Consider the following 45,985-nt stretch of genomic DNA (forward strand, 5'->3'; position numbering starts at 1 on the left):
CCGGGCCGGTTCTCCACCACCACCGGCTGCCTGAGTTCGCGGCCCATGCCATCGGCCATGGCACGCGCGAGCTGGTCGGCCGAGCCGCCGGGCGCATAGGGCACCACCAGCCTGACCGGCCTGTCGGGGAAGGCAGCAGCCATTGCGACCTGCGCGCAAGCGAGCGCCGCGGCGCCGGCAAGGGCGCGCCATCCGGGTATCCAGCGTTGCATATTGTCTCCTTCGTGTTTGTTGCTTTGTTGCTTTGTTGCTTTGTTGCTTTGTTGCCTCGTACCCGGCTTGCCGGAAGCCGGGCCTGCGCTTCTCAGACGCGCCGCGTGCGCCCTTCCCAGTACTTGTCGCGCAGGCGGCGCTTGGCCAGCTTGCCGGTGTCGTCGCGCGGCAGCTGGGCTTCGATCACGATGGTGCGCGGCACCTTGAAGCCGGACAGGTGCCGGCGCAGCCATTCGATGATCGCGCCCTCTTCCAGGCTGGCGCCCGGCACCGGCTGCACCATGGCCAGCAGGCGCTCGCCGTATTCGTCGTCGGGCACGCCGAACACCACGCAGTCGGCCACGCCGGGATAGCGCACCAGTTCGTGCTCGATCTCGGCCGGATAGATGTTCACGCCACCGGAGATCACCATGTCGGAGGCGCGGTCGCAGATGAACAGGTAGCCGTCGGCGTCGAGATAGCCCATGTCGCCCAGGCTGACCAGGCCGTCGCGGTCGATGGCGCTGCGGGCCGCTTCGTTGTTGCGGTAGGTGAAGTCGGGATAAGCCGGCTGGCGCACATAGACCAGGCCGATCTCGCCGGGCGCGCAAGGCCGTCCCTGCTCGTCGAGGATGCGCACTTCGCCGTCGTCGACCGCGCGGCCGGCGGTGCCAGGCCTGGCCACCGCGTCCGCGGGCGTGGCCACGGTGATCATGCCGGCCTCGCTCGACGCGTAGGTTTCGTGGATCACCGGGCCGAACCAGTCCAGCATGGCGCGCTTGACCTCGGGCGCGCACGGCGCGCCGGTGGAGGCGACGAAGCGCAGCGAGGAGAGGTCGTAGCGCGCACGCACCTCGGGCGGCACCTTGAGCATGCGCACATACATGATGGGCACCAGGTAGAGCACATCGATGCGATGCTTTTCCACCAGCGCCAGCACCTGCTCCGGATCGAAACGCGCGCACAGCACCAGGCGTTCGCCGACCTGCAGGGCGTTCTGGATAAACACACCCGGCGCGCTGTGGTACAGCGGCGCGGCCATCAGCGCGCGGCAGCCCTGCTCGATGCCCATGGTCTGCGCCACCACCGAGCGCATGCGCGCCAGCTGTTCTTCCATCGTGGCCAGCGGTATCGCCGCGCGCAGCACGCCCTTGGGGCGGCCGGTGGTGCCGGAGGTATAGGCCATATGGCCGCGCGGCGCCACGCGCGGGCCGTCGTAGTGCGGCTGCACGGCCAGCCAGCTTTCGTAGTCGATCGCGCCCGCGGGACTGTCCTGGCCCGGCACCGCGACGGCCAGCACCTGCACGCCTTCGGGTATCGCGGCGCGCATGCCGTCCAGCAGGTCGGCATGCCCGATCAAGGCGCGGGCACCGCTGTCGGCCATCAGGAAGCGGATCTCCTCGACGGTGAAGTGCCAGTTGATCGGGCAGTAATACACGCCGGCCGTGCGGCAGGCGTGAACGATGTCGGCAAAGACCGCGTCGTTGCGCAGCAGCACCGCCACCACGTCGCCTTCGGCCAGGCCGAGCGCGCGCAGGCCGCCGGCCAGGCGCGCGCCGCGATCCAGCAGCGCGTCGCCGCTCAGGTGGGTACCTTCGAACCAGAGGTCGGCTGCCATTCAGTTGTCTCCAGCTTGTTTGGTCATGGTCGTGGGAGCCGGGGCGTTGACCGTGCGGGCGGCACGGTCGGCGGCGTTCCTGGCGGCGATGCGCTCGCGCGCGGCCTGCCACTCGGCATCGCCCCAGCCCAGGTATTGCTTGAAATAAGCGCCGTTGGCGAGCCAGTCGCCGCCATCCAGCGCGATGGTCTGGCCATTGATCCAGGCGTTGTCGCGGGCCAGCAGGAAAGCAGCGAGGTTGCCGATGTCCTGCGGCTGGCCGATACGGCCGGTGGGGTTCTGGCCGCTCATCGCGTCTAGCTGCGAATCCTGCGGGCGCAGGCGCGAGCCCGCGCCCTCGGTGGGGATCACGCCGGGCGCGATGGCGTTGCAGCGGATGCCGTGCCGGCCCCACTCGACCGCCAGCGACTTGGTCATGGCATCCACGCCGGCCTTGGACATGGCGGACGGCACCACGAAGGGCGATCCGGTCCAGACCCAGGTCACCACGATGGAGAGCACCGTGCCGGGATGGCCGTCGCGGATCCAGCGTTTGCCGACCGCCTGGGTGGTGTAGAAGGTGCCGCGGAAAACGATGTCGGAGATGGCGTTGAAGCCATTGGGCGACAAGTCCTCGGTGCGGCTGATGAAGTTGCCGGCGGCGTTGTTGACCAGGCAGTCGAGCGGGCCGTGCCGGGTCCAGATGGACTCGATCATGGCATCGACGGCGGCGGCGTCGCGGATATCCACGGCATGGGTCACCACCTTGCCGCCATGCTGGCCGCGCAGCATCTCGGCGGCCTGGTCCAGCACCGCCAGGCGCCGGCCGCACAGGTGGAGTTCCGCGCCCAGCCCTGCCAGCCGCTGGGCCATGATCAGGCCCAGCCCGGTGCCGCCCCCGGTGATCAGCACGCGCTGACCGGCGAAAAGATCGTCCTTGAACATGGTGTCTCCTCCTTGTTGTGCGGCGCCTTGGTGCGTTCCTGCGCCGGTCTGGCCCCGCCGCAGCCGGTCCGGCGGGGAAGGGACACTGTAGTCCCGTGGCACGGCATCGACAATTCCCCCGCAGCGACTCACAATGTTGCGCCAGAATCGACAATCCTCCATGGAATCCCCGATGGACCTCAACCTGATCCAGGCCTTCGTCGATATCGTCGAGGCCGGCAATCTGTCCGAGGCGGGGCGCCGGCGCGGCGTGACGCGCTCGCAGGTCAGCCGCCAGCTGCGCGAACTGGAGCACCAGGCCGGCGCGCAATTGCTGCGCCGCACTACGCGCCGGCTGGAGCTCACCGAGCCGGGCCGCTCGCTCTACCAGCACGGCCTGCGCATCCTGCAGGAGGTGGCCTCGGCCCAGGCCGAGATCGACAGCCTGGGCAAGACCCTGCGCGGCCATGTGCGGATCAGCGTGCCCACCGGGCTGGGCGACACCTTCCTGGCGCCGCTGCTGCTGGAGTTCGCCGACCGGCATCCCGGCATCACGCTGCGCGTGTTCTTCGCCAATCGCGTGGTAGACCTGATCGCCGCCGAGATCGACGTGGCGCTCAAGGTCACCTCGCAGCCGCCGCTGGACCACGTGGCGCGCGATATCTGCGCGATCGACTGGCAACTCTGCGCCGCGCCCGCCTACCTGGCGCGCAGCGGACCGCTGCTGGCGCCGGCCGACCTGGCGCGCTGCCAGTTCCTGTGCCCGCCCTACCCCGCGCGGCGCTTCATCCTGACCCTCGATCGCGGCGACCAGCGCGACGAGGTCGAGCTGAGCCCGCATCTGCAGTCCGAGCATTTTCCCTTCCTGATGCGCGCGGTGCGCGAGGGCCACGGCGTGGGATTGCTGCCGGTCTACGCGGGCTGGGAGGATGTGCGCGAAGGCCGCCTGGTGCCGGTGCTGAAGGAATGGAAACCCGAGGGCCTGGGCAACCGGCTCTTCATCATCACCACGCCCAACCTCCACCCGTCGATGGCCACGCGGGCGCTGATCGAATTCCTGCGCCAGCGGATTCCGGCGCTGGATGTTTTCAGCGGCAATGCCGCTGCATTGGATCCACCCTGACGCCCGGCCGGGGCTGCCGGCAACCGCAGCCTGCCCGCTCGCCTGCAAACTTTCAATTTGCAAGCTAAGATGCGCGGACACCCTTGGCTTGCAATACGAAAGTAAACGTAAAGACCAAACCCGCAAGCCGGACGGAGGAGACCATGGGCCATACCGACTTTGCCAGCATGCCCTGCCCGATTGCCCGCTCGATGGCGGTGCTGGGCGAGCGCTGGGCCATTCTTGTGCTGCGCGAGGCGTTCTACGGCAGCACCCGCTTTGACGAATTCCAGCGCCACCTGGGCATTGCGCCCAACATCCTGAGCGCGCGCCTGAAAACCCTGGTGGAGCACGGCATGCTGGAGCGGGTGCCGGCGCCCGACAGCGCGCGCCATGTCTACCGCCTCAGCGAAAAAGGCCGCGGCTTCTTCCCCGCCTTCGTGGCGCTCAAGGCCTGGGCCGACCGCTGGATGACCGACGAACGCGGCCCGCTCACCCTGTTGCAGGACAGGCGTACCGGCGGCGAGATCGCCGCGCCGGCGCTGACCCGGGCCGACGGCAGTCCGGTAACGGTGGACGACCTGCGCGTGGCGCCCGGCCCGGGCGCGGGCGGTTATCTGCGGCGGCGGTTTGCCGGCGAAGCCGCCGCCATGACGGCGGATGAAGACGAGCCCGGCCATGAATGAGCCACAAGCCAATCCGCTGGCCGGAGCCGCGCTGGCGTCCTCTGCCATTGCAAACACCGCCGCTGCCGGCCAGCCGCCGATGGGCGAACTGGTGCGCGGCATCCTGGTGCTGGCCGCGCCCACCAGCCTGATCGCCTTCCTGCAGGCCGCGGCGCAACTGCTCGAGACCTGGCTGGCGGCGCGCCAGGGCACGGCGGCGCTGGCGGGCTGGGCGGTGGTGCTGCCCTTCGCCCTGCTGCTGCAGCAGATGTCCACCGGCGCCATGGGCGGCGGCGTGGTGGCCGCCATCGCCCGCGCGCTCGGCGCGGGCAAGCGCGAGGAGGCTTCGTCGCTGGTGCTGCACGCGCTCATCATCGCCATCACCGCGGGCCTGGTATTCGCCGTGGCGCTGGCCGGGTTCCCGCGCGGCATCCTCGGCGCGGTGGCCGGGCAGGCTGCCGCCGACGCTGCCGCCACCTACGCGATCTGGCTGTTCGGGGCGGGCGCGGTGCCAGCCTGGCTGGCCAACACGCTGGCCTCGGTGCTGCGCGGCGGCGGCCGCCACGCGCTGGCGGCGCGCGTGCTGTCGCTGATGTGGATCGCCTTCCCGGTGTTGGCATGGACGCTGGCCGAGCCGGCGGGCATGGGCCTGGCGGGCATCGGCGCGGCGCTGGCGGCGGTGTCGTGGGCGGCGGCGCTGGCCATGGCCTGGGTGGTGCTGCGTGGCGGCGCGGGCTTTGTGCCGGTGCTGCGGGTGCGCCCTTCGCGGGCGCTGTTCACGCGCATCCTGTCGGTGGGGCTGGTGGCCTGCGCGCTGGCCTCGGTGGCCAACCTGACCACCATCCTGGTGACCGCCGAACTGCGCCACTACGGCACGGCGGCGGTGGCCGCCTACGGCATTTCCGCGCGGCTGGAGTTCCTGATGATTCCGCTGGCCTTCGGTGTCGGCTCGGCGCTGACCGCGCTGGTGGGCCGTTCGGTGGGCGCGGGCGACTGGATCACCGCGCGGCGCACGGCCTGGGCCGGGGCGCTGCTGGCGCTGGCGGTGGCCGGCGCGGTGGGCGCGGCGGTCGGGCTGGCGCCGGACACCTTTGCCGGGCTCTTTACCAAGGATGCCGAAGTGGCGGGCATCGCCGCGCGCGCGCTGTCCTGGGTCGCCCCGGCCTTTGGCGGCTTCGGCCTGGGCATGGCGCTGTATTTCGCGTCGATGGGTGCGGGCCGCATGGGCTGGCCGATGGCGGCCGGCGTCTCGCGCATCGCGCTGGCCGCCGGCGGCGGCTGGCTGCTGGCGAACGTGGCCGGCATGGGCCTGGACGGCCACTTCCTCGGCGTGGCGCTGGGCATCAGCGCCTACGGCGTGGTAACCGCGCTGGGCGTGCGGCAGGTGAATTGGTCGGCACGCTGAGCTGGCCAGGGCATGCCGGGCTCGCAGCTTGCTTGATCGGGCCCGCCGGCACGCGTCGCCGCGCTCTGCAATCTTTCCTTGAAGTGCGGCGCTTCCGGCCCAAACTACTCTTGACTGTGGCCGCCGCCCGACCGGCAACAGCGTGACGCGGGCCGCACCCGGCCGGCCGCCAAGCCCATCCTCCTCCGCAGAAGGTGCCATGCCCCCTCGCACCACCGTTTTCGTTGCCGCCCTCGTGGTCGGCCTGCTGCACGCCTATATCGGGCTGCGCCTGTTGCCCGACCTGCCCGTGCCGTTCATCGCCAAGGCGCTGGCCGTGGCGTGGCTGGCGCTGTCCTGGCCGCTGATTCCCGCCGGCCTGCTGGCCCGGCGCCTGGACCAGCCCTGGTCCGACGCCCTCACCTGGGTCGGCATGCTGGCGATGGGCCTCTTCTCCTCGCTGCTGGTGCTGACGGTGGGGCGCGACGTACTCTTGCTGGTGAGCGCCATCGCCGGCTGGCATCCGGCCTGGCTGCTGCCCCGTACCGCCGCCGCGGCGCCCGTGCTCGCGCTGCTGGTCACCGCGCTGGGATTCGTCAATGCGCGGAGACTGGCGCGGGTGGTGGAGGTGGAGGTGCCGATCGCCGGCCTGCCCGACTCGCTGCACGACTTCACCATCGTGCAGATCAGCGATATCCATGTTGGCCCGACCATCAAGCGCGCCTACCTGGAACGCATCGTCGAGCGCGTCAACGGGCTGGCGCCGGACGCCATCGCCATCACCGGCGACCTGGTCGACGGCACCGTGCGCGAACTGGCCTCGCACACCGCCCCGCTGGGCGACCTGAAAGCGCGCCACGGCACTTACTTCGTCACCGGCAACCATGAGTACTACGCCGGCGCCGGGCCGTGGATCGACGAGCTGCGCAGGCTGGGCCTGCGCGTGCTGATGAACGAGCATGTGGTGATCGGCCAGGACGAGGAAGCGCTGGTGCTGGCCGGCGTGACCGACTACACCGCGCACCGTTTCGACGAAAGCCATCGCAGCGACCCGGCCGGCGCGCTGGCGGGCGCACCCGCCGTCGCAGCCGCGCGCGTGCTGCTGGCGCACCAGCCGCGCACGGCAACCGCCGCTGCCACCGCGGGCTTCGACCTGCAGCTTTCCGGGCATACGCATGGCGGCCAGTTCTGGCCGTGGAACCTGTTCGTGCCGATGCAGCAGCCTTATACCGCCGGGCTGAACCGGCACGAGGCGATGTGGGTATATGTGAGCAGGGGCACCGGTTACTGGGGACCGCCCAAGCGGTTTGGCGCGCCTTCGGAGATTACCAAGCTGAGGCTGGTGCCCAAGCCGGCGCCGGCGCGCAACGCGAACGTGGCGTAAAGCCGGACACGCAAAAAGCAAAGGGCCCCGCGCACGCGGGGCCCTTTGCCCTGTGGTAGCGCGCAACCGCGCGCCACCGGCCTGATCGTGCTTATCGCGCGATAGGCTTGTAGCGGATACGCTTGGGCTTGGCACCCTCTTCACCCAGGCGGCGCTTCTTGTCCGCCTCGTATTCCTGGTAGTTGCCCGGGAAGAACTCCACGTGCGACTCGCCTTCGAAGGCCAGGATGTGGGTGGCGATCCGGTCCAGGAACCAGCGATCGTGCGAGATCACCATCACGCAGCCGGCGAACTCCAGCAGCGCGTCTTCCAGCGCGCGCAGCGTTTCCACGTCGAGGTCGTTGGAGGGTTCGTCCAGCAGCAGCACATTGCCGCCCGAGATCAGCGTCTTGGCCAGGTGCAGGCGTCCGCGCTCGCCGCCCGAGAGCGTGCCCACATGCTTCTGCTGGTCCGAGCCCTTGAAGTTGAAGCGGCCGATATAAGCGCGCGACGGCGTTTCGTAGCGGCCAACCGTCAGCACGTCGGCGCCGCCGGAGATCTCTTCGAACACGGTCTTGCTGCCGTCGAGCGCGTCGCGGCTCTGGTCCACGTAGGCCATCTTGACGGTCGGGCCCACCTTGATCTCGCCGCTGTCCGGCTGTTCCTTGCCGGTGAGCATGCGGAAGAAGGTCGACTTGCCGGCGCCGTTGGGGCCGATGATGCCGACGATGGCGCCGGGCGGCACCTTGAAGCTGAGGTCGTCGATCAGCAGGCGGTCGCCGTAGGCCTTGCTCACGCCGTTGAACTCGATCACCTCGTTGCCCAGGCGCTCACCCGCGGGGATGAAGATTTCCTGGGTTTCGTTGCGCTTCTGGTATTCCTGGCTGTTCAGTTCGTCGAAGCGCGCCAGACGCGCCTTGGACTTGGCCTGCCGGCCCTTGGGGTTCTGCCGCACCCATTCCAGTTCCTTGTGCAGCGCCTTCTGGCGTGCCGACTCGCTCGACTCTTCCTGCTTCAGGCGGGCTTCCTTCTGGTCCAGCCAGGAGCTGTAGTTGCCCTTCCAGGGAATGCCGTGGCCGCGGTCCAGTTCCAGGATCCATTCCGCCGCATTGTCCAGGAAGTAGCGATCGTGGGTCACCGCCACCACGGTGCCGGGGAAGCGCGTGAGGAACTGCTCCAGCCATTCCACCGATTCCGCATCCAGGTGGTTGGTGGGTTCGTCGAGCAGCAGCATGTCGGGGCGCGACAGCAGCAGGCGGCACAGCGCCACGCGGCGCTTCTCGCCGCCGGACAGGTTGCCCACCTTGGCATCCCACGGCGGCAGGCGCAGCGCATCGGCGGCGATCTCCAGCTGCAGCTCGGCATTGTTGCCGTCGCTGGCCGCGAGGATGGCTTCGTACTTGGCCTGGTCGGCCGCCAGCGCATCGAAATCCGCGTCCGGCTCGGCATACGCCGCATAGATCTCATCGAGCTTCTGGCGCGCCTCGAACACGCCGCCCAGCGCGGCTTCCACCGATTCGCGCACGGTCTGTTCGGGATCCAGCTGCGGCTCCTGCGGCAGGTAGCCGATGTTCAGGTTGGGCATGGGCGTGGCTTCGCCCTCGATCTCCTTGTCGATGCCCGCCATGATCTTCAGCACGGTCGACTTGCCCGAGCCGTTCAAGCCCAGCACGCCGATCTTGGCGCCCGGGAAGAAGGACAGCGAGATGTCCTTGAGAATGTGACGCTTGGGCGGGACGATCTTGCCCACGCGGTTCATGGTGAATACGTACTGTGCCATGCGGATCCGAGAGAAATGAGGGAATCGGGGGAGGGAATCGGCCAAGTGTAGCAAAGCCGCTCCGGCCGCGGCCTGTCAGGAGGCCTTCTTGCGCGATCGGCCGGTTTTCCCGGTGACGGCGGGCGGGCTCTTGGCGCCATCCGGACTGCTGTCTGCGCCGCCATTCGGGCTGCGGTTGCGCTTGCGGGCGCGGGTCAGGCTGGAGGTCAGGCGGCGGAAGGCAATGTCCATATGCCGCTGCATGACGCTGCGTGCCAGCTCGGGATCCTTGCCGCGCAGCGCCGCCAGCACCTCACGGTGCTCGGCGATCGCCTGCGCCCATACCTCGGGCGTCTCGAAGTGGCTGTCCAGCTGGTCGAACAGCAGCCCCAGGCGCAGGTCGAAGAGCCGCCTGACCACGCCCGCCAGCACGCTGTTGCCGCTGGCCTCGGCCACGCGCACATGAAACAGGCGATCGGCTTCCAGCGGCTTGATGCCGGCCGCGGCATCGGCGGCCATCTGTTCGATCGCCGCCTCGATCGCGTCGAACTGGGCCTTGCGCCCGGTCCTTGCCGCCAGCGCGGCAACCTCGCCTTCGACCAGGGCGCGCGCGCGGATCAGTTCAAGCGGCCCTTCCTCGCCGGACAGGTCGAAACCGCCTTCGGCGGGCACAGGCGGCTCGCGCACATAGATGCCCGAGCCCATCCGCACTTCGATATAGCCCTCGACCTCGAGCGCGATCAGCGCCTCGCGCAGCGACGGCCGGCTCACGCCCAACTGCACCGAGAGCTCCCGCTCGGCCGGCAGGCGCGAGCCCGCGGGAAATTCGCCTGCCAGGATCAGCGCGCGCAGCTGGCTGCTGATCTGGCGGTAGAGGCGTTGCGGTTCGATCGACTGAATAGGCATGGACAAGCGGCCCCGAGCGGCCAGGACGAATCTCCAGGGCGCGGATTATACGATGGCATACCTGCGGACAGGTTCCGCCCCGCAATTGGCTTGACCAGTTGTCCGCTCCGCTGGAGTCTATGCAGCGCCCCCCTGAATGTCCAGACCGGGCGCGAACGCGCCGCAGCCTGGGCGGCGGCATCCGTAGAGACCATTAATTGGTAATACCAGTTTACCTGTCCACACTCCTGAACTAGACTCCGCTCACTCGGCATGCGCGGCAAGGCAGTGACGGTCGCAGGCATTCCGGAGCTGCATCGCACAATAAAGCGGGCATCGGCACAGGCGGCGCCAACGCGCTGGACGTTGCCACGCGGCACCCCGCAGAACGCAGGAGACCCGAGTGAACGACGAAACGCCGCCGAAGCCCCCGTCATCCCCATTGCCTCCCACGCGCCGCAGCCAGGCCTGGTTCGGCCGCCTCGACCGCGATGGCTTCATCTACCGTTCGTGGCTGAAGAACCGCCGCATCCCCCACGACCAGTTCGACGGCCGTCCGGTCATCGGCATCTGCAACACCTATTCCGAACTCCCCCCCTGCAACTCGCACTTCCGCACGCTGGCTGAACAGGTCAAGATCGGCGTGTGGGAAGCGGGAGGTTTCCCACTCGAATTCCCGGTGATGTCGCTGGGCGAGACCATGCTGCGCCCGACGCGATGCTGTTCCGCAACCTGGCCAGCATGGACGTGGACGAATCGATCCGCGGCAACCCGATCGACGGCGCGGTGCTGCTGATGGGCTGCGACAAGACCACGCCGGCGCTGATGATGGGCGCGGCCTCCTGCATGGTCCGCGTGTCGGACGCGCGCATGAGCGGCACGGCCTATGGCACGGTGGTGCTGCACGTGGCGCCCGAGGCGGCGGCTGGCGGCCCGCTGGCGCTGGTGCGTGACGGCGACATGGTCGAGCTGGATGTCGCCGCACGCAAGCTGCACCTGCATGTTTCCGACGAAGAACTGCAGCGCCGCCGCGCCGCGTGGCAGGCGCCCGCCCTGCCGATGGAACGCGGCTGGACCCGGCTCTACGTCGAACATGTGCAGCAGGCCAACCTGGGCGCCGACCTGGATTTCCTGGTGGGCAAGAGCGGCGCCGCCGTGCCCAAGGACAACCACTGAGGCGTACGTTGAACGATTAGCAGCAGCGGCCCCCGCACGAACGCCACATGGAGACACCAGGCATGGCATCGGTACAGATTCGCGGCATCGAGAAGATCTTCGGCAGCACGCAGGTCATACGCGGCGTGGACATCGATATCGAAGACGGCCAGTTCACCGTGCTGGTCGGGCCATCCGGCTGCGGCAAATCCACGCTGCTGCGCATGATTGCCGGGCTGGAGGAAATCACCACCGGCGAGATCGCCATCGGCGGCCGGGTGGTCAACCGCCTGCCGCCCAAGGAGCGCGACATCGCCATGGTGTTCCAGAACTATGCGCTCTACCCGCATATGACGGTCTACGACAACATGGCCTTCTCGCTCAAGCTCGCCCGGGGCAACAAGGACGAGATAAAGCGGAAGGTGGACCAGGCCTCCGCCATTCTCGGCCTGGACAGCCTGCTGGACCGCTACCCGCGCCAGCTCTCCGGCGGGCAGCGCCAGCGCGTGGCGATGGGACGCGCCATCGTGCGCGATCCGCAGGTGTTCCTGTTCGACGAGCCGCTCTCCAACCTCGATGCCAAGCTGCGCGTGCAGATGCGCGCGGAGATCAAGGAGCTGCACCAGCGCCTGCGCACCACTTCGGTCTATGTCACGCATGACCAGATCGAGGCCATGACCATGGCCGACCAGATCGTGGTGATGCGCGACGGCCGCGTGGAGCAGCGCGGCAAGCCGCTCGAACTCTACGACCGCCCCGACAACCTCTTCGTGGCTGGCTTTATCGGCTCGCCGGCGATGAACTTCATCCCCGGCGTGCTGCACCGCCAGGGCGGCGCGGCGATGGTCGAGTTCCCCGATGGCACGCGCCTGCCCGCGCCCGCACGCTTCGACAGCCGCACCGGCATCGACGGCCAGCGCGTGATCTACGGCGCGCGCCCCGAGCACCTGAGCCTGGGCGCGCCCGGCCAGGGCCTGCAGACCCGCGTTTCGGTGGTGGAGCCCACCGGCGCCAACACCGAGATCTATTCCCGCTTCTGCGAGACGGAGTTCATCTCGGTCTTCCGCGAGCGCCACGACTTCGCCGCGGGCGACATCCTGCACCTGGTGCCCGACCACCAGCACAGCCACCTGTTCGATGCCGAATCGGGCCAGACGCTGCTGCGCCATGGCGCACCGGCACCGGCGGGCGGCCCGGGAAACAGGCATGACCAGCACGGGGCGCAGCCCCTGACCACGGAGGAGACAAAGCAATGAGCACACCGACCAATTTCACGAGGCGCGATTTCCTGCTATCCACCGCTGCGGTCGCCGCCACCACGGCGCTGGGCGGCCATGCCTTCGCCGCCCCGGCCCCGCTGCTGGCCAAGCCGGAAGCCGGCGCCAAGCTGCGCGTGCTGCGCTGGAAGCGCTTCGTGCAGGGCGACGAAGACCTGTGGAATGCCAACACGAAGAAATTCACCGAGCTGACCGGCGTCGAGGTGCGCGTCGACAACGAAGGCTGGGAAGACGTGCGGCCCAAGGCCGCGGTGGCGGCCAGCGTCGGCAGCGGGCCGGACATCATCATCGGCTGGTTCGACGACCCGCAGCAATACCCCGACAAGCTGGTCGACCTCACCGGCCTGGCCGACTACCTGGGCGGCAAGTACGGCGGCTGGTACGACGTCTGCCGCAAATACGGCACGCACAACGGCAAGTGGATCGGCCTGCCGCTGGGCGTGGTCGGCAATGCGCTGGTCTATCGCGAAAGCCATGTCAGGGCAGCAGGCTTCGACACCATTCCCAAGGATCTCCCCGGCTTCCTCAAGCTGTGCCAGGGCCTCAAGGCCAAGGGCACGCCCTGCGGCTTCGCGCTGGGCAAGGCGGTCGGCGACGGCAACAACTGGGCGCACTGGCTGCTGTGGTCGCATGGCGGCATGCTGGTCGACACCAAGGGCAAGGTCGTGGTCAACTCGCCCGAGACCTGGGCCGCGCTGGAGTATGCCAGGCAGCTCTACGCCACCTTCGTGCCGGGCACGCTGTCGTGGCAAGACCCGTCGAACAACAAGGCCTTCCTCGACGGCCAGATCAGCCTGACCGCCAACGGCATCTCGGTCTACTACGCGGCCAAGAATTCGAAGGAACCCAAGCTGCAGGAAATGGCGCGCGACATCCAGCACGCGCACTTTCCCATCGGCACATCGGGCAAGCCGACCGAGCTGATGCAGATCACGCAAATGATGCTGTTCAAGCATGCCAAGTACCCGAACGCGGCCAAGGCCTACCTGCAGTTCATGATGGAGCCCGAGCAATACAACCCGTGGATGGAAGCCGCCATCGGCTACGTCAGCCAGCCGCTCAAGGCCTACGAGGCCAACCCGATCTGGACGGCCGACCCCAAGCACACCGTCTACCGCGAGGCCGCCTCGCTGATGCTCGACAACGGCCACGCCGGCCCGCTGGGCACGGCTTCGGCAGCGGCCATGGCCGACTACATCGTGGTCGACATGGTGGCCGAGGCCGCCAGTGGCTCCAAGACGCCCAAGGAGGCGGCGGCGCGCGCGGCGGAGCGGGCGCAGCGGTATTACAAGGCTTAGCGCCGCCGGCCCTTGCCGTGGCCGGCATCGCAGACGTCTGGCGTGTCTCCCCCGCTCGAGCTTGACGGGGCGAGGCAAAGCAGCGCACTGCGGGCGTGCCGGGCAAGCGGCAGCCGGTGCATCAAACCAGGCCCCTCGGGGGAAAGGAGGTCCGATGGACCAAGGCATAGACAAGCCGCTCGTCATGCCGGAGCCGCCGCCGGGCGTGCCCGCGCTCTCGCGGCTGTTGAACAACCGCCATGCGCTCGGGCTGCTGTTCATGCTGCCCACCGCGTTGTTGCTGCTGGTCTTCCTGACCTATCCGCTCGGTCTCGGCGTGTGGCTCGGCTTCACCAACACCAAGATCGGCGGCACCGGCGAATGGATCGGCCTGGCCAATTACACCTACCTGGCCGGCGACTCGCTGACGCAGCTGGCGCTGTTCAACACGCTCTTCTACACCGTGGTGGCCAGCGTGCTGAAGTTCGCGCTGGGACTGTGGCTGGCGCTGCTGCTCAACAAGAACCTGCCGTTCAAGTCCTTCTTCCGCGCCATCGTGCTGCTGCCGTGGATCGTGCCGACGGCGCTGTCGGCGCTGGCCTTCTGGTGGATCTACGACGCGCAGTTCTCCATCATCAGCTGGACCCTGGTCAAGCTCGGGCTGATCGACCGCTATATCGACTTCCTCGGCGACCCGTGGCTGGCCCGCTTCTCCACCATCGCCGCCAATGTCTGGCGCGGCATTCCCTTCGTCGCGATCTCGCTGCTGGCCGGGCTGCAGACCATCTCGCCCACGCTGTACGAGGCCGCCTCCATCGACGGCGTCACGCCGTGGCAGCAGTTCCGCTACGTCACGCTGCCGCTGCTGACGCCGATCATCGCGGTGGTGATGACCTTCTCGGTGCTGTTCACCTTCACCGATTTCCAGCTGATCTACGTGCTCACGCGCGGCGGCCCGCTCAACGCCACCCACCTGATGGCCACGCTGTCCTTCCAGCGTGCGATTCCCGGCGGCTCGCTGGGCGAAGGCGCGGCCATCGCCACCATGATGGTGCCCTTCCTGCTGGCGGCAATCCTGTTCTCCTACTTCGGCCTGCAGCGGCGCGCCTGGCAACAGGGAGGCGACAAATGAAAGCAAAAGCCAAAGCCGATGCGGCGGCGCTGACGGCGCCCGAACAGCAGGGCATGGACTACCTGCAGTCGATCCCGCGGCGCTGGGTGACCATCTACATCCCGCTGGGCATCTTCGTTTTCGTGCTGCTGTTTCCGTTCTACTGGATGGCGATCACCGCCTTCAAGCCGGACGGCGAACTGCTGATGCGCAGCGCCAACCCGTTCTGGGTGATGGCGCCCACCTTCGCGCACTTCAAGAAGCTGCTGTTCGACACGCCCTACCCGGCCTGGCTGTTCAATACCGTGATCGTCTCGACGGTGTCCACCTTTGCCTCGCTGGCGGCCAGCGTGCTGGCCGCCTATGCGATCGAGCGGCTGCGCTTCCAGGGCGCCAAGCCGGTCGGGCTGGCCATCTTCCTGGCCTACCTGATCCCGCCCTCGATCCTGTTCATCCCGCTGGCGTCGATCGTGTTCCGGCTCGGGCTGTTCGATACGCGCTGGGCGCTGATCCTCACCTACCCGACCTTCCTGATCCCGTTCTGCACCTGGCTGCTGATGGGCTACTTCCGCTCCATTCCCTACGAGCTGGAGGAGTGCGCGCTGATCGACGGCGCCACGCGCTGGGAGATCCTGGTCAAGATCATCCTGCCGCTGGCCGTGCCCGGCCTGATCTCGGCCGGCATCTTCGCCTTCACGCTGTCGTGGAACGAGTTCATCTACGCGCTGACCTTCATCTCCTCCTCCGAGGTGAAGACGGTGCCGGTGGGCATCGTCACCGAGCTGATCGAGGGCGACGTGTACCACTGGGGCGCGCTGATGGCCGGCGCCTTGCTCGGCTCGCTGCCGGTGGCGCTGGTGTATTCGTTCTTTGTCGAGTACTACGTCTCGGGCATGACGGGGGCGGTGAAGGAGTAAGGGAACGCGCGTGGCGAGGGCAGGCTAAAATGCGGCTTGTTGCGCGCCGGCGGCAGTCCCGGCGCCGTTGAATCATCCCGCTTCCAGGCAAGAATCACATGAGCCCCAAACCCGCCCGCACCCTGACCTTCAAGTGCAAGAAGTGCACCAAGCCCGTCACGCTGTTCCTGCAGAAAGTATCGGCATGCTCGCATATCACGCCGTACCAGGGCTGGTGCAAGTGCGGTGAACTGATGCGCCACGCCACCGGCGACAAGGATGCAGTGGCATCCTTCGTCAGCTCCGTCGACGGCAACTGGTCGCATCACCACCACCATCACCATTGAGCAGCCGTAACATGCCCGTCCCCGGCAGCAACGCCTGGCGCCCCGGCGTCAAGGATCCGCTGCGCTTCCTGAGCGCGTATCCGGAGGGCGTGCTGGACCAGGTGCGCCAGCTGGTTGCCGCCAACCGGCTGGGCGAGCACCTGGCGAAGAAATACCCCGCGCGCCACACCGTGCAGACCGACCGCGCGCTGTACGACTACACGGCGGAGCTGAAGCAGGAATTCCTGCGCACCGCGCCGCCCATCCACAAGGTTGCGTTCGACGCCAAGATCGACGTGGTGCATCGCGCGCTCGGCCTGCACACCGCCATCTCGCGCGTGCAAGGCGGCAAGCTGAAGGCCAAGAAGGAAATCCGCGTGGCGTCCCTGTTCAAGGAAGCGCCACCCGAATTCCTGCGGATGATCGTGGTGCACGAACTCGCGCACCTGAAGGAAAGCGATCACAACAAGGCGTTCTACCGGCTCTGCGAATACATGGAGCCGGCCTACCACCAGCTGGAATTCGACACGCGCCTGTTCCTGGCATGGCGCGAACTCGAACCCGGCTAGCGCCCGCGCAAGCGTGCCGGCCCTACTTGCGGCGCGCGGCCACCACTTCGATCTCCACGCGCCAGGCGGCATTGGCCAGCCCCATCACCTGGAACACCGAACGCGTCGGCAAGTTCGGCTGCTCCCTGGTGCCGAAGAACTGCGTGTAACCCTCCATGAAGCCGGCGAAATCCATCTTGTTGTCCTTGGCGGGATCCCCCACCAGGAACACCTGCATCTTCACCACGTCCCCCAGCCCCAGGCCCAGGCCGGCCAGGCTTTTCTCGATCGCCTTCAGCACCCCGACGGTCTGCGCCCTGGTATCGCCGCCATAGGCGAGCGGGTTGTCGCGCGGCTGGGTGGCGTCCTGCACCGGCGGCACCTGCCCGGACAGATAGACCGTGGAAACCGTGGTCGGAATCTCGACGGCGGCGGCGATGGGAAAGGTGGAGTTGGGGATGCGGTGACGGATCACATCGTCGGCGGCATGTGCCGCGCCGGCGGCGAAGGCGGACAGTGCGCAGAGCGCCAGGACCGGCTTGCGGAAGTGAAATGACATGTAGGAATCCTTGTAGTTGATATCGGCGTTGGTGCTGCCTCGGGCGGACCTTGCGGCGCGTCGCTCAGTGCCGCAGCTTCGCGACGTTTTCCGCGGTGACGGTATCGGTGTACTGGTTGCCAAAATGCGTGCGCACGTAGCCCACCACGGCGGCGATCTGCGCATCGTCGAGCATCTTGCCGAAAGACGGCATGCCCTTCTGGCCGTTCAGCACCACATAGAGCGGATAGTCCGCTCCCGCCAGCCGGGGATCGCCGGCCAGCGCGGGATACGCGGCGGCGCCTTTCGCCCCTTGCGCCTGCGGCATGTGGCAGCCCTGGCAGATGGCATGGAAGATCGCCTCGCCGGAAGTCTGCTGGAACCTGGGCCCGGCGGAAAAGACCGGATCGGACTGCGCCTGCGCGAGCCCGGACAACGCCAGCCCCAGCAGCAGGGCCGGCACGGCAAGCGCACGTTGGAAGATCATGGCATTCATGGAAGTGGATTCCTGTGGAAGCGGATCAGCGGATCACGAGACGGCACGCGCATGCAGGCGTTCGATCGCGTCGAGCGCGGACAGCAACGCGCCCTCCTGCCAGGCCGGGATATAGGAAGCATGCTCGCCCGCCAGCGCGATGCGGCCATCGATCTGGCAGAGGTTCCTGTAGTGCTTCTCCCGGCTTTCGTCGGTCCACAAGCCATAGCAGCCCTGCGACCACGGCACCCGGTGCCAGCCCACCGCGATGCCGTTGTCGAACTCCCGCGCATACTGCGGATGCAGCTGGCTGCCCTGCTCCACCGCGCGGCGCACACGCTCCTGCGGCGTCATGGCGGTGAACTCGTAGGCATTGGGGCCGAAGGCATAGGCGCCCAGCAGCACCGACTTGCCCTTGGCGCCGTAGCGCGTGGAGGGATAGGAGATGCGCGTGATGGGCAGGTCGGTATAGCTGATGCCACCGTAGATGGCTTCATCCTCCTCCCAGAAGCGGCGCTTGAACTGCAGGCCGATCTTGATGGAGGCGTCATAAGGTACCGCGTTGATGGCCTGCTGCATGGCGTCGCCCACCTGCACATCGAGCTGGCTCAGCACCGACAGCGGGATGGTGCACAGGCACCAGTCGGCCCTGGCCTGGGTGACGGCGCCGCCGTGCGCGTCGTCGGTATAGGTCACGGTGACACCGCGCTCGTCCTGCGCGATCTTCGTCACCTTGGCGTGATAGCGGATCAGGCTGCCCACCTCGCGCTGGAAGGCCTGGGCAATCATGTCCATGCCGCCCACCGGCTGGAAGAGCGTGCTCTGGAATTCGTACTCCTGCCCGCTGGCGATATAGCGCCACAGGCCGGATTGCAGCAGGTCGCCCAGCTCCAGCGGCCTGGATGGCTTGGCCAGCGGCATCAGGCCGCCGCCGGGATCGGTCTCGTAGCCGCGCCGGTCGCTGGTGAGTGCGCTTTCGCGGTAGCGCATCTGCGCATCGAGCGCGCCCCATTTGCGCAGGCCCTCCAGCAGCTTTTCCTTGTCCTCACGCGTGAGCGCCGTGTCCAGGTTGCCCTGCGTGGCCGCCTTGCCGAGCAGCTCCGCCACATAGCCCTGGAAATCGCTCTGCACATGGCGGTAGCGCTGCGGCTTGCCGCCGTAGGCCTTGGCCGAGTGCACCAGCGCGTTGTAGTTGACCTGCACGAAAGGCTCGAGCGCCACGCCCAGCCGCTTGCAATAGTCGAGCACCGCATGGTGGTGGTAAGGAATGCGCCACGGCCCAGGATTCAGGTATTCGCCCTTGGCGAACTCGCAGCGCTGCACGGCGCCGCCCATCTCGGCGAAAACGTCGCCGCCGCGCAGGGTCCAGCAACGGCCGCCGGCGCGGCCGCTGTATTCCAGGATCTGCACCTTGTAGCCGGCGCGCCGCAACTCCAGCGCAGCCACCATGCCGGCCAGTCCCGCGCCGAGAATCAGCACCGAGGCGCCGCGCCTGGCACCATCGAGTTTTGGCGGGCCCGTGTAGCCGGATTCCGCCGCGAAGCCGAGCGAGGTCATGGCCTGGTACATCGCCGCGCCACCCGCCGCCTTGCCGACCAGCGCAAGCAGGTCGCGGCGGCTGAAGGCCTTGTTGTCGATTGAAGTCATGTTCAGGCTGTCGAGGAGTCTGTTTGGGGATTGCGCTTGCGCGCCGCCAACCCAGTCGGGCAGGGCACGGCAGCGCGATGCGCCGAATAGGCCACGCAACATCCATGCCATTTCTGGCATATCCGGTCGCGCCCCCCCCACCGAGTCGTCGCTGGCCTGCCCATGCGCATCATCCGCAAAACGTGGCCACGCAAGGGATGATGCGCCGAATGCACCGGTGTCGCCAGGCATTCGCACCGGCCTGCCGGGCAGCCGGAAACAGGCCCGCGCCGCAGCGCGCAGGCATGCCTGGCAGAGCGATATGGCCCCACACGGGTGAGGCCATGACGCATAGCAGTGCACCGCGCTCAGGGTGGGCCGCAAACCATCCAGCGGCCAGGTCCGGCTCCGCCGGCGGCTGCCATCACCGCTATCATGTGGTATTCGCACCGGGCATCGCAGCCCGACAGCCCATGCCTACCCACCGCACCGAGAGTGAGCCCATCCCCGTAACGCCCGCCGGCGGCAAGACGCTGGCATGGCTCTTCCTGCTGGTCGTGGTGCTGCCGCTCGCGCTGTCCTATGCGGCAGCGCACCTGGCCGGCGGCGCACGCCATGCGCCGGACGCACGGCTCATACCTGGCATCACGGGCGCCGCCTTTGTCGTGCTGGCGTATTGCATGCGGCGTTTCTCCCTGTCGCTCGATGGCGGCAGGTTCAGGCTGCGCAGCAGCTTCTATACGATCGATATCCCGCTCTCCGACCTGGCCGGCGGCGCGCAGGTGCTGGACCTGCGCGAGCGCTCCCCGCTGCGCCCCAGGCTGCGCACGAACGGTTTCAGCGTACCGGGCTACAAGTCCGGCTGGTACCGCGGCGCCGACGGCAGCAGGCTGTTTGCCGCCGTCACCACGGATCGCGTGCTCTACCTCCCCACCAGGCTCGGCTACGGCATCCTGCTTAGCGTGCAGGATGCCGAGGCGCTGCAGCGGCGCCTGGCCGCCTGAAGCAGCCGTACGCTACCTCAATCGCAGGCGTAGCGGAACGCATCGTCCAGGTTCAGCGGCAGCACCAGCGTACGCAGATGCGCCGCCTTGGCCGAAGCGCACAGCGCGGCGCGCGTCGCCGCATCCTTGTACCTGGATGCGTACTCCACGTTGAACACCGCCTTGCCCTGGGTGGAAAACGGCGCATAGCTGGCGCACTCCTTGTACTGGAAGCACTGCTCGTTCACCGCGAAATCGAACGCCGTCGCCAGCTGCGCAATCTGGTCCACATCGTTCTTCAAGCCCACGGCCAGCCCCCGCGCATGCGCCTCGTTCGCCAGGAACAGGTTGTAGTCGAGTTGCGTAGCCGCCGTCAGCGGCAAGCCTGGCGCGTTGGTATAGCCATCGACGTTGTCCGCATCCACGCCATCGCAGCCCTTGGACTTCGCCAGGTCCATCCGCCCCTGCATGATCCTGCGCACATTGGGCGAGCGCGTATCCAGCCAGCGCTCCCCTGGCCAGCCGGACAAGGCCTTGCCCATGTCCGCGGCTGCGAACTGCTTGAAATCCGCTCGCCAGTTCTCGGAACTGCCCGCGGAAAAATAGCAGACCACCCGCTTGCCCTGCCCCTTCAGCACATCGATGGTGGCTTGCGGCGTATCGAAGAGATCGATGTCATAAACCTGCGCCGCGTAGCTGGTGTTGATCGTGCCGGTCAACTGCAGCTGCCAGGTGTCGGTGGCGACAGGCATCCAGTGCGTGGGGGCCGGCGTTTGCGCCGCCGGCGGCAGGGTGGAGGCAGTGGCATTCACTGCCGACACAGACTGGACGGTAGCACCCGATCCCGCCGACGAGCCGTCGCCACCGCAGGCCGATAGACAAGCGAAAGAGGCCATCCATGCCATGCGCGCGAGTTTCCGATTCACGGATTTTTCCTTATTTGCTTGTTTTGGTTGGGCTGATGGATTCGGGGGCGCGAGCCATGGCTCTCCAGGGTTGTCGGTTGGGGTTGAGTGGATCTTTAATGGCTTTGTGAACCTTTGCGAACAATACGGTATGCGGGCTAGGCTACGGGCGCAAGGCAGGAAGATGCTTATGCGATGCCGATCACAACCCTGTAGTGGCGGCCGCGCGGTGAAATACGATACAAGTTGTGAAAACCGCGATCTGCCCGGCAAGGGGCGCTTGACACTCACCGCGGGGTCATCAAGAATGGCTCATCACCGAAACAACGGTGATCGGGTTTAGCAGCCTGAATATGTCCAAGGTGTACAGCCGCGTCCCGCGCGGCCCTATTCCAAGGAAGCTGCAATGCCCAGTGTCTTCGCTCGTTCCGAGCGAATTAATCCGCCCATCGCTCGATCAAATCCTCCCGGCGTCTATCGCTCGCGGCAACGCGCTTGCGTCGAGACAGAGAGTACGACTGCCGTTGTCCTAAGCAGTGCCACGGTGTCACCTCCAATCAAGACAGCCCATGGATAAGCACGCCGGATCATCGCGCCCGCAGGCAGGCTTGGAGCAACGCTACCTGATCGCCGAATTGGGTCCACTAATCCGCGCAGATGAACCACACGCGATGGTTCGTGCGGCGGAAATCGTCAATCAACTTGAAGCGTGTGGAGATCATGTCCGCAACACGGCAATGGAAAGCTGCGATGAATTGCTACGTGTCAGCGCTGGAATTGGCTTGATGCTAACGCTGCTCGATCAGTCCAGCACTGCATCCGCCGACGATGGTGGGCGGCACTGCATACTGACATTGCTTAAGTGCCAGCTCGATCGTGCAGTGGATGATCTTCAGCGGCTGTTCTGAGCATCCCCCGCAACCTAACGCGACGTGATCCAGCCGCGTGAATGGAGCCGCCTTGAAGGCGGCTCTTTCTTGGTGCGGGTGGGAGACAAGCCCCAAGCGGGCCGATGCCCCCTATGCGCCCCCAGAGTCTCCCGGATGCCAACGAGCCCAGCCGGACGTTGGCAAACAAAAAACCCGCGCAGATACTTGATCTCACGCGGGTTTCTGGACTTCCCTGCACTGCTTGGTATTTGAAACTGGTGCCGGCTGCAGGACTCGAACCCGCCACCTGATGATTACAAATCAACTGCTCTACCTGATGAGCTAAGCCGGCTTATTTGGTGCAGACCGCGATTCTACTGCATGCGGCGCAAATTGACGATGGCTTCCTGCGCTTACTTCACTACCTTCAACGAAGGCTTGCGGGCACCGATGCGTGAGATCGGCGGCGGCGTGGGTTCGTCGTCGTCGTGGTCCTGGCTGGCTGGCGCGGTGACCGGCGCTTCGCTTTCCACCGAGGCCAGCTTGGGCGGCGGATTGTTCTCGCGTTCCGTGGCGGCCTGGGTTTCGGGGACGCTGCGTTCCACCGGGAAGGCCATGCCCTGGCCGTTTTCGCGCGCGTAGATGGCGAGCACGTTTTCGATGGGCACGTCGATCTTGCGCGAGATGCCGCCAAAGCGGGCGCTGAAGCTGATCCACTCGTTGCCCATGTCCAGGCCGCTGGTGGCGTCGAAGCTGACGTTCAGCACGATTTCGTTGTTCTTGACGAACTCGCGCGGCACGCTGGTGTTGGCGTCGACGAAGACGGCGATGTACGGCGTGAAGCCGTTGTCCGTGCACCATTCGTAGATGGCGCGGATCAGGTAGGGCTTGGTGGAGGTTTCAGGCATTGTGCTTCCAGTGGCGCGTGGCGCGTTCCGGGCGGCCCGAGGCGATTGGCTTCGGGCCGATGGGCCGGTTTAGCGGCGCATCACCTTTTCCGACGGGGTGAGCGCTTCGATGTAGGCCGGGCGGCTGAAAATGCGTTCGGCGTACTTGAGCAGCGGGGCGGCGTTCTTCGACAGTTCGATGCCGTAGTGGTCCAGGCGCCACAGCAGCGGGGCGATGGCGACGTCGAGCATCGAGAACTCTTCGCCAAGCATGTACTTGTTCTTGACGAAGATCGGCGCGAGCTGGGTCAGGCGGTCGCGGATGGCAGCACGGGCGCGCTCGTGGTTCTTCTCGGCGGCCTTGCCCTTCTCGTTTTCGAGGGAGTAGACATGCGTGAAGAGTTCCTTTTCGAAGTTGAACAGGAACAGGCGGGCGCGGGCGCGCTGCACCGGATCGGCCGGCATCAGCTGCGGGTGCGGGAAGCGCTCGTCGATGTACTCGTTGATGATGTTCGACTCGTACAGGATGAGGTCGCGCTCGACCAGGATGGGCACCTGGCCGTAGGGGTTCATCACCGAAATGTCTTCCGGCTTGTTGAACAGGTCAACATCACGGATCTCGAAATCCATGCCCTTTTCGAACAGGACGAGGCGGCAACGTTGGGAGAACGGGCAGGTGGTGCCCGAATACAACACCATCATGGTTGGATTCCTTTGATGCTGGGTCGGTTGACTGGATCGGTATTCTGGCAGAACCGATATGGAGAAAGCAAATTAGAGATGTTTAGAGCACATATTGACGCTATTTTGAGGAAGGCGGGCGCTTCAAAGTGCACAAGCACGGTGCCATGCGATGCCGCGGCATCGTTGCCGGTAAAGCAAAAAGGGCTGGAGCGGAGTTGCTTTGACACAACACCCACTCCAGCCCTGCGCCCCTCAGGCCCCCGGCCCTCCGGGGCTTTACCGCGTGTTACTTGATGTCCTTCCAGTACGACGCGTTCAGGCGCCAGGCGAAGACGGTGAACACGCCGAGGAACATCAGCACCCACACGCCCAGGCGCTTGCGCTGGTTCTGGGCGGGCTCGGCCATCCAGTCCAGGAAGCCGACCAGGTCGGCAACCGACTGGTCGTACTCGAGCGTGCTCAGCTTGCCCGGGGTGATTTGCTCGAAGCCGGCGAACTTGTGGACCTTCTCGCCGTGCTCTTCCACCTCGGTGAACTTGGCGGCGCGCTGGCCTTGCAGCTCCCACAGCACATGCGGCATGCCGACGCTCGGGAATACCAGGTTGTTCCAGCCCGTGGCGCGGTTGTCGTCACGGTAGAAGGTGCGCAGGTAGGTGTAGAGCCAGTCGTCGCCGCGGGCGCGGGAGATCACCGACAGGTCCGGCGGGGCGGCACCGAAGAAGGCCTTGGCTTCCTTCGGCTGCATGGCGATGGTCATCATATCGCCGACCTTGTCGCCGGAGAACAGCAGGTTTTCGCGGATCTGGTCGTCGGTCAGGCCGATGTCCTTGAGGCGGTTGTACCGCATCATGGACGCGCCGTGGCAGTTCAGGCAGTAATTGACGAACAGCTTGGCGCCGCGCTGCAGCGAGGAGAGATCGCTGGTCTGCACGGGTGCCGGCTCGAGGGGATAGCCCCCTTCGCTGGCCATGGCGGGCGCGGCGGCAAAGCAGGCGCCGGCCAGCGCGAGAATCGAAAGCAGCTTTTTCATCTTGTGTCCTTGTGCTCTTGTCGGGGTTCGTCCGGGCTCAGTGCGGGTGGAACGTGACACGTTCCGGCACGGGCTTGAACTGGCCGACACGGCTCCACAGCGGCATGGTCAGGAAGAAAGCGAAGTACAGCAGGGTCCCCAGCTGCGACACCTTCTCACCCACCGGCGACGGGGGCATGACGCCCAGGTAGCCGAGCACGACGAACACCACCACGAACACGGCGAGGATGGTCTTGTGGAAGGACGGACGGTAGCGGATCGACTTCACCGGCGAGTGGTCCAGCCACGGCAGGAAGAACAGGATCACGACCGAGCCGCCCATCACCAGCACGCCCCAGAACTTGGCGTCGATGAAGTAGAAGCCCACGGCCAGGATCACCGCGATGGCGAGCGCGCCGAGCTTGATGCGGGTGTCCTTGCTACGCAGGAACACCAGGCCGAGCAGCACCGCGAAGAACACCCACAGGATCGGCAGGAAGTTCGAGGTGGTGGCGCGCAGCATCGAGTAGAACGGCGTGAAGTACCAGACCGGCGCGATGTGCGGCGGGGTCTTGAGCGGGTCTGCCGGGAAGAAGTTGTTCGACTCCAGGAAGTAACCGCCCATCTCCGGGAAGAAGAAGATCACCGCGGAGAAGATCATCAGGAAGCCGCCCACGCCCATCAGGTCGTGCACCGAGTAGTACGGGTGGAAGGGGATGCCGTCCAGCGGGATGCCGTTCGCGTCCTTCTTGGCCTTGATCTCGACGCCGTCCGGGTTGTTGGAGCCCACTTCGTGCAGCGCGATGATGTGCGCGACCACCAGGCCCAGCAGCACCAGCGGCACAGCGATGACGTGGAAGGAGAAGAAGCGGTTCAGGGTGGCATCGCTGACGACGTAGTCGCCACGAATGAACAGCGACAGGTCCTGGCCGATCACGGGGATGGCCGAGAACAGGTTCACGATCACCTGTGCGCCCCAGTACGACATCTGGCCCCAGGGCAGCAGGTAGCCCATGAAGGCTTCCGCCATCAGGCACAGGAAGATCAGGCAGCCGAAGATCCAGACCAGCTCACGCGGCTTGCGGTACGAGCCGTACAGCAGGCCACGGAACATGTGCAGGTAGACCACCACGAAGAAGGCCGAGGCACCGGTGGAGTGCATGTAGCGCACCAGCCAGCCCCAGGGTACCTCGCGCATGATGTATTCCACGCTGGCATAGGCCACGGGAATGCCGGCGGCGTTGAGCGTGCCGTCCGGCTTGTAGTTCATCACCAGGAAGATGCCGGTGACGATCTGGATGACCAGGACCAGCAGGGCCAGCGAGCCGAAGAAGTACCAGAAGTTGAAGTTCTTCGGTGCGTAGTACTTGGAAAGATGGTCTTCCCAGAGCTGGGTTGCGGGGAAGCGTGCGTCGACCCAGCCAAGCAGGCCGGTCGTCTTGACTTGTTTTTCGGCCGCCATGGTCAAGCGTCTCCTTTTTCATCCTTGCCGATCACGATCTTGGTGTCGGACAGGAATTGGTAGGGGGGTACGTCGAGGTTTTGCGGGGCCGGCTTGTTCTTGAACACGCGGCCCGCCAGGTCGAAGGTCGAACCGTGGCAGGGGCAGAGGAAACCGGGGTCGGATCCAAGCTGCGGGTTGGAACCGGGGCCGAAGGGGCCGGAGGGGGAACAGCCAAGGTGGGAGCAGATGCCCACCACGACCAGCAGGTCTTTGTGCTCGGAGCGCGAACGGGTTTCGTTCTTGCAGTACTCGGGCGTCTTCATGGTGAAGGGGACGTCCGAATTGGGGTCGGCGACTTCCGCATCGGTCTTCTTGAGCGACGCGAGCATCTCCTCGGTGCGCTTCAGAATCCAGACTGGTTTGCCACGCCATTCGACGGTCATCATTTCGCCCGCTTTCAGGGCGCTGATGTCGGCTTCGACCGGTGCTCCCGCGGCCTTTGCCTTCTCTGACGGCGCAAACGTACTGACGAACGGAACCGCTACCGCCACGCCTCCGATGCCGCCAGCGACTGACGTCGCAATCAACCAATTGCGGCGACCCTTATCCACGTTCTTCACGTTTTGCTGGTCACTCATTCCAAACCCCAGGGGATGTCAAATTAGATTTTGCGTCAACCGTAAATTGTACCTTAGTCACATGTGCCATTGAAAGGCGCACAGTTACTCACCTTTGTACGATAATCGGCCAGTTTGGTTGAGATATGGCCTCCACGCTTGCGTTACGGGCAGTGATCCGGCAGGCTTTTGTCTTGACGACCGTTCAACACAAGCAACAGTGGGAGAAAAGCATGGGCATGATGTCGGAGTTCAAGACCTTCGCGATGCGCGGCAATGTGATCGATCTGGCCGTCGGCGTGATTATCGGCGCGGCGTTCGGCAAGATTGTCGATTCGGTGGTGAATGACCTGATCATGCCAGTGGTGGGGCGGGTTATTGGCAAGCTCGATTTTTCCAGCATGTTTATTTTGTTGGCGGATCCGCCCGAGAACGTGCCACGAACGCTCGACGCATTGAAGAAAGCGGGCGTGCCGGTATTCGCCTACGGTAATTTCCTGACCATTTTGGTCAACTTCCTCATCCTGGCTTTTATTATTTTCATGATGGTTCGCGCCATCAATAAGGTGCGCGCCGAAGAGCCGAAGCCCGAGGCGCCGGCCGCCACGCCGGAAGACGTGGTGCTGCTGCGCGAAATCCGCGACAGCCTGAAGACGCGCCAGCCTTCTTAAGCCGCTCCAGCCTTGAACAGCCGGCCCGCGCGCGCCGGCGCCCTGCCCTTGCCCCTGGCCGGCGCCGGCCAGGGGCAGAGGCAGAGGCAGAGGCTTCAGACCGGGTTGGGGATATCGATGAAGGTGTGGCGCAGGCTGAACTGCTGCGCGAGATGCTCGCCCAGGGACTGGATGCCGAAGCGCTCGGTGGCGTGATGCCCGGCAGCCAGGTAGGCAACGCCGCTCTCGCGCGCCAGGTGGGTGGTCGGCTCGGATATCTCGCCGCTCAGGTAGGCATCCACGCCGGCGGCTATCGCTGCATCGAAATACCCCTGGGCGCCGCCGGTGCACCAGCCCACGGTACGGATCAGCTGCTCGGGATCGCCGATCGCGAGCGGTTCGCGCGCGAGCACGCCACCCACGTGCGCGGCCAGCGCGGCCAGCGGCATCGGCTGCGGCAAGGTGCCGGTCCAGCCTAGCTGGTCGGCGCCGAAGCGGCCGGTGGGTGTAAAGCCGAGATGCAGGCCGAGCTGGGCGTTGTTGCCGAACTCCGGGTGGTCGTCGAGCGGCAGGTGGTAGGCCAGCAGATTCACGTCGGCGCCCAACAGGCGCTTCAAGCGGGCATGTTTCTGCCCGACCACGCGGGCATCTTCGTTTTTCCAGAAGTAGCCGTGATGCACCAGGATGGCATCGGCGCCGGCTTCGATGGCGGCTTCGACCAGGGCCAGGCTCGCGGTCACGCCGGTGACGATGTGCTCCACCTCGGGACGCCCTTGCACTTGCCAGCCGTTCGGGCAATAGTCTTTGTAGCGAGGCACTTGAAGCAGGTCGTTCAAGTACAATTCAAGCTCTTTTGTTTTCATTTCCTGCCCAAACTCCAATATGTTGCGCCGCTTTTGGCTGTTCTTTGCTCAGGCTGTCACCGTTGTGCTGGCGGTGTGGTTCGTCGTGGCCACGCTCAAGCCGGATTGGCTGCAGCGCGGCCGGGTGGCGGTGCAATCCGGTTCGCCCATCGTCGCGCTGAAGGAAGTCGTCCCCAACGTAGCCGGCACTTCCGCGCCGGGCTCGTACAGCGAAGCGGCCCAGCAGGCGATGCCGGCAGTGGTGAATATCTTCACCAGCAAGAACGGCAGCAACAAGAACTCGCCCAACCCGCAGTCGGAAGATCCCTGGTTCCGCTTCTTCTTCGGCGACCGCCTGCCGGAGCGCCAGGAGCCAGTATCGAGCCTGGGCTCGGGCGTCATTGTCAGCGCGGAAGGTTACATTCTAACCAACCACCACGTGGTGGATGGCGCCGATGAGATCGAGGTGGCGCTGACCGATGGCCGCAAGGCCAACGCCAAGGTGGTGGGCTCGGACCCCGAAACCGACCTGGCCGTGCTGAAGATCACGCTCAAGGACCTGCCCGCCATCACGCTGGGCCGCATCGAGAACGTCAAGGTGGGCGACGTGGTGCTGGCCATCGGCAACCCCTTCGGCGTCGGCCAGACCGTCACCATGGGCATCGTCTCGGCACTGGGCCGCAGCCACCTGGGCATCAATACCTTCGAGAACTTCATCCAGACCGACGCGGCGATCAACCCCGGCAATTCGGGCGGCGCGCTGGTCGATGTGCAGGGTAACCTGCTCGGCGTCAACACCGCCATCTATTCGCGCTCGGGCGGCTCGCTGGGCATCGGTTTCGCCATTCCCGTTTCCACCGCCAAGCAGGTGATGGAGTCGATCATCTCCACCGGCTCGGTAACGCGCGGCTGGATCGGCGTGGAGCCGCAGGACATGACGCCGGAGATCGCGGAGTCCTTCGGGCTCGAAGCCAAGGAAGGCGCGCTGATCGCGGCCGTGGTCCAGGGCGGACCGGCCGACAAGGCGGGTGTGAAGCCGGGCGACGTGCTGGTGTCGGTGGGTGGCCAGGCCATCAGCGATACCACCGCGCTGCTCAACGCCATCGCCCAATTGAAGCCGGGCGCGGAAGCGAAGATGAAGGTCGTGCGCCGCGGCAAGCCGACCGAGCTGACGGTGATGATCGGCAAGCGGCCGCCGCCGCCGCGCCGCGCACTGCCGTTGGATGAGGAAGAGTGACGATCAAACCGTAAGCCCGGCGCCGGCCGGTATGTTGGGCAAGCAGTACCTGGCCCCGCCCTTTGTGGCGGGGTCTTCTTTTTTGCGCGGCGGGTGTTGCTCAGGCCTTCGGAGCGTACCTGATGCTGCGCAAAAATGGGCTGCGTGAGCAAAGGCGCACCCAGCGCGAAAGGCTGCAGGAAGTGGCTGGCGATGGCTGGCCGCCAGCCGCCCCGGGCAGCCTTGGCTCGCCCTGCCCCCGGCAGCGCACCTTTTTCCGTCCTGCCGCCGCAAAGGGATCGGCGCCCGCTGCCCCTCCACATGGCGCAAGGTGGCATTCATTCACGGCCAGGGCACCCGCGATCCTATCTGCGAGCGTTACTGAGGGCGCGGGGATCATTGGAAGGCACCGCCTGCAGTTCCGCAGCCCGGCAAACGACAAAACGCCGGCACCCTTGCGGGTGCCGGCGTTTCGCGCCTAAGCCAATCTAAAGCGAGCTTACGCCCGCATTAAATTAGAACTTGTGACGGATACCAACGGTTGCGCCGAATTGGTTGGCGCCTTGCTGCACGTTGGTGGTCGACGAGGTGTTGAAACCGTCAACGCCCAGTGCCGAACCGTTCTTGTTCTTCACGTACGACAGCGAGGTGTACAGGTCGGTGCGCTTCGACAGAGCGTAGTCAGCCGTAGCGACGAATTGCCACGGATCTGCGCTGGTTTGACGGAAGTCTTGATAGTACACAGCGCCGGTCAGCGAGAACGCCGGGGTCAGCTGATAGCCCAGGCCAGCCCAGTACAGGTTCGAGCCGGTGTTGGTCAGAGCGGTCGCACCGTTGTTGATGGTTGCGCCCGGCAGGCTAGCACCGTTGGCAGCCTTGGCATAACGGTAACCAGCGTACACCTTGGCCGGGCCGAAGGCGTAGGTACCAGCAACGCTGGCGCGGCGGATCAGAGCCGCGTTTGCAGCGCCAACACCAACGCTGTTGGTCTGGTCATAGAAAGCACCAACCGAGAACGGGCCTGCTGCGTAGCTTGCGCTCACGCTGTATTCGCGGCCGCTGCGGAACTGACCAGCAACTTCTTGACCGTTGTTGGTGAAGCTGTACAGACCAGCGACGGTCAGGCCACCGAACGTGCCAACGTACTTGGCGGCGTTGTCGGCGCGCGAAGCGTATTCAGCAGCGGTCGAGGTGATCGAGTAGCGGGTCGAAATCGCCATCGGATCATAGATCAGACCGAAGTCATACATCAGGGTCTGCTGACGGCCCAGGGTCAGGGTGCCGTACTGGTTCTGCAGGCCAACGTAGGCACCGCGATTGAACAGACGGTTGCTGTCAGCTTGACCGCCGGTGTCGGTGTTGAAGCCGCTTTCCAGGACGAAAATGCCCTTCAGGCCACCGCCCAGATCTTCAACGCCGCGCAGGCCCCAACGCGAACCCGACTGGTTGCCCGAAGTCATGCGGTACAGCTTGTCGCCGGTAGCGTTAGCCTTGTTGTTGAACGACAGACCAGCGTCAACCACGCCGTACAGGGTCACGCTCGATTGGGCATACGCACCACCAGCGGCCAGGGCAGCTACAGCGGCTGCAAACAGTTTCATCTTCATATCGACACTTTCCTTGTCAACTGATTGGGAAATCTTGGCTTGCCCAAGTGCTTGGGCGACGCATTTACCTCACGTCTGAAGCGTATTATGGGTCAGCCCCCCCGGCCGCCAGAAGGCTTTTTCGTCGTAAACCTTGGTTACGGACGGATATTGTTGTGATGTCGCAACAGCATGGGCCGCATTTTTCACCATCTTGGTGCAAAAGTTGCGCCATCAAGCTTTGTTTTGGGAAGCCGTTGTACGTTCAGTCGGGCTGGGCTTCGCTGGCGGTTTCGTCCTCCACGACCGGCCTCGAGACGAAACGGGCCATGATCAGGCCCAGCTCATAGAGTGCTACCAGAGGCACAGCAAGCAGCAACTGCGACAGCACATCGGGGGGCGTGACCACGGCGGCAATGACGAAGGCCCCGACAATCACGTAGGGACGAATCTGCTTGAGCTTGTCGAGTTCGACCACGCCAAAGCGCACCAGCACGATCACCACCACCGGCACCTCGAAGGTGATGCCGAAGGCCAGGAACATGGTCATGGCGAAGCCGAGGTATTTGTCGATGTCGGTCGACATCTCGGCTCCCAGCGGCGCGTTGTAGTGCGCCATGAAATGGAAGACCGTGGGGAACACAAGGAAATAGGCGAAGGCCACGCCGCAGATAAACAGGATGTAGCTGCTGCTCACCAGCGGCACGATCAGCCGCTTCTCGTGCTGGTACAGGCCGGGTGCGACGAATTGCCAGATCTGGTAGAGCACCCAGGGCAATGCAATCAGGAAGGCCACCAGCAGCGTCACCTTCATCGGCACGAAGAAGGAGCCGGTGACGTCGGTGACGATCATCCGCCCCCCCTTGGGCAGCGATTCCATCAACGGCCGGGCGAACAGGTTGAAGATGTTCGGCGCCCAGTAGATCAGGCTGAGGAACACCAGGATCACGCCCGACGCCGCCTTGACGATACGCGAGCGCAGCTCCACCAGGTGGGAGATGAAGGTTTCCTGCTGACCTTCGTCCTGCGGGTCTTGGGGATCTTGGGAACGTGAGTCGCTCATGGCGTGGACCGCTCAGCCGGGCTGGCTGGCATCGAAAAATCGGTGGCGGAATCGGTGGCGGCACGACGGCGCGGCGCGCTGGCCGGAACGAAAGACAGCGGCGGCCGGCCGGCTACCGGCGTGTGGGCAAGCTCCGTCATGCTCAATCGAAGAAAGAGCGTGCGGGGCCCGTGGCGGGACGGTGGCGCTTGACGCGCGCGGCGCCGGACTGCGCCCACACGCGCACATTGTGCTGGCGCTTGTACCACACGGGCCGCGCACCCTGCTTGACGCGCCAGCTCTTGCGGCCATTGTGGGCCTTGTGCGCCATATCCCAGGAAGGCACATAGCCGCTATCCTGGCCTGGCCCGCCCTGCGCGCTGGAATCGGTACCGGTCAGCGCGTCGTTCAGGGCCTGGCTATGTTCGTGCACTTCCTTGTGGATGGTGCGCTCGACATCGCGCGCGGCGTCCTCGAACTCCGTGCGCATCTTGCGCAGTTCGTCGAGTTCGACTTCACGGCTGACCTCCGCCTTCACATCGTTGATGTAGCGCTGCGCGCGGCCTACCAGCGCGCCAACAGTGCGCGCCACCTTCGGCAGCCGTTCGGGACCGATCACCACCAGCGCCACCGCGCCGATCAGTGCAAGCTTGGAAATGCCGAGATCGATCATGCGAGGTTCGGAAGTAAGGAGCCGCCGCTGGGGGCGGCAAGGCTGCCGCAACGGCTACCATCCGCGCGCGCTATCGCGCACGGGCGAGCCTGCCGCGGCGGGCATGGCCGGCAAGGCGTTGCAGCCGGGAAAGGGAACATCGGGCGTGCCGACAAGCGTTCTGCCGCGCTTACTGCTGGCGCGACTTTTCCTTGGCTTCCACGTCGATGGTGCCGGCGTCGCGCAGTTCCTTGGCGGGAGCCGCCGGAGCATCCGTGGACTCGCCGTTGGCATCCTTCATGCCATCCTTGAAGCCCTTGACCGCGCCGCCCAGGTCCTGGCCGATGTTGCGCAGCTTCTTGGTGCCAAAGACCATCATGACGATCACCAGCACGATGAGCCAGTGCCAAATGCTAAACGAACCCATTTTCTGCTCCTGATGAAGCCAGCGGCGGCGCCTCGCCACCCCCGGCTCGTTGTTCCGTCACTGAAGGCCGTGCCGGGCGACGGTTGCCGGCACGGCATCTGACCGAAGGCCACGCGGCCTGCGGTCCTGCATGGTTTGGCTGCCCGCCAGGCCTTATACGCGACGTCAGGGCTTTCAGACTCAGACGCCCGCACCCTGGACCAGCAAGGACCAGGCGCAGACCCTCAGGGCAGCGGCACCTTCCACCGGTCACGCGGTCCGCCGAGCACGTGCAGATGCAGGTGGTACACCTCCTGTCCGCCATCCGGGCCGGTATTGATTACCGTCCGGAAACCGTTGCCACAGCCTGCCGCGCGCGCCAACTCCGGCACCTTCAACATCATTTTAGCAAGCACCGCGCCATCGCCGGGTCCGCAATCGGCCAGCGAATCCACATGCGACTTGGGAATTAGCAGGAAGTGTACCGGGGCTTTCGGGTGGATATCGTGGAAAGCCAGCATTTCGTCGTCTTCATACACCTTGCGCGACGGAAGCTGGCCGGCCACGATCCGGCAGAAGAGGCAATTTTGCTGTGAATTCATGAAAATTTCATTGCGCGTCGCAAATTGGGTCGCAATTTTCGTCGCGGACGGCAGGCCCCGGGGCCGTCCGCCTGCATTTCAGGGCCGTTCGGGCCGCCAGCGCCAGCCCGCGGCCGGCCGCTGCCCAGCCCTTCCCGCCTTCAGGAACGCTGATCCTGGTACATCGGCTTGCCATCGTTCAGGTAGAGCCACCCTTTGACAATACGATACAGCATCCATACGGACAATACGCCCCACACGGCGAAGGCCAGGGGTATCAGGATCATCGTGGCAAACAGCGCGCCGCCCAGAACGGCCCACGCCACCGACCACCAGAAGGAGCGGATCTGCCAGGTGAAATGCGAGGCGTAGAGCGTGCCCTGCGCGTCGTCGCGCTTGACGTATCCGACCACGATGGCAACCAGCGCGGTGATGCCGCCAGTCAGCCAAAATATGGCGTATAGCGCATAAAGGATATGCATCAGCTTGCGCAGGCTGCCGAGCCGGTCGTGGTCGGTCGTGATCACCTCTGCCATCGGTCTGTGCTCCTCGTGGCTGATTGTCGCTGTGCCGCCCCGCCTCGCACCGGATGCCGCCGGGCCGGGGCATGCCAGGGCTTCAGGTGCCGTCGGTCTTGCGCTGGGCCTTTTCTTCGAGACCGGACAGGCCTTCGCGGCGAGCCAGTTCGTTGACCACGTCGGCCGGCTGCAGGCCAAAGCGGGCCAGCAGCACCATGCTGTGAAACCAGAGATCGGCCACTTCGTACACCACCTTGCCGACCGCCTCCTGGCCCAGGCCGGCGGCACGCGCGTCCTTGGCGGCCATCACGGTCTCGGTGGCTTCCTCGCCGATCTTCTTCAGGATAGCGTCATCGCCCTTGTGGAACAGGCGCGCCACGTAGGATTTGTCGGGATCGCCGCCGTTTTCCGGCTTGCGCGATTCCAGCACGGCGGCCAGGCGGGCCAGCACATCCGCGCTGCTCGGCTGTTGTTCGCTCATGGCTTGGCCGCGTAGATGGTGGATGGATCCTTGAGCACCGGCTCGACGGTCTGCCAGTCGCCGCTGTCGGCGTCGCCGTCAAACTTCTGGAAGAAGCAGGAATGGCGCCCGGTATGGCAGGCGATGCCGTCGTTCTGGGTGACCTTGAGCAGGACCACGTCTTCATCGCAGTCAAGGCGGATCTCGTGGATCTTCTGCACGTGGCCGGATTCCTCGCCCTTGTGCCACAAGCGCTTGCGCGAGCGCGACCAGAACACCGCCTCGCCGAGCTCGACCGTCCGCTGCAGCGCCTCGCGGTTCATGAACGCAAACATCAGGACGTCGTTCGAGCCGACTTCCTGGACGATCACCGGCACCAGGCCGTTGTCGTCCCACTTCACCCTGTTAAGCCACTTTTTTGCCATGTCGGTTCGCCGTGTTCAGATCCGCACCGGGATGCCCTCGCGGGCCATGAATGCTTTTGCTTCGCCAACGGTATGCTGGCCGTAGTGGAAGATGCTGGCAGCCAGCACAGCGTCGGCATGCCCGAGCTTGATGCCATCGGCCAGGTCCTGCAGGCCGCCCACGCCGCCCGAGGCGATCACCGGCACCGACACCGCATCGCTGACAGCGCGCGTGAGTTCCAGGTCGAAGCCGCTCTTGGTGCCGTCGCGGTCCATGCTGGTGAGCAGCAGCTCGCCGGCGCCGCGCGCGGCCATCTCGCGCGCCCATGCCACGGCGTCCAGGCCGGTGGCCTTGCGTCCGCCGTGGGTGAAGACTTCCCAGCGCGCCGGTTCGCCGGGCGCCGAGCTGCGCTTGGCGTCGATCGCCACGACGATGCACTGCGAGCCGTAGCGCGCCGTGGCGTCGGAGACCAGTTGCGGGTTGGCGATGGCCGAGGAATTGACGCTGATCTTGTCCGCACCGGCATTGAGCAGGCGCCGCACGTCTTCCACGGCGCGCACGCCGCCACCCACCGTCAGTGGAATGAAGACCTGGGACGCAACCGCCTCGATAATGTGCAGGATCAGGTCACGGCCATCGCTGGTCGCGGTGATGTCCAGGAAAGTGATTTCATCGGCGCCCTGCTCGTCATAGCGGCGGGCGATCTCGACCGGGTCGCCCGCGTCGCGCAATTCGACGAAGTTGACACCCTTGACCACCCGCCCGTTGGTCACGTCGAGGCAGGGGATGATACGTTTGGCTAGCATGAGATTCCTTGCCTGCCACCGGCGCCTGCCCGTGCGGGAACCGGTGGCTGCAATTGTCGCGCGCAAAGGCGCGTTGTCTTACTGCTCGGCGCCGAGCTTGTCGGCAAGCGCCTGGGCTTCGGCGAAATTGAGGTCGCCCGAATAGATCGCGCGGCCACAGATGACGCCTTCCACTCCATCCTTTTGCACGCTGCACAGGCGTTCGATATCCGTCAGGTTGTGCAGCCCGCCGCTGGCGATCACCGGGATCGCGGCGGATTGCGCCAGCTTTACGGTGGCATCGATATTGATGCCCTGCAACATGCCGTCGCGGCCGATATCGGTGTAGATGATGGCTTCCACGCCGTAGTCCTCGTACTTGCGTGCGAGGTCGGCGACTTCGTGGCCGGTCAGCTTGCTCCAGCCATCGGTGGCGACCTTGCCTTCGCGGGCGTCGAGGCCGACGATGATATGGCCGCCGAACGCCGAGCAGGCGTCCTTCAGGAAGCCGGGGTTCTTGACCGCGGCCGTGCCGATGATGACGTAGGACAAGCCGCCGTCGAGCCAGCGCTCGATGGTGTTCAGGTCACGGATGCCGCCGCCGAGCTGGACCGGAATTTCATCGCCCACCTCGGCGATGATGGCCTTGATGGCGGCTTCATTGCGGGGCTTGCCCACGAACGCCCCATTCAGGTCGACCAGGTGCAGGCGGCGTGCGCCCTGCTCCACCCAGTGACGTGCCATGGCGGCGGGATCTTCGGAAAAGACGGTGGCCTGGTCCATGTCGCCTTGCTTGAGGCGTACACATTGACCGTCCTTCAGGTCGATGGCCGGAATGAGCAACATAAGTGTGAAGAGCGTGTATGAGTGAAAGAGAAAGTTGAGCCTAGGCCAGCATGGCCGGTCGGCCCGGTCCCAATAAAGCCGCTATCGAGGTTCAGGGATTCCAGTGCACGAAGTTCCGGTACAGCTGCAAGCCCATGGCGGCGCTCTTTTCGGGGTGGAACTGCGTGGCAAAAATATTATCGCGTGCCACCGCGCTCGTAAATAAGACACCGTAGTCGGTTTCGCCGGCGATATGCGCCGGATCCTGCGCATGGACGAAGTAGCTATGCACGAAGTAAAACCAGCTTTGGTCAGGGATGCCAGCCCACAGCGGATGGGCACGAACCTGGTTGACGCGGTTCCAGCCCATCTGCGGCACCTTGTAGCGCGAACCGTCCGGCTGGGTCATGCCATCCAGTTCAAAGCGGATCACCTCGCCAGGCATCAGCCCCAGGCACGGGGTGTCGCCGCCTTCCGTCCTGCTTTCCTTGCTGAGGTTGAACAGCATCTGTTCGCCAACGCACACACCCAACAGGGGCTTACTGGCGGCGGCCTCGATCACGGCCTGCTGCAGGCCCGACGCGCCCAGCGCGGCCATGCAATCGGGCATCGCGCCCTGGCCGGGCAGCACCACGCGGTCCGCCGCGCGGATCGCCTCGGGCCGGTCCACCACCTGCACGTCCGCTTCCGGTGCCGCGGCACGCAGAGCCTGCGCCACCGAGCGCAGGTTGCCCATGCCGTAATCCACAATTGCTATGGTAGTCATGATTTCAAAACAGGCAACAATGTCTTCAGCCCGTCCACAATGAATTCTACGGCCAACGCCGACAGGATCAGTCCCATCAGGCGCGTGCCTATATTGATGCCGGTGCGCCCGATCACGCGTGCGATCGGGTCGGCGGCACGGAACACTATATACACCACCGCACCCAGCGCCACGCCAATTGCGACCAGGATCAGCAATTGATACCAGTGCTGGGTCTTGCCTGCGTAGACGATCACCGTGCTGATCGAGCCCGGCCCGGTCAGCAGGGGCAGCGCCAGCGGCACCACCGCGATGCTGGCCTTGGCCTCCGCCTCGTCTTCTTCCTCCGGCGTCGCCTTGGTGCGCCCGGTCTGGGCGTTCAGCATGTTCATGGCCATCATGATCATGATCAGGCCCCCGCCCACCTGCAGCGAGGCCACCGAGATATTGAAGAACTCGATGATCTGCTGGCCCAGCAAGGCGGAGATGGCCACCACCGTCGCCACCGAGATCGACGCGATCTTGATGGTGTGCAGCTTTTCTTCCTCGGTCTGCTGGGTGGTCAGGCTGATGAAGAACGGGATGGCCCCGATCGGGTTGATCAGTGCCAGCAGCGAGATGAACGACTTAAGCGTATCCATCGGGTTCGGCGTAGCCGGTTGGTCTCGCGCAAATGTCGCGTTGGTACCGCATTGATCGGAGGTTCTCGCCGGCGCAGCGAAACGCGCCGGCACGCGAGGCTAGTGGCGCGCCGGCAGCATTCAGCCTACCAGGGTGCCCTTGGTCGACGGAATCGTGTTGCCCGCGCGCGGATCCATCTCCACCGCCATGCGCAGCGCGCGGCCGAAGGCCTTGAACACGGTTTCGCACTGATGGTGGGCGTTGATGCCGCGCAGGTTGTCGATATGCAGCGTCACCGCGGCATGATTGACAAAGCCGCGGAAGAATTCAATGGTCAGGTCGACATCGAAGCTGCCCACCCGCGCGCGGGTGAACGGCACGTGGAACTCCAGCCCGGGGCGGCCCGAGAAATCGATCACCACGCGCGACAGGCATTCGTCCAGCGGCACATAGCTGTGGCCGTAGCGGGTGATGCCTTTCTTGTCGCCAATCGCCTTGGCGACCGCCTGGCCAAGCGCGATGCCGACGTCTTCCACCGTATGGTGGTCATCGATATGGGTGTCGCCGCTGGCTTCGACCTCGAGGTCGAACATGCCATGGCGGGCGATCTGGTCCAGCATGTGGTCGAGGAACGGCACGCCGGACGCCAGTTTCTGGCGGCCGGTGCCATCGAGATTCAGCGAAACGCGGATTTGCGTTTCCGTTGTATTGCGGGTGACCTCTGCAACACGCATGGTGTTAATCCTGCAACGCGGCCTGGAAGGCAGCGAGAAATTGCGCGTTCTCTTCGGGAGTGCTGACCGTGACGCGCAGACAGTTGGCCAGCAATGGGTGCATTTTACCCACGTTCTTGATCAATACCTTGCGCGCGAGCACGCCTTCGAACAGACGGGCGGAATCTGCCACGCGCACCAGCAGGAAATTGGCCGCGCTGGGGTACACCGTCACGCCCGGCAGAGCGGCCAGGGCGCTGGCCACGGTGGCGCGCTCGGCACGCAGCTGCGCGGCCTGCTGGTCGAGCACGTCGACATGCTCCAGCACGAACAGCGCGGTGGCCTCGGTCAGCACATTGACGTTGTACGGCGGGCGTACCTTGTCGAGCTGCGACAGCCATTCCGGCGCGCCGGCCAGGTAGCCCAGCCGGATGCCGGCCAGGCCCAGCTTGGAGACGGTGCGCATCACCAGCAGGTTGCCGAACTCGGCCAGGCGCGGCATCCAGGTGTCCTGGGCGAACGGCTGGTAGGCCTCGTCGACCACCACCAGGCTCTGGCAGACCTCGCCCTGGGCGGCGCGCACGATGGCCTCCATATCGGCCGCGTCGAACAGGTTGCCGGTGGGATTGTTCGGGTAGGCCAGGTAGACGACGGCGGGCTGGTGCTCGGCCATGGCCGCCAGCATGGCGGCGCGGTCCAGCGTGAAATCCGCCTTGAGCGGTACGCCGACGAACTCCAGCCCGGCGAACTGGGCCGACATGGCATACATGACGAAGCCCGGCACCGGTGCCAGCACCTTGGCGCCCGGCTTGGCCACGGCCAGCGCCAGCATGCTGATGATCTCGTCCGAGCCGTTGCCCAGCAGCACATCCATGCCCGCCGGCACCTCCATCACCGTCTTCAGGCGCGCGCGCAGCGCTTCGCTGCTGGGCACCGGATAGCGGTTGAGCGCCACCTCGGCCAACCGCGCGGCCAACTGGTCGCGCAGCGCATCGGGCAGGCGGTAGGGGTTTTCCATGGCGTCCAGCTTCACCAGACCGTGCGAATCCGGCACATGGTAGGCGCCCATGGCGCGTACGTCGTCACGGATGATGCGTTCGATCAGGGAAGGCTGCACTGCTGACATTGGAGTACCTCTTTGGTCGGTGGTTGTCGGTGCTGATTGCTGCTACCCGGCCGGGCGCCGGAAAAACCCGGAACCCGGCCGCTGTGCCTCAGTTACGCCTGAGGCGGTACTCGGCGCTGCGGGCGTGAGCCTGCAAACCCTCGCCATAAGCCAGTTCGGCTGCGATCTGGCCTAGCATCTGCGCGCCCTGCTCGCTCACCTCGATCAGGCTGGAGCGCTTCTGGAAGTCATACACGCCCAGCGGCGACGAGAAGCGCGCGGTGCGCGAGGTGGGCAGCACGTGGTTGGGCCCGGCGCAGTAGTCGCCCAGCGACTCGCTGGTATAGCGGCCCAGGAAGATGGCGCCGGCGTGGCGGATCTTCTCGGCCCAGTGGCGCGGGTTCTCGGCGGATATCTCGAGGTGCTCCGGTGCGATCGCGTTGGCGATCTCGCAGGCCTCGTCCATGTCGCGCACGCGGATCAGCGCGCCGCGACCGGACAGCGAGGCACGGATGACATCGCGGCGCGGCATGGAATCGAGCTGGCGCTGGATGCTTTCTTCCACCTGGGCCAGGTAGTTGGAGTCCGGGCACAGCAGGATGGATTGCGCGAGTTCGTCATGCTCGGCCTGCGAGAACAGGTCCATCGCCACCCAGTCGGGATCGGTGGTGCCGTCGCAGATCACCAGGATCTCGGACGGGCCGGCGATCATGTCGATGCCGACGGTGCCGAACACGCGGCGCTTGGCGGCCGCCACGTAGGCATTGCCCGGCCCGACGATCTTGTCGACCTGCGGCAGCGTGGCCGTGCCGTAGGCCAGCGCGCCAACCGCCTGCGCGCCGCCGATGGTAAACACGCGGTCCACGCCGGCGATCTGCGCGGCGGCCAGCACCAGCTCGTTGCGCACGCCGCCGGGCGTGGGCACGACCATGATGACTTCCTTGACGCCCGCCACGCGTGCGGGGATCGCGTTCATCAGCACGGACGACGGATAGGCCGCCTTGCCGCCCGGCACATAGATGCCGACACGGTCCAGCGGGGTCACCTTCTGACCCAGCACGGTGCCATCGGACTCGGTGTATTCCCAGCTATGGCTGCCGCACTCGATCTTCTGCTTCTCGTGGTAGGCGCGCACGCGCGCCGCCGCGGCTTCCAGCGCCGCACGGCGCTTGGGTTCGAGTTCGTCGAGCGCAGTTTCGAGTTCGGCCTGCGACAGTTCCAGCGCGCCCATGGAGGCGGCTTCGACGCGGTCGAAACGCTGGGTGTATTCCAGTACCGCGGCATCGCCGCGCGCCTTCACGTCGGCCAGGATCTGCGCCGCGGCGCGATCGATCGCCTCGTCTTCGCCGGCTTCGAAGGCCAGCACCTGGCGCAACTCGGCGGCAAAGCCGGGCTCGGTCGAATCAAGGCGGCGGATTGCCAGGTTTTGCATAGAATTTTCGTTCATGACTCCATTCCCCAGGCCCTCTCTCGCGCGGCATCAGGCCAGCGCGGCGGAGGCCCGTTCAAACGCGTCGAGAATCGGGGCTAGCCGCTCACGCTTGAGTTTGAGAGCTGCCTGGTTGACTACCAGGCGCGACGAGATCTGCACGATCTCTTCCACTTCGACCAGGTTGTTGGCACGCAGCGTTCCACCGGTGCTGACCAGGTCGACGATGGCGTCGGCCAGTCCCACCAGCGGCCCGAGTTCCATCGAGCCATACAGCTTGATCAGGTCCACGTGCACGCCCTTCTTGGCGAAATGCTCGCGCGCGGTCTGCACATACTTGGTGGCCACCGCCAGCCGCGCGCCCTGGCGCACCGCGCTGGCGTAGTCGAAGCCGGCCGAGGTCGCCACCGACATGCGGCACTTGGCGATATTCAGGTCGATCGGTGCGTACAGCCCGGCCATGCCGTGCTCCATCAGCACGTCCTTGCCGGCCACGCCAAAATCGGCCGCGCCGTATTGCACATAGGTCGGCACGTCCGAGGCGCGCACGATGATGACGCGCACGTCCGGATCGGAGGTGGGCAGGATCAGCTTGCGCGAGGTTTCCGGATCCTCGGTGACCTGGATTCCGGCCGCTTCCAGCAGCGGCATGGTTTCGGTGAAGATCCGGCCTTTGGAAAGGGCCAGCGTCAGCTGGGTAGGGGAGGGGCTCATCTGCGTCCTTTGTTCGTGTCGTGCGCGCTCAGGCGATGCGGCGGATCTTGGCGCCCACTGCCGACAGCTTGTCTTCCATCCGGTCGTAGCCGCGGTCGAGGTGATAGATGCGGTCGATCACGGTCTCGCCCTCGGCTACCAGGCCGGCGATCACCAGGCTGGCGGAGGCACGCAGGTCGGTAGCCATGACCTTGGCGCCGGACAAGCGGGGCACGCCGGTGACCACCGCGGTATTGCCTTCCACTGCAATGTCGGCGCCCAGGCGGTTGAGTTCCTGCACGTGCATGAAGCGATTTTCGAAGATGGTTTCGGTAATGCGGGCCACGCCGCCGGCGACACTGTTCAGCGCCATGAACTGCGCCTGCATGTCGGTCGGGAATGCCGGGTATTCCGAGGTACGGAAGCTCACCGAGTGCGGGCGCTGGTCCAGCTTCAGGCGGATCCAGTCATCGCCGGTCTCGATGGTGGCGCCCGCTTCGCGCAGCTTGTCGAGCACGGTGTCCAGGATCGACGGCTGCACGCCGCGCAGCACGATGTCGCCCAGCGTCGCGGCCGCCGCGCACAGGAAGGTACCGGCTTCGATACGGTCGGCGATCACGGTATGGCTGGCGCCGTGCAACCGCTCCACGCCATGGATCACCAGCCGGTCGGTGCCGATGCCCTCGATGCGGGCACCCATCTTGACCAGCAGGTTGGCCAGGTCGGTGACCTCGGGCTCGCGCGCGGCGTTTTCCAGCACGGTTTCGCCATCGGCCAGGGTGGCGGCCATCAGCAGGTTCTCGGTACCGGTCACGGTGATCATATCGGTCACCACGCGCGCGCCCTTCAGGCGCTTGGCGCGGGCATGGATAAAGCCGTGCTCGATGCTGATCTCGGCGCCCATGGCCTGCAGGCCCTTGATGTGCTGGTCGACCGGGCGCGCGCCGATGGCGCAGCCGCCGGGCAGCGACACGCGTGCCTCGCCGAAGCGCGCTACCAGCGGACCCAGCACCAGGATCGAGGCGCGCATGGTCTTGACCAGTTCATACGGGGCCTCGGGCGAGTTCACGTCGGTGCCGTTCAGCGTGACGCGCGCGCCGTCCTGCTCGGCCGTCATGCCCATCTGGCGCAACAGCTTGAGCGTGGTGCGCACATCCTGCAGGTTGGGCACGTTGTCGAGCGACACGGTATCGGCAGCAAGCAAGCCGGCGCACAGGATCGGCAGCGCGGCGTTCTTGGCGCCCGAAACGCGGATCTCGCCTCGCAGCGGGCCATTGCCCTGGATCTCGAGTTTGTCCATGTTCTTTCAATTCCGGCCGGGCGCCTGGCGGCGTCCGGCATGATTCGTTACGGTCCGCGACCGTGCGTCAAGGCGCATTGCCGCGGCATCTGTTACCCGTGGGCCGCCTGGATGGCGCTAGCCCTGATTGTCGCGTCCGGCCTGTCGGGCGGCCAGCTTGTCTGGTCCGTCTTACTTGCCCTGCGCTTGCCACTCGGCCGGCGTCAGCGTCTTCATCGACAGCGCATGGATCTCCGCACGCATGCGGTCGCCCAGCGCGGCATAGACCCGCTGGTGGCGCTGGATCAGGCGCTTGCCATCGAACTCGGCGCTGACGATGGTGGCGAAGAAGTGCTGGCCGTCGCCCTCCACTTCCAGGTGTTCGCAGGAGAGGCCTTGGGCGATATAGTCCCTGACTTGTTGGGGTGTAGGCAGCATGGTTGTCTTTTCGCGTTGTTTCGCTGTAGGTCGCGTCGGTTCGCTTGCAGGTTCGGGCGGGGCGGCGGGCCGCCGCTCAGTGGCGCAGCTTGTAGCCGCTCTTGAGCAGCTGCAGCGCTATCGCCGCGAGCAGCACGAAAGCCGTACCCACGACTGCGAGACTGAAGGTCGGCGCCACGTCGGAGACGCCGAAAAAACCGTAGCGGAAGCCGTCGATCATGTAGAAGAACGGGTTGGCGTGCGACACCGCCTGCCAGAAGGGAGGCAGCGAGTGGATCGAATAGAACACACCGGACAGGAAGGTTGCCGGCATGATCAGGAAATTCTGGAAGGCCGCGAGCTGGTCGAATTTCTCGGCCCAGATCCCGGCGATCAGCCCCAGCGTGCCCAGGATCGCCGCGCCCAGCAAGGCAAACACCAGGATCCAGGCGACATAGGCGAAGTGCAGGTTGGCGAACCAGGCCGTGACCAGCAGCACGCCCAGGCCCACGGCCAGGCCGCGCACGACCGAAGCCACCACGTAGGCGCCGAACATCTCCCAGTGCGACAACGGCGGCAGCATGATGAACACCAGATTGCCGGTGATCTTGGACTGGATCAGCGACGAAGAGCTATTGGCAAAAGCATTCTGAAGCACGCTCATCATCACCAGCCCCGGTACCAGGAAGGCGGTATAGCTGATCTGGTCGTACACCTTCACGCGGTTCTCCAGCACATGGCCGAAGATCAGCAGGTACAGGATGGCGGTCAGCACCGGCGCGGCCACGGTCTGGAAACTGACCTTCCAGAAACGCAGCACTTCCTTGTAGAGCAAGGTGCGGAAACCCACCAGGCCACCCACCGCCATCGGCGCAAGGTGGGTGTTGATGGCGTCCTGCGTACCGTCGAATTCGCTTGGCATCTTCATGCTGCGGCCTCCACCGCCGTATCCGGCAGCGCGCCAGGCATGTGGCCTTCGCGCCGCATGATCTGCACAAACACGTCCTCCAGGTCTGCCTTGTTGATTTCCATGTCTTCGATCTCGCAACCGGCCTCGCGGCAGGCGGCCAGGATCGGCTCCACCGCTGGATAGCCCGACAGCCGCAGCCGTACCGCCCGTTCGCCCGGGTTGGCGGGCATGCGCAGCGGCTCGAGCGCAGCGGGCAGCGCGCCCCGGGAGAAAGTCAGCGCCAGTTGCAGCCCGGCGAACTGGTTCAGCAGGTTGCTGGTACGGTCCAACGCCACCACCTCGCCGAACTTGAGCATGGCGATCCGGTCGCACAGGGCCTCGGCTTCTTCCAGATAGTGGGTGGTGAGAATGATGGTGTGTCCCTCGCGATTCAGGCGCGAGATGAATTTCCACAGGGTCTGCCGCAGTTCCACGTCGACCCCCGCGGTCGGCTCGTCGAGCACGATCACCGGCGGCCTGTGCACCAGCGCCTGGGCCACCAGCACGCGCCGCTTCATGCCGCCGGAAAGCTGGCGCATATTGGCGTCGGCCTTGTTGGTGAGATCCAGGTTGGCCATGATCTCGTCGATCCAGTCGTCGTTGCGGGTCAGGCCGAAATAGCCGGACTGCAGGCGCAGGGTCTCGCGCACCGTGAAAAAGGGATCGAAGACCAGTTCCTGCGGCACCACGCCCAGCATGCGCCGCGCCAGCCGGTAATCGGACACCACATCATGGCCGAGCACGCTGACGCTGCCGGAGTCGGCACGGTTCAGGCCCGCCAGGATCGAGATCAGCGTGGTCTTGCCTGCACCGTTGGGGCCGAGCAGGCCGAAGAATTCGCCACGCTCGACGGTGAAGCTGACACCCTTGAGCGCTTGCAGGTTGCGGTAGCGCTTGCGAACGTCTTTGAGTTCGATGGCTTTCATGGCCGGATACTGTTTGGCAGGCGCGTCGGGCTCTTTCTGGCTCGCACGCCGGCCTCCTTGAAATGGCGGGGACCGCCTGGGTGCTTCGACCGTGCCTTGCCCGTGCCTTATGCGCCGGAACGGTCGAACAACCCGGAATTATAGGGGATGCGGGAGCAGTCCCGCTGTGAGCGCGAGGCGTGGCGCGAGCCATCGCCCGGGCATCGCGGTAGCAAGCGCTGATCTGCAGCTTGCCACGGATGCCGATTCAATGTCGGTGGGAAATGGTGCCTTGCGCGCCCTGGGTGCCCGTGGCAACCGCCTGGGGCGCCACTTGCAGCAGGGAATCGACACCGTACAGCTTGACCAGATCGGCCAGTTGCGCCGGTGCGCCGACAATCGCGAGCGACTGGCCGCGGCTGGCGGCATCGCGCTGCCAGGCAAGCAGCACGGCGACCGCGGCGGAATCGACCTGGGTCAGGCCGCTGCAGTCGACCCGGGCTTCGCCCTGGGCCAGGCGTGCCAGCCCGTCACGCAGCACGGCGGCGGCGTTGCGGTTGGTCAGCGAGGTGTCGAGCGAAAGCATCTGGCAGGGTCCGGGGATGCGAGTCTGGGGAAAAGCACGCCCGCAGAAGCGGGAGCGCCCATTGTAGAACAGATCGG

50 protein-coding genes, 1 tRNA gene and 2 pseudogenes are annotated in these 45,985 nt (G+C 65.6%); 16 read left to right on the top strand and 37 right to left on the bottom strand.

Features of this window, described 5'->3' with window-relative positions:
• The 3 genes and pseudogenes from P3W85_RS12040 to P3W85_RS12050 all read right to left on the bottom strand — a co-directional run.
• A pseudogene (locus P3W85_RS12040) lies at window positions 1-212 on the bottom strand (tripartite tricarboxylate transporter substrate binding protein); the annotation flags it as partial.
• 92 nt (window positions 213-304) lie between these two features.
• On the bottom strand, window positions 305-1,810 hold the full coding sequence (locus P3W85_RS12045; protein WP_276264959.1) for an acyl-CoA synthetase: 1,506 nt from the start codon (window positions 1,808-1,810) through the stop codon (window positions 305-307).
• On the bottom strand, window positions 1,811-2,734 hold the full coding sequence (locus P3W85_RS12050) for an SDR family oxidoreductase (protein ID WP_276264960.1): 924 nt from the start codon (window positions 2,732-2,734) through the stop codon (window positions 1,811-1,813).
• A gap of 172 nt (window positions 2,735-2,906) precedes the next feature.
• On the opposite strand from P3W85_RS12050, the gene P3W85_RS12055 reads away from it, so the two are divergent.
• The 4 genes from P3W85_RS12055 (at window position 2,907) to P3W85_RS12070 (ending at window position 7,248) form a co-directional block, all read left to right on the top strand.
• The gene (locus P3W85_RS12055; RefSeq protein WP_276264961.1) at window positions 2,907-3,836 is read left to right on the top strand and encodes a LysR family transcriptional regulator; all 930 of its coding nucleotides are present in this window, start codon (window positions 2,907-2,909) and stop codon (window positions 3,834-3,836) included.
• 143 nt (window positions 3,837-3,979) lie between these two features.
• A complete protein-coding gene (locus tag P3W85_RS12060; protein ID WP_276264962.1) occupies window positions 3,980-4,501 on the top strand; it encodes a winged helix-turn-helix transcriptional regulator in 522 nt (173 codons plus the stop codon).
• Window positions 4,502-4,580: 79 nt separating this feature from the next.
• Window positions 4,581-5,885, top strand: coding sequence for an MATE family efflux transporter (locus P3W85_RS12065; protein WP_346430261.1), 1,305 nt, complete (start codon window positions 4,581-4,583; stop codon window positions 5,883-5,885).
• A 199-nt stretch (window positions 5,886-6,084) separates the two neighbouring features.
• Window positions 6,085-7,248: a metallophosphoesterase gene (locus tag P3W85_RS12070; RefSeq protein WP_276264964.1), complete on the top strand. Its 1,164-nt coding sequence runs from the start codon at window positions 6,085-6,087 to the stop codon at window positions 7,246-7,248.
• 91 nt (window positions 7,249-7,339) lie between these two features.
• On the opposite strand, the gene ettA is transcribed toward P3W85_RS12070, so the two are convergent.
• Both ettA and P3W85_RS12080 read right to left on the bottom strand, forming a co-directional pair.
• Window positions 7,340-9,007 (bottom strand): energy-dependent translational throttle protein EttA, encoded by a 1,668-nt coding sequence (ettA, locus tag P3W85_RS12075; protein ID WP_017228849.1) that lies wholly within the window; start codon window positions 9,005-9,007, stop codon window positions 7,340-7,342.
• Window positions 9,008-9,082: 75 nt separating this feature from the next.
• Window positions 9,083-9,892: a FadR/GntR family transcriptional regulator gene (locus tag P3W85_RS12080; RefSeq protein WP_276264965.1), complete on the bottom strand. Its 810-nt coding sequence runs from the start codon at window positions 9,890-9,892 to the stop codon at window positions 9,083-9,085.
• A 382-nt stretch (window positions 9,893-10,274) separates the two neighbouring features.
• On the opposite strand from P3W85_RS12080, the pseudogene P3W85_RS12085 reads away from it, so the two are divergent.
• The 8 genes and pseudogenes from P3W85_RS12085 to P3W85_RS12120 form a co-directional block, all read left to right on the top strand.
• Window positions 10,275-10,657, top strand: a pseudogene (locus tag P3W85_RS12085) (dihydroxy-acid dehydratase); the annotation flags it as partial.
• An 84-nt stretch (window positions 10,658-10,741) separates the two neighbouring features.
• Window positions 10,742-11,047, top strand: a complete 306-nt coding sequence (locus P3W85_RS12090; RefSeq protein ID WP_276264973.1) for a dihydroxy-acid dehydratase — start codon at window positions 10,742-10,744, stop codon at window positions 11,045-11,047.
• Between the two features lie 62 nt (window positions 11,048-11,109).
• Window positions 11,110-12,282, top strand: coding sequence for an ABC transporter ATP-binding protein (locus P3W85_RS12095; protein WP_276264966.1), 1,173 nt, complete (start codon window positions 11,110-11,112; stop codon window positions 12,280-12,282).
• Window positions 12,279-13,601, top strand: a complete 1,323-nt coding sequence (locus P3W85_RS12100) for an ABC transporter substrate-binding protein (protein ID WP_276264967.1) — start codon at window positions 12,279-12,281, stop codon at window positions 13,599-13,601. Before P3W85_RS12095 ends, P3W85_RS12100 begins: the two co-directional genes overlap by 4 nt.
• A 154-nt stretch (window positions 13,602-13,755) precedes the next feature.
• Window positions 13,756-14,712, top strand: coding sequence for an ABC transporter permease subunit (locus tag P3W85_RS12105; protein WP_017228844.1), 957 nt, complete (start codon window positions 13,756-13,758; stop codon window positions 14,710-14,712).
• Window positions 14,709-15,608, top strand: coding sequence for a carbohydrate ABC transporter permease (locus tag P3W85_RS12110; protein ID WP_276264968.1), 900 nt, complete (start codon window positions 14,709-14,711; stop codon window positions 15,606-15,608). Before P3W85_RS12105 ends, P3W85_RS12110 begins: the two co-directional genes overlap by 4 nt.
• A 98-nt stretch (window positions 15,609-15,706) precedes the next feature.
• On the top strand, window positions 15,707-15,934 hold the full coding sequence (locus P3W85_RS12115) for a hypothetical protein (RefSeq protein WP_017228842.1): 228 nt from the start codon (window positions 15,707-15,709) through the stop codon (window positions 15,932-15,934).
• Between the two features lie 11 nt (window positions 15,935-15,945).
• Entirely contained in the window at window positions 15,946-16,482 is a 537-nt protein-coding gene (locus tag P3W85_RS12120; RefSeq protein WP_017228841.1) for a M48 metallopeptidase family protein, read from the top strand.
• A 22-nt stretch (window positions 16,483-16,504) separates the two neighbouring features.
• Here the strand turns inward: P3W85_RS12120 and P3W85_RS12125 are convergent, their stop codons facing one another.
• The 3 genes from P3W85_RS12125 to P3W85_RS12135 form a co-directional block, all read right to left on the bottom strand.
• Entirely contained in the window at window positions 16,505-17,020 is a 516-nt protein-coding gene (locus P3W85_RS12125; RefSeq protein WP_017228840.1) for a RidA family protein, read from the bottom strand.
• A gap of 64 nt (window positions 17,021-17,084) precedes the next feature.
• On the bottom strand, window positions 17,085-17,495 hold the full coding sequence (locus P3W85_RS12130) for a c-type cytochrome (RefSeq protein ID WP_017228839.1): 411 nt from the start codon (window positions 17,493-17,495) through the stop codon (window positions 17,085-17,087).
• A gap of 33 nt (window positions 17,496-17,528) precedes the next feature.
• On the bottom strand, window positions 17,529-19,121 hold the full coding sequence (locus P3W85_RS12135) for an NAD(P)/FAD-dependent oxidoreductase (protein ID WP_276264969.1): 1,593 nt from the start codon (window positions 19,119-19,121) through the stop codon (window positions 17,529-17,531).
• A gap of 452 nt (window positions 19,122-19,573) precedes the next feature.
• Between P3W85_RS12135 and P3W85_RS12140 the strand changes: the two genes are divergently transcribed.
• A complete protein-coding gene (locus P3W85_RS12140; RefSeq protein ID WP_017228837.1) occupies window positions 19,574-20,104 on the top strand; it encodes a PH domain-containing protein in 531 nt (176 codons plus the stop codon).
• A gap of 17 nt (window positions 20,105-20,121) precedes the next feature.
• Here the strand turns inward: P3W85_RS12140 and P3W85_RS12145 are convergent, their stop codons facing one another.
• Entirely contained in the window at window positions 20,122-20,979 is an 858-nt protein-coding gene (locus P3W85_RS12145) for an endo alpha-1,4 polygalactosaminidase (protein WP_276264974.1), read from the bottom strand.
• 578 nt (window positions 20,980-21,557) lie between these two features.
• Here P3W85_RS12145 and P3W85_RS12150 point away from each other — a divergent pair.
• A complete protein-coding gene (locus P3W85_RS12150) occupies window positions 21,558-21,896 on the top strand; it encodes a DUF1484 family protein (protein WP_276264970.1) in 339 nt (112 codons plus the stop codon).
• A 237-nt stretch (window positions 21,897-22,133) separates the two neighbouring features.
• On the opposite strand, the gene P3W85_RS12155 is transcribed toward P3W85_RS12150, so the two are convergent.
• The 6 genes from P3W85_RS12155 to petA form a co-directional block, all read right to left on the bottom strand.
• Window positions 22,134-22,209: transfer RNA gene (locus tag P3W85_RS12155), tRNA-Thr, on the bottom strand.
• A gap of 61 nt (window positions 22,210-22,270) precedes the next feature.
• Window positions 22,271-22,765, bottom strand: coding sequence for a ClpXP protease specificity-enhancing factor (locus tag P3W85_RS12160; RefSeq protein WP_276264971.1), 495 nt, complete (start codon window positions 22,763-22,765; stop codon window positions 22,271-22,273).
• A gap of 69 nt (window positions 22,766-22,834) precedes the next feature.
• Window positions 22,835-23,446 (bottom strand): glutathione S-transferase N-terminal domain-containing protein, encoded by a 612-nt coding sequence (locus tag P3W85_RS12165; protein WP_017228833.1) that lies wholly within the window; start codon window positions 23,444-23,446, stop codon window positions 22,835-22,837.
• A gap of 268 nt (window positions 23,447-23,714) precedes the next feature.
• Window positions 23,715-24,458 carry a cytochrome c1 gene (locus tag P3W85_RS12170; protein WP_017228832.1) on the bottom strand — a complete coding sequence of 248 codons (744 nt, stop codon included), beginning with the start codon at window positions 24,456-24,458 and terminating at the stop codon, window positions 23,715-23,717.
• 37 nt (window positions 24,459-24,495) lie between these two features.
• Window positions 24,496-25,899, bottom strand: a complete 1,404-nt coding sequence (locus tag P3W85_RS12175) for a cytochrome b (protein ID WP_017228831.1) — start codon at window positions 25,897-25,899, stop codon at window positions 24,496-24,498.
• A gap of 2 nt (window positions 25,900-25,901) precedes the next feature.
• Window positions 25,902-26,519, bottom strand: coding sequence for a ubiquinol-cytochrome c reductase iron-sulfur subunit (petA, locus tag P3W85_RS12180; protein WP_017228830.1), 618 nt, complete (start codon window positions 26,517-26,519; stop codon window positions 25,902-25,904).
• A gap of 212 nt (window positions 26,520-26,731) precedes the next feature.
• Between petA and mscL the strand changes: the two genes are divergently transcribed.
• Window positions 26,732-27,169, top strand: a complete 438-nt coding sequence (mscL, locus tag P3W85_RS12185) for a large conductance mechanosensitive channel protein MscL (RefSeq protein ID WP_017228829.1) — start codon at window positions 26,732-26,734, stop codon at window positions 27,167-27,169.
• 95 nt (window positions 27,170-27,264) lie between these two features.
• On the opposite strand, the gene P3W85_RS12190 is transcribed toward mscL, so the two are convergent.
• Window positions 27,265-28,011, bottom strand: coding sequence for a Nif3-like dinuclear metal center hexameric protein (locus P3W85_RS12190; RefSeq protein WP_035814329.1), 747 nt, complete (start codon window positions 28,009-28,011; stop codon window positions 27,265-27,267).
• A gap of 19 nt (window positions 28,012-28,030) precedes the next feature.
• On the opposite strand from P3W85_RS12190, the gene P3W85_RS12195 reads away from it, so the two are divergent.
• Complete coding sequence (locus P3W85_RS12195; protein ID WP_017228827.1) at window positions 28,031-29,227, top strand: Do family serine endopeptidase; 1,197 nt, start codon at window positions 28,031-28,033, stop codon at window positions 29,225-29,227.
• 494 nt (window positions 29,228-29,721) lie between these two features.
• Here P3W85_RS12195 and P3W85_RS12200 read toward each other — a convergent pair whose 3' ends face one another.
• The 21 genes from P3W85_RS12200 to P3W85_RS12300 form a co-directional block, all read right to left on the bottom strand.
• A complete protein-coding gene (locus tag P3W85_RS12200; RefSeq protein WP_017228826.1) occupies window positions 29,722-30,813 on the bottom strand; it encodes a porin in 1,092 nt (363 codons plus the stop codon).
• 244 nt (window positions 30,814-31,057) lie between these two features.
• Window positions 31,058-31,855 carry a twin-arginine translocase subunit TatC gene (tatC, locus tag P3W85_RS12205; protein WP_017228825.1) on the bottom strand — a complete coding sequence of 266 codons (798 nt, stop codon included), beginning with the start codon at window positions 31,853-31,855 and terminating at the stop codon, window positions 31,058-31,060.
• Window positions 31,856-31,997: 142 nt separating this feature from the next.
• Complete coding sequence (gene tatB, locus P3W85_RS12210) at window positions 31,998-32,507, bottom strand: Sec-independent protein translocase protein TatB (RefSeq protein ID WP_017228824.1); 510 nt, start codon at window positions 32,505-32,507, stop codon at window positions 31,998-32,000.
• Between the two features lie 169 nt (window positions 32,508-32,676).
• Entirely contained in the window at window positions 32,677-32,913 is a 237-nt protein-coding gene (gene tatA, locus P3W85_RS12215) for a Sec-independent protein translocase subunit TatA (protein WP_017228823.1), read from the bottom strand.
• A 224-nt stretch (window positions 32,914-33,137) separates the two neighbouring features.
• On the bottom strand, window positions 33,138-33,494 hold the full coding sequence (locus tag P3W85_RS12220; RefSeq protein ID WP_017228822.1) for a histidine triad nucleotide-binding protein: 357 nt from the start codon (window positions 33,492-33,494) through the stop codon (window positions 33,138-33,140).
• Between the two features lie 140 nt (window positions 33,495-33,634).
• Window positions 33,635-34,009, bottom strand: coding sequence for a DUF4870 family protein (locus tag P3W85_RS12225; RefSeq protein ID WP_017228821.1), 375 nt, complete (start codon window positions 34,007-34,009; stop codon window positions 33,635-33,637).
• An 82-nt stretch (window positions 34,010-34,091) separates the two neighbouring features.
• Window positions 34,092-34,472: a phosphoribosyl-ATP diphosphatase gene (locus P3W85_RS12230; protein ID WP_017228820.1), complete on the bottom strand. Its 381-nt coding sequence runs from the start codon at window positions 34,470-34,472 to the stop codon at window positions 34,092-34,094.
• Window positions 34,469-34,876 carry a phosphoribosyl-AMP cyclohydrolase gene (hisI, locus tag P3W85_RS12235; RefSeq protein WP_017228819.1) on the bottom strand — a complete coding sequence of 136 codons (408 nt, stop codon included), beginning with the start codon at window positions 34,874-34,876 and terminating at the stop codon, window positions 34,469-34,471. Before hisI ends, P3W85_RS12230 begins: the two co-directional genes overlap by 4 nt.
• A gap of 15 nt (window positions 34,877-34,891) precedes the next feature.
• Window positions 34,892-35,662, bottom strand: a complete 771-nt coding sequence (hisF, locus tag P3W85_RS12240) for an imidazole glycerol phosphate synthase subunit HisF (protein WP_276264972.1) — start codon at window positions 35,660-35,662, stop codon at window positions 34,892-34,894.
• 78 nt (window positions 35,663-35,740) lie between these two features.
• Window positions 35,741-36,487 (bottom strand): 1-(5-phosphoribosyl)-5-[(5-phosphoribosylamino)methylideneamino]imidazole-4-carboxamide isomerase, encoded by a 747-nt coding sequence (gene hisA / locus P3W85_RS12245; RefSeq protein WP_017228817.1) that lies wholly within the window; start codon window positions 36,485-36,487, stop codon window positions 35,741-35,743.
• Window positions 36,488-36,578: 91 nt separating this feature from the next.
• A complete protein-coding gene (gene hisH / locus P3W85_RS12250; RefSeq protein WP_035814311.1) occupies window positions 36,579-37,232 on the bottom strand; it encodes an imidazole glycerol phosphate synthase subunit HisH in 654 nt (217 codons plus the stop codon).
• Window positions 37,229-37,852, bottom strand: a complete 624-nt coding sequence (locus P3W85_RS12255) for a YchE family NAAT transporter (protein WP_017228815.1) — start codon at window positions 37,850-37,852, stop codon at window positions 37,229-37,231. The genes hisH and P3W85_RS12255 overlap by 4 nt, the downstream gene beginning before the upstream one ends.
• Window positions 37,853-37,972: 120 nt before the next feature.
• A complete protein-coding gene (gene hisB / locus P3W85_RS12260) occupies window positions 37,973-38,566 on the bottom strand; it encodes an imidazoleglycerol-phosphate dehydratase HisB (protein WP_017228814.1) in 594 nt (197 codons plus the stop codon).
• 4 nt (window positions 38,567-38,570) lie between these two features.
• The gene (gene hisC, locus P3W85_RS12265) at window positions 38,571-39,671 is read right to left on the bottom strand and encodes a histidinol-phosphate transaminase (protein WP_017228813.1); all 1,101 of its coding nucleotides are present in this window, start codon (window positions 39,669-39,671) and stop codon (window positions 38,571-38,573) included.
• Between the two features lie 88 nt (window positions 39,672-39,759).
• Complete coding sequence (gene hisD / locus P3W85_RS12270) at window positions 39,760-41,097, bottom strand: histidinol dehydrogenase (protein ID WP_017228812.1); 1,338 nt, start codon at window positions 41,095-41,097, stop codon at window positions 39,760-39,762.
• A gap of 33 nt (window positions 41,098-41,130) precedes the next feature.
• Window positions 41,131-41,793 (bottom strand): ATP phosphoribosyltransferase, encoded by a 663-nt coding sequence (gene hisG / locus P3W85_RS12275; protein ID WP_017228811.1) that lies wholly within the window; start codon window positions 41,791-41,793, stop codon window positions 41,131-41,133.
• Window positions 41,794-41,821: 28 nt separating this feature from the next.
• Entirely contained in the window at window positions 41,822-43,072 is a 1,251-nt protein-coding gene (murA, locus tag P3W85_RS12280) for a UDP-N-acetylglucosamine 1-carboxyvinyltransferase (protein WP_017228810.1), read from the bottom strand.
• A 171-nt stretch (window positions 43,073-43,243) separates the two neighbouring features.
• Complete coding sequence (locus tag P3W85_RS12285; RefSeq protein WP_017228809.1) at window positions 43,244-43,489, bottom strand: BolA family protein; 246 nt, start codon at window positions 43,487-43,489, stop codon at window positions 43,244-43,246.
• Between the two features lie 76 nt (window positions 43,490-43,565).
• Window positions 43,566-44,336 carry an ABC transporter permease gene (locus tag P3W85_RS12290; protein ID WP_276264975.1) on the bottom strand — a complete coding sequence of 257 codons (771 nt, stop codon included), beginning with the start codon at window positions 44,334-44,336 and terminating at the stop codon, window positions 43,566-43,568.
• Between the two features lie 56 nt (window positions 44,337-44,392).
• Window positions 44,393-45,343: an ABC transporter ATP-binding protein gene (locus P3W85_RS12295; RefSeq protein WP_017228807.1), complete on the bottom strand. Its 951-nt coding sequence runs from the start codon at window positions 45,341-45,343 to the stop codon at window positions 44,393-44,395.
• A gap of 247 nt (window positions 45,344-45,590) precedes the next feature.
• Complete coding sequence (locus P3W85_RS12300; protein WP_017228806.1) at window positions 45,591-45,908, bottom strand: STAS domain-containing protein; 318 nt, start codon at window positions 45,906-45,908, stop codon at window positions 45,591-45,593.
• Window positions 45,909-45,985: the final 77 nt, after the last annotated feature.

This window comes from Cupriavidus basilensis (assembly GCF_029335485.1).
Classification (GTDB): domain Bacteria; phylum Pseudomonadota; class Gammaproteobacteria; order Burkholderiales; family Burkholderiaceae; genus Cupriavidus; species Cupriavidus basilensis_E.

Coding starts and splice junctions, on each gene's coding strand:
- P3W85_RS12045 (WP_276264959.1), bottom strand. CDS start 1,810: ATGGCAGCCGACCTCTGGTTCGAAGGTACCCACCTGAGCGGCGACGCG.
- P3W85_RS12050 (WP_276264960.1), bottom strand. CDS start 2,734: ATGTTCAAGGACGATCTTTTCGCCGGTCAGCGCGTGCTGATCACCGGG.
- P3W85_RS12055 (WP_276264961.1), top strand. CDS start 2,907: ATGGACCTCAACCTGATCCAGGCCTTCGTCGATATCGTCGAGGCCGGC.
- P3W85_RS12060 (WP_276264962.1), top strand. CDS start 3,980: ATGGGCCATACCGACTTTGCCAGCATGCCCTGCCCGATTGCCCGCTCG.
- P3W85_RS12065 (WP_346430261.1), top strand. CDS start 4,581: ATGGGCGAACTGGTGCGCGGCATCCTGGTGCTGGCCGCGCCCACCAGC.
- P3W85_RS12070 (WP_276264964.1), top strand. CDS start 6,085: ATGCCCCCTCGCACCACCGTTTTCGTTGCCGCCCTCGTGGTCGGCCTG.
- ettA (WP_017228849.1), bottom strand. CDS start 9,007: ATGGCACAGTACGTATTCACCATGAACCGCGTGGGCAAGATCGTCCCG.
- P3W85_RS12080 (WP_276264965.1), bottom strand. CDS start 9,892: ATGCCTATTCAGTCGATCGAACCGCAACGCCTCTACCGCCAGATCAGC.
- P3W85_RS12090 (WP_276264973.1), top strand. CDS start 10,742: ATGAGCGGCACGGCCTATGGCACGGTGGTGCTGCACGTGGCGCCCGAG.
- P3W85_RS12095 (WP_276264966.1), top strand. CDS start 11,110: ATGGCATCGGTACAGATTCGCGGCATCGAGAAGATCTTCGGCAGCACG.
- P3W85_RS12100 (WP_276264967.1), top strand. CDS start 12,279: ATGAGCACACCGACCAATTTCACGAGGCGCGATTTCCTGCTATCCACC.
- P3W85_RS12105 (WP_017228844.1), top strand. CDS start 13,756: ATGGACCAAGGCATAGACAAGCCGCTCGTCATGCCGGAGCCGCCGCCG.
- P3W85_RS12110 (WP_276264968.1), top strand. CDS start 14,709: ATGAAAGCAAAAGCCAAAGCCGATGCGGCGGCGCTGACGGCGCCCGAA.
- P3W85_RS12115 (WP_017228842.1), top strand. CDS start 15,707: ATGAGCCCCAAACCCGCCCGCACCCTGACCTTCAAGTGCAAGAAGTGC.
- P3W85_RS12120 (WP_017228841.1), top strand. CDS start 15,946: ATGCCCGTCCCCGGCAGCAACGCCTGGCGCCCCGGCGTCAAGGATCCG.
- P3W85_RS12125 (WP_017228840.1), bottom strand. CDS start 17,020: ATGTCATTTCACTTCCGCAAGCCGGTCCTGGCGCTCTGCGCACTGTCC.
- P3W85_RS12130 (WP_017228839.1), bottom strand. CDS start 17,495: ATGAATGCCATGATCTTCCAACGTGCGCTTGCCGTGCCGGCCCTGCTG.
- P3W85_RS12135 (WP_276264969.1), bottom strand. CDS start 19,121: ATGACTTCAATCGACAACAAGGCCTTCAGCCGCCGCGACCTGCTTGCG.
- P3W85_RS12140 (WP_017228837.1), top strand. CDS start 19,574: ATGCCTACCCACCGCACCGAGAGTGAGCCCATCCCCGTAACGCCCGCC.
- P3W85_RS12145 (WP_276264974.1), bottom strand. CDS start 20,979: ATGGCCTCTTTCGCTTGTCTATCGGCCTGCGGTGGCGACGGCTCGTCG.
- P3W85_RS12150 (WP_276264970.1), top strand. CDS start 21,558: ATGGATAAGCACGCCGGATCATCGCGCCCGCAGGCAGGCTTGGAGCAA.
- P3W85_RS12160 (WP_276264971.1), bottom strand. CDS start 22,765: ATGCCTGAAACCTCCACCAAGCCCTACCTGATCCGCGCCATCTACGAA.
- P3W85_RS12165 (WP_017228833.1), bottom strand. CDS start 23,446: ATGATGGTGTTGTATTCGGGCACCACCTGCCCGTTCTCCCAACGTTGC.
- P3W85_RS12170 (WP_017228832.1), bottom strand. CDS start 24,458: ATGAAAAAGCTGCTTTCGATTCTCGCGCTGGCCGGCGCCTGCTTTGCC.
- P3W85_RS12175 (WP_017228831.1), bottom strand. CDS start 25,899: ATGGCGGCCGAAAAACAAGTCAAGACGACCGGCCTGCTTGGCTGGGTC.
- petA (WP_017228830.1), bottom strand. CDS start 26,519: ATGAGTGACCAGCAAAACGTGAAGAACGTGGATAAGGGTCGCCGCAAT.
- mscL (WP_017228829.1), top strand. CDS start 26,732: ATGGGCATGATGTCGGAGTTCAAGACCTTCGCGATGCGCGGCAATGTG.
- P3W85_RS12190 (WP_035814329.1), bottom strand. CDS start 28,011: ATGAAAACAAAAGAGCTTGAATTGTACTTGAACGACCTGCTTCAAGTG.
- P3W85_RS12195 (WP_017228827.1), top strand. CDS start 28,031: ATGTTGCGCCGCTTTTGGCTGTTCTTTGCTCAGGCTGTCACCGTTGTG.
- P3W85_RS12200 (WP_017228826.1), bottom strand. CDS start 30,813: ATGAAGATGAAACTGTTTGCAGCCGCTGTAGCTGCCCTGGCCGCTGGT.
- tatC (WP_017228825.1), bottom strand. CDS start 31,855: ATGAGCGACTCACGTTCCCAAGATCCCCAAGACCCGCAGGACGAAGGT.
- tatB (WP_017228824.1), bottom strand. CDS start 32,507: ATGATCGATCTCGGCATTTCCAAGCTTGCACTGATCGGCGCGGTGGCG.
- tatA (WP_017228823.1), bottom strand. CDS start 32,913: ATGGGTTCGTTTAGCATTTGGCACTGGCTCATCGTGCTGGTGATCGTC.
- P3W85_RS12220 (WP_017228822.1), bottom strand. CDS start 33,494: ATGAATTCACAGCAAAATTGCCTCTTCTGCCGGATCGTGGCCGGCCAG.
- P3W85_RS12225 (WP_017228821.1), bottom strand. CDS start 34,009: ATGGCAGAGGTGATCACGACCGACCACGACCGGCTCGGCAGCCTGCGC.
- P3W85_RS12230 (WP_017228820.1), bottom strand. CDS start 34,472: ATGAGCGAACAACAGCCGAGCAGCGCGGATGTGCTGGCCCGCCTGGCC.
- hisI (WP_017228819.1), bottom strand. CDS start 34,876: ATGGCAAAAAAGTGGCTTAACAGGGTGAAGTGGGACGACAACGGCCTG.
- hisF (WP_276264972.1), bottom strand. CDS start 35,662: ATGCTAGCCAAACGTATCATCCCCTGCCTCGACGTGACCAACGGGCGG.
- hisA (WP_017228817.1), bottom strand. CDS start 36,487: ATGTTGCTCATTCCGGCCATCGACCTGAAGGACGGTCAATGTGTACGC.
- hisH (WP_035814311.1), bottom strand. CDS start 37,232: ATGACTACCATAGCAATTGTGGATTACGGCATGGGCAACCTGCGCTCG.
- P3W85_RS12255 (WP_017228815.1), bottom strand. CDS start 37,852: ATGGATACGCTTAAGTCGTTCATCTCGCTGCTGGCACTGATCAACCCG.
- hisB (WP_017228814.1), bottom strand. CDS start 38,566: ATGCGTGTTGCAGAGGTCACCCGCAATACAACGGAAACGCAAATCCGC.
- hisC (WP_017228813.1), bottom strand. CDS start 39,671: ATGTCAGCAGTGCAGCCTTCCCTGATCGAACGCATCATCCGTGACGAC.
- hisD (WP_017228812.1), bottom strand. CDS start 41,097: ATGAACGAAAATTCTATGCAAAACCTGGCAATCCGCCGCCTTGATTCG.
- hisG (WP_017228811.1), bottom strand. CDS start 41,793: ATGAGCCCCTCCCCTACCCAGCTGACGCTGGCCCTTTCCAAAGGCCGG.
- murA (WP_017228810.1), bottom strand. CDS start 43,072: ATGGACAAACTCGAGATCCAGGGCAATGGCCCGCTGCGAGGCGAGATC.
- P3W85_RS12285 (WP_017228809.1), bottom strand. CDS start 43,489: ATGCTGCCTACACCCCAACAAGTCAGGGACTATATCGCCCAAGGCCTC.
- P3W85_RS12290 (WP_276264975.1), bottom strand. CDS start 44,336: ATGGCGGTGGGTGGCCTGGTGGGTTTCCGCACCTTGCTCTACAAGGAA.
- P3W85_RS12295 (WP_017228807.1), bottom strand. CDS start 45,343: ATGAAAGCCATCGAACTCAAAGACGTTCGCAAGCGCTACCGCAACCTG.
- P3W85_RS12300 (WP_017228806.1), bottom strand. CDS start 45,908: ATGCTTTCGCTCGACACCTCGCTGACCAACCGCAACGCCGCCGCCGTG.